Genomic DNA, 57,671 nt, shown 5'->3' on the forward strand with positions numbered 1-57,671 from the left:
AAGTATATTTAACTGGGTTCTGTGCTTTTCATGGAAATGTCAGAATCAGCAAAGATGTATATCTAGAAAATGCTTTTGGTGCTAGCCATTGGATGGTTAAACCAAAAATGTTGCTGAAAATGCAATATACATATTCACCAGAGGTAAATATCAAGCTGAAAGAAATAGGCTATTCAGATAGTTTTTGCAGAAACCTGGTTATCAATCATTTTAATAATAATAATTGGCGGGTTCTATTAGGGGCTTTAAGAAGATGGCCTGTTCTAGCATTGACCACAGTAATTCCTTACTTTGGGCTAGTCAGTTTATCAGTTTTAGAAACTATTATTCTTACTAAAGAAGGGGTTTCGCAAGAAGTTATCAGTAGAAGTAATAGTAACAACAGACGTGACTTAATGAAATCTGATAGTAAGACAAAGTGAGTCTCCCATGCTAACTACAGTCAAAGAGAAAATTGAAGCGCTAAACTCAGAAGTTTCCTATAGAGTCAAACTCTGGCAATATGCTCCCAATTTGCCTAAAGTAGAATCACGCGATCGCCTGATTGTTGATACTCTTAAAAGTGAGGGAGTTTACATCACTACACTACAAGAGTTAGGGCTTCCATCCACAGCACAATTACTTAAAGCTTCTCATACCTTATTACCAGGTATGGGACAAGGTAGCTATGCAGAATCAGCCCAAAATCCCCCAGAAATTTACACAGTTACCCACATACCTGATTTTTATAACTGGGGAAGTGAATCAAGACTATTGAATATTCTAGAAAATTATATTGGTCTTCCAGTCGCTTATCATGGCGTACAAATCCGCAAAGACTTTGTAAATGCCAATCAATTCAGTACAATGTTATGGCATAGAGATTCAGAAGATCGCCGCATTGTCAAAATTATCATTTACTTAAGTGATGTAGAAGAAAAACACGGGCCTTTTGAATATGTACCAGCATCGTTTACCTCTATAGATAGTTTGAATTTCTATCGACTTTACTACAAAATTCATAAGTCAGGTATCAACGATGAGGCATTAAATAAAATTGTGCCTAAATCAGCTTGGAAATCATGTACTGGCCCAGCAGGAAGCGTAATTATTGCTGATACCCAAAGACTTCTACATCATGGCACAGTCCGCACAGAAGAACGTTCAACTCTATTCTATGCCTACACTGCCAATCCTGCCAAAAGACCAGGACTTTGTACTCAATACTGGGATGATACTTTTCCTAAACCAAATTATAGCTAAAGTTCCTGTTTAGCTGATTCATCTGTGTAAAGACTAAGTGATTAGTCATTATTCTCCCATCATTAATTCATAGTTGAGAAACCCATGATTTTTACCGCTACATCACTCCAGGACGCATTTATTATTGATTTAGAAGAAAAACCAGATCATCGTGGTTTTTTTGCCAGAACTTTTTGTGCTAATGAATTTGCAGCCCACGGTTTAAAACCAGTAGTTGCTCAGTGTAACTTATCTTATAACTATAAAAAAGGTACACTGCGGGGGATGCACTATCAACTCAGACCAGCCGCCGAAACAAAACTAATTCGTTGTATTAAGGGCGCTATTTATGACGTAATTATTGATATGCGTCCCGAATCACCAACATTTTTATCACATATTGGTGTAGAACTCACTGCTGATAATCGTCGTGCTTTGTATGTACCAGAGATGTTTGCTCATGGTTATCAAGCCCTCACCGATGATGCAGAAGTGGTGTATCAAGTAGGTGAATTTTATACCCCAGGATATGAAAAAGGCCTGCGTTATAATGACCCATTCTTCAACATTGAATGGCCTTTAGATGTGACTGTAATTTCTGATAAAGATGCCAATTGGCCTTTATTAGAAACTATCCCCATCGGTAGCCCAGACCCAGTAGAAGCAGTTTGTTAAACAATACTGAGTTGTGAGTAAGATATTCTGCTTCTGTTGCTTGTTTTAGAAAATAAAGGATTAAGCAAAATGATTATTATTGATAACGCCTTAAAGGCTCGTGCTGCTGCTGGTAACCCCGTGAAAGTGGGAATGATTGGCGCTGGTTTTATGGGTCGGGGTATTGCCAACCAAATTATTAATTCAGTTCCAGGGATGGAGTTAGTTGCTATCTCTAACCGCAGTATTGATGGCGCGAAACGAGCTTATAGTGAAGCTGGTATCGAAGATATTGAAATTGTGGATTCTGTAGGTGAATTAGAAAGTGCGATCGCTCAAGGTAAGTATACTATTACCGAAGATGCCAAAATCATCTGCCAAGCCGAGGGTATCGATGCAATTATCGAAGTCACCGGTGCGGTAGAATTCGGCGCTCATGTAGTCATGGAAGCGATCGCCCACCGCAAACACGTTATCATGATGAATGCGGAACTTGACGGTACAATCGGCCCCATCCTGAAAGTCTATGCAGACAAAGCCGGGGTGATTCTCAGTGCTTGTGATGGCGACCAACCAGGGGTGCAAATGAATCTTTACCGATTTGTTCAAAGCATCGGTCTGACTCCCCTGCTTTGCGGTAACATCAAAGGCTTGCAAGACCCCTACCGCAACCCCACCACCCAAGAAGGATTTGCCAAGCGTTGGGGACAAAAAGCCCACATGGTAACCAGCTTTGCTGATGGTAGCAAAATTTCCTTTGAACAGGCGATCGTGGCTAACGCTACAGGTATGAAAGTCGCTAAACGAGGGATGTTGGGATATGACTTCACCGGTCATGTTGATGAGATGACCAATATGTACGATGTGGAACAACTCAAGCAGCTAGGCGGTATTGTTGATTATGTAGTTGGTGCAAAACCCGGCCCTGGCGTATATGTGTTTGCTACCCACGACGACCCCAAACAACGCCACTACCTCAACCTCTACAAATTAGGCGAAGGCCCCCTCTATAGCTTCTACACTCCCTACCACCTCTGCCATTTTGAGGTTCCCCTATCTGTAGCTCGTGCCGTCCTCTTCAGCGATGCTGTCATGGCTCCTCTAGCAGGCCTCTCGGTAGATGTCATCACCACTGCCAAAATAGACCTGAAAGCCGGAGAAACCCTAGATGGCATTGGCTACTACATGACCTATGGACAGTGTGAAAACTCCGATATCGTCCAACAGCAAAACCTCCTACCAATGGGTCTAGCAGAAGGATGTCGTCTCAAACGTGATATTCCTAAAGATCAAGTCCTCACCTACGATGATGTAGAACTACCAGAAGGCAGACTTTGTGACCAACTACGAGCCGAGCAAGACAAATATTTTGCCCCAGAAAAAGTTCTGGTAACTGTTGGTTAAGGGAACACCAAAAAATGACTCAATTCAAAATTCAAAATTCGTCTTGAAAAGTTTCCTACGGCGGGAAACCCCTCCTACAGCACTGGATTCACCGCCTACAGAACTTTTCGCAAAATTCAAAATGAATTAGCCGCAATTGATTGTTTGGTAGGGTGCGTCAGTGCGATAGAACCTAACTATACTCAGAAATTTTCATACTGACGCACCCTACTGGATAGTCTATTACCAATTACCAATTACCAAACTCAAAAACGCCCCCCTTTTCATCAACAGGGGGGCTGAAGCTATCTGAAAACAATTAATTTCCTAATTAAATAGCAAAATAATTCAAAAGATAGAATCAATTTTGAGTTTGTTTGTCAATACTATTATTTACTAGCGATCGCATCACTTATAATTCTACAAACTTCGATAAATGTATCAAAAAATAGTTAAAAAATATCATCCAAAATACCAAAATAATAACTAGTTTCTGCTGAAATATTTTAAGGCAAATCTTCACAAATTTAGACTGATATGAAAGTTGCTCTAGTCCATGATTATTTGACCCAGCGCGGTGGGGCAGAACGTGTATTTGAATTACTTTGTAAACGCTATCCTGAAGCCGATATTTTTACATCATTGTATGACCCAGAAAAAACTATTGATATGGGTGAGCGGATAGTTAACACAACATTCTTGCAAAAAATTCCTGGTGCAGCCAAATACTTTAGATTAATGGCTCCTTTATATTTTCCTGCCTTTCGGGCATTAGATTTACAAGATTATGACTTAATTATTAGCAGTAGCACCAGCTTCGCCAAAGCAGTTCGGAAAAAACCAGGTGCTAAACATATTTGCTTTTGTCATAATGTCACCCGTTTTCTATGGGATACAGAAACTTATTTAAGAGAGTATAGCGATTATAGATATTTGTCAGTTTTAATCGAAAAAGTATTTCAATTAATGCGAGATGTAGACCTGAAATATGCTCAGGAACCCGATATTTATATTGCTAACTCCAGCACTGTTGCCCGTCGTATTCAGCAGATTTATGGCAAACAGGCAATAATGATTAACTATCCAATTGATACTAGTAACTTTGTTTTCTCTGATACAAAAGACGAATATTATTTGGCATCAGCACGGATGATTAGTTATAAGCGCCTGGATATTATAGTCGAAGCTTTTAATTGGCTTGGATGGCCGTTAATCATCTCTGGGGATGGGCCAGAAAGAGAAAGATTACAAGCCAAAGCTTTGGATAATATTAAGTTTTTAGGTCATGTCAGTGACAACCAACGTAAGGAATTATTCTCTAAAGCTAAATCTATTATCGTAGCTGCTTTAGAAGACTATGGTTTAGTTCCTGTAGAGGCTAATGCTAGCGGTACACCAGTGATTGCTTTTGGTGCAGGTGGAGTCTTAGATACTCAAATAAACGGTCAGACTGGCGTATTTTTCAAGCGACAAACACCAGAATCTTTACAAAAAGCATTATTAGAGTCCGGAGAAATCACTTGGGATTATGAAAATATTCGTAATCATGCCGTGAATAATTTTTCTGAGCCAGTTTTCTTTAGTAAAGTTGAGCGAGTTATTACCCAAACTTGTAGCCTCAATTAAATCAGTAACTAGCCAAAAAGTGCTGAGTGGAAAATATTACTCATTACTCAGCACTTATTACTGATTACTCAACATTCATTTATTTTATTAGCGTCTCGAATACAAGGATCATCAAAGTGGTTCAAACTAATCTAAGTACAAATATAAACAGCGCTGATTCAGAACCCAGTTACGGCAAAATCTTTTCAGTTTTTCTGCGTAGGTCCCCTTGGTTCTTAACGGCATTTTTAACAACAATTGCCCTAGCAGCCCTGATGACTGCAAGAACCAAGCCTACTTACAAAAGCACAATGCAACTGTTAGTAGAACCTAACTATCAAGGCAAAAGAGAGGGTGGTACTCCAGAGACCCAGTTTCTCGAACCTGATATACAAATAGATACTGCTACACAACTGAACTTGATGCAAAGTTCAGGACTAATTCACAAAGCAGTTGACAAATTGCGATCAGAATATCCAAATATTACTGTAGCTGATATTAAAAATGCCTTAGTCTTAAATCAAGTTAGGACAAAAGAAGATAATGTCGCTACTAAAATTTTTCAAGTAGATTATACTTCTGGCGACCCTGAACAAACTCAAAAAGTTCTCGGTGCTATCAGGCAAGTCTATGTGGAATATAACAAACAGCAGCAAGACAACCGACTCAAAAAGGGTCTGCAAGTTATTAGAGAACAGTTGAGCAAAGCCAGTGAAGAAGTGAATGCAGCTGAAGCCAACTTACAAAGATTCCGCAGAAACCAAAATTTAATTAACCCAGAAGAACAAGCAAAAGCTCTAGAAGTTGCTTTAAATACTATTGAGCAAGAACGTCGTACTACTCGTTCTACATACGAAGAGGCTTTAGCAAAACAAAAATCTTTAGAAGAGCAATTAAATCGTTCTCCCAAAAATGCTTTAGTTACTTCTCGTTTGAGTCAATCCGTCCGCTACCAAGGCTTACTCAACGAAATTCAAAAAACAGAACTGTTACTAGCTCAAGAACGTTTACGCTTCACAGATGAAACCCCCAGTGTCCAGAAGCTAAAAGAACAGTTGCAAAGCCAAAAAGAATTATTGCAACAGGAAGTAGGTAGAACTCTAGGTGTTAAATCTGCTAATGCCTTCCGTGGAGGAGAACCGCTTTTAGAACAGGGACAGTTTGGGGAAATTGATCTGACTTTGGCTAGTCAATTAGTAGAAACCCAGACAACCATAGTTTCATTGACTGCCCGTGATCAAACTCTGGCACAAAAAGAAAATCAACTACGCCTAGAAATTAAACGTTTTCCGCCCCTGTTGGCTTATTACAACCGTATACAACCACAGTTGCAATTCAGCCGTGAGAGACTAGAGCAGTTATTACGGGCAGAACAACAACTACGGCAAGAACTGGCTAAAGGGGGATTTAACTGGGAAGTGGTGGAAGAACCCCAGTTAGGGATGAAATTAGGCCCAAATCTCCAACAGAATTTGATGTTGGGTGCTGTTGTGGGGTTAATGCTGGGAGGTATTGCTGCCTTTATTCGAGAAGCTGCTGATGATTCTGTTCACACCACAGCTGAGTTAGAAAAACAAGTAGCTTTACCTTTATTAGGAAGCACCCCGAAATTGCCACCAGCAAAGGGTAGAGAATCAGTCATCAAGTTGCCTTTTGGCAAGCCTGAGGTTTTAGGGCCTTGGACTGTGGAGGTGCTACAGTCTTCCATCCGTTGGGAATCGTTGGATCTGATTTACAAAAATATCGAGCTGTTAAACTCGGTATCTAGCTTAAAGTCCTTGATGATTACCTCACCTCTACTGGATAGAGGTAAATCTGGTTTGGCCTTGGGTTTAGCTATGAGTGCAGCCCGGTTACACAAACGGGTGCTACTGATTGATGCGAATTTGCGAGATCCTAGCCTCCATGAACATCTCAATCTTCCCAACGACCAAGGGCTATCAACTTTGTTAGCCAGCGAAATCACTTTACCCGAACAGATTGGTATTCATAACGTAGGTTCTGCTTACATCGATATTTTGACAGCTGGTCCCTCGCCCAGTGACTCAGCAAATCTCTTGAGTTCTCCACGGATGAAACAGTTAATGGCAGCATTTGAGGAGAACTACGATTTGGTGATTATTGATGCGCCACCAGTTATAGGTCTAGTAGATGCTTTGTTGACAGCATCATCTTGTAGAAGTGTGGTGATGGTAGCTAGTCTGGGAAAAGTGACTCGCAATCAAATCGCTCAAGCTACAGCTATGTTGAGCAAGTTAAACCTGATTGGTGTTGTGGCTAATGGAGTTTCTAACTCTGATAGCACCTATGTACCTTATGCGCGGGAATACCGTTTTGCTTTGCAACAAGCGGTGGAAAAGTAATACGTGGGGGGAGAATGTGATCCCCATGTCCTAACTTAGCTATATTTTTTGATTGTGCGATCGCACCCCATAAGAGGCGATCGCACACATCCTTTTGTACCCATATTTTTAGTATTAGAGGTTGTTGGCAAAGTAATTTACTGTGATTTTAAATACTTATTTATTTCGACTTTATCAATATCTAATTAAAGCCACGACTATTTAAAGACTAAATAAAGAATTAGCTTGAGTATATAGTTATTTCTACAGAGTCTTATATCCTAGAGATTGAAATCTAATTCCAATGGTTTCAAAGTAGAAATCAAATGATGCTCTGAAAATTATTGTGCAAGTAAAAAAGTAGCTGTCATACAACGTAAATGTAAAGTGCTGGTTCAAAGGAGTTTTGAGGCTTAAGGCAGACATGAAAAAGGTTAGGTTAATTTGCCTCTCTAAATTTCCAATATCCTTCATTTTTATAGAAAAATCAGCGTTGCTGAATCAGAGTATGAAATGCAAAAATTACCTTTGCTTTTCTTTATAACTTTGCACCTACTCTACAAGTTCCGCGTTAGCGGTATGAGTCAGACAAATTCATATTCTCAATCAGCAACACCGAAAAATCTATATTTACCAAGCATCTTTAGTAATAGGTTTACGGCTAATTATCTACACAATATGGCAGCCCTGGATACTGATTAACAAAATCATATTCAGTAATATATTTACTCGCAACTTCTACCATCCAAAAAACCTAATTCTGCACATAATAATTTAAAAATTATTTGAGCAGAATAAACCTTCCATCACAGTCTTTGGCATTGACAGCCTTGGATATTATCTCAGCAATTTAATTTGGATGAATCCAAAGACATTATGACAAGCGTAATAGTTTCAACTGTTGAGAGTCACGATACAGTGCCTCCACAAAATCAAAATCATGGTTCCTCACATTACACGCTTCAGTGGAGACGGGGCCAATTGTTAGTGAAACCTGCTAACAAAGTCGAACAGTTATGTTTACCTTCTCTAAACGATGAACAATTATTAGTTGATTGCTTAAAACGCTCTCCAGTCAATCTGGTGAGTATAGATGGCAAATTAGGTGAAACTTGGCTAAAGTTCTGGGCTGAAGCTTGTAAAAAAGCACATAAACCTATTTTTCTGAGTAAACCTGCTCACCGAAAGCCACCCACACCCACATTAAGTATTCAATCTATTAGATGGTTGTGGAGATTAATAGACTGGCTAGTAGCTTTTGGATTGATGCTGTTAGTAAGTCCAGTGCTTTTAGGCTTGGTTATACTGATGCAGATTGATTCACGAAAATCTTTGTTTACCCATGAGTGGCGTGTAGGCGAAAGGGGTAAAATTTTTCGAGTCATCAAGTTAACTCCTACTCAAAATCATCCTCAAATATTGCAAGTTTGGTTAAAGAAATCTGGTTTGGCTCATCTACCACAGTTATGGAATGTACTGCGGGGAGAAATGAGTTTAACGGGATCTGCTTGTTGGACTTTAGAGGATGCTGTGCGACTCAGTTTAGCAGGACAAGAACAGGCAGATAAATCAATTCAAAATACTCTGCGGATTCTCCGTAGGAGTACAACATCTCCTACAGGCAGGCAAGCCTACAAAATTCAAAATTAAATACAGTATCTGTAGGGTGCCTATCATGGTTATGGTGGGCAATGCCCACCCTACTACTTATATTTCAGAAATCAAATACTAGTCCTATAAAAATTAGAATTAGTGTTTATCCTGAAAGATTAAAAAAAATCCGAATATCCTAAATTAATGAGGATTTTACTCAATTTATTTTCCTGGGAATGCACTATGTAATTACGTCATCGACTCTGCTAAAATCCGTTATTTTTACTCAGTGTTGTAAACACAAGGTTCCTATTTAATTATTGAAGAATATAAGTATCTGTAGGGTGGATCATGCCCACCACAACCATAAAATTGTGAGCAACGCCCGTACTACACTTATTTCAACAAGCAAGTATGAATCCTATAGATGAATTACTACACTTTAGTGAAAAATTAGGTTGTCGCTGTTCACAAAATTTGTCTTAGAAAATATACAACGCATTTAAAAATGCCAAAATCACCACATAAATTATTTAAAGCTAATAGCTTCTGGAAAGAGAACCATTTAATATTGCGAGAAATCAAACATTTTCGCAAAATAGCTATTTTAGCCGTAATATTTTCATTTTTAGCTGCCAGTTTTGAAGGTGTTAGTATTGGTTTTCTACTGTCATTTTTACAAAAATTGACTACTCCTAATGAGCCAATTCAAACAGGAATTAGCTGGATTGACATGATTTTGGCTGCTAACGCTTGGCCGATTCCCCCTATATATAGGATATCTCTACTAATTTTGTTGAGTACCTGGATGCGTGCTACCTTCAATTATTTTGGCGGAGTATACACTGAATCAGCCCAACTTAATTTAGCAGATCGCTTACATAAGCAAATTTTTGAGCAATTACAAGCTCTGAGGTTGAGTTACTTTGCTCAAACTCGTTCGGGTGAACTCATTAATACGATTACTACAGAGATTGAAAGAATCAAACAGGGTTTTAGTGGGTTGGCTTTTGTGTTAACCCGAATCATGACTGTTTGCGTTTACTTTGTTGTGATGTTTTCTATATCATGGCAACTTTCGATTATTTCTGTGCTGATATTTTTACTGTTAGCAGTGGGATTATCCACGCTGAATAAGCGAGTCAGAGAAACCAGTTTTGGCATTTCCCATGCTAATGCTCAATTTACAGCTACAGCAGTAGAGTTTATCAATGGGATTCGGACAATTCAAGCCTTTGGGACACAGGAATTTGAACGTCAACGTTTCTATAAAGCCAGTACTAATCAACTGAATGCAGCTATCAAAGTTGTCTTAGCTTGGACACTAGTAAAACCCATAGCTGAAGGCATAGCTACTACAGTTTTGATTAGTTTGATTGTGATTTCCTTCACGACATTTACATTACCAGTTGCCTCATTATTGACATTCTTCTTTGTTTTAGTCAGAGTGATTCCCAATATTCAAGATATTAACGGTACGGTTGCTTTTCTGAGTACTTTACAAGGGTCATCAGAAAACATTAAAAATATTTTGCAGACGAATAATAAGCCTTACTTGAAAGATGGTAAACTTCATTTTCAAGGTTTGAAGCGTTCAATTGATTTAGTATCTGTAGATTTTGGTTATACTGCCGATAATTTGGTATTGAATAATATCACCCTGACAATTGAGCGTGGTAAAACAACAGCCCTGGTAGGTGCATCGGGTGCGGGTAAAACTACATTAGCTGATTTAATTCCCCGATTTTACGATCCGACAGAGGGACAGATTTTAGTAGATGGACTGGATGTGCAGTACTTTGAAATCAATTCCCTCCGTCGCAAAATGGCTGTAGTTAGTCAAGATACATTTATTTTCAACACTTCTATTAGAGACAATATCGCCTACGGTACATCTGGGGCGAGTGAAGCCGAAATTAGAGAAGCAGCGCGGCTAGCGAATGCGTTGCAATTCATTGAAGAAATGCCCGAAGGGTTTGATACTAAGTTAGGCGATCGCGGTGTCCGTTTATCTGGAGGACAAAGACAACGGATTGCGATCGCTCGTGCATTACTGAGAGATCCCGAAATCCTCATCCTCGACGAAGCTACCAGCGCCCTAGATTCAGTCTCCGAACGGTTAATTCAGGAGTCTATAGAAAAACTTTCCGTGGGTAGAACAGTAATTGCGATCGCTCACAGACTCTCCACAATCGCCAAAGCAGACAAGGTTGTGGTGATGGAACAAGGGCGAATTGTCGAGCAAGGAAATTATCAAGAACTCCTAGAACAACGCGGAAAGCTTTGGAAATATCACCAAATGCAACATGAATCAGGACATAGTCAATAGTCAATGGTCAATAGTCAATAGTCAATGGTCAATAGTCAATAGTGATTCCCTATTCCCTATGAAGATTTCTGTTATCGTCTCTAATTACAACTATGCTCGTTATCTTTCTAGAGCAATCAACTCTGTTCTCACTCAAACATACTCAGACATTGAAATCGTTATCGTAGATGATGGTTCTACAGATAACAGCCGTGATGTTATTACCCAACTGCAAGAACAAGCACCGGATAAAATCAAGCCCATCTTTCAAGCAAATCAAGGACAGGGAGGCGCTTTCAATGCGGGGTTTGCGGCGGCGACTGGCGAAGTCGTAGCTTTTCTGGATGCAGATGATGTGTGGAAACCTCATAAATTACAGCGCATTGTTGAGGTGTTTCAGACATCAGATGTAGTTGGTGTCATGCACCATTTGGATATCATAGATGGCAATGACCAGACGATTGATCAAGCTTCGACTCAAGGGCCGAAACTGAGTGAAGATTTAGCCTCAGTCATATTGAAGACAGGCAATGCTTGGTGTTTTCCGCCCACATCTGGACTAGCTTATCGCCGTGAAGCTTTGGAAAAAGTATTTCCTATCGATCCTGTGAAATGGCGAATTTGGGCTGATGGTTGCATTATTTACTGCACAGCCTTCCTCGGTAAAATTAAGACATTACAGGAAAATTTGGCGTACTATCGCATACATGGCGCGAATAATCATATAAGTGCAGCGATCGCCACCAGCGAACAACAAGCCAAGTCCCAAGCCGGGATTGAGATGACTAACCAATATATCAACGACTATTTAGTACGTATTGGTTATGGTGCAAAAGTTGACTTATCCCGCAATCTCCAATATCGACGCACGAAATATTATCAACAATCCCAATGGGATCTCCGGGAGGTGTGGGCTATCTCACGCTTAATACTGGGATGGCCTTTTTACTCTGGGAAAGAGCGAGCCTATTACCTAGCACGATTTTTATTTAAAAGTGGAAAATTTTTGCTTAGTGCCGATGTTCATACGGAAAGCCCCACAATTTAGCCGTAAGTATGTTTAGCCGTTATCTCTCCTCCTTTGAAGGCGCTGTTAGCGATAGCGGGGCGTTCAGCCCGTGCTGAGTACTGAGTAAAAATCCCAGTCTCTAACCCCCTATTAAAATTATGGCTATAGATACTAACTCCTCCACTCCTTTAGTTAGCGTTATTACACCTACCTATAACCGCCCAAACTATTTACAAGCAGCGCTGACAAGTGCCGTAAGACAGACTTATTCCCATATTGAAATTATTGTTTGCGACAATTGTAGTCCACAAAATCCCCAGGCAATTGTTGATTCCTTTGATGATTCGCGTATTCGCTTTTTCCGCAATTCATCAAATATGGGAATGTTTGCCAACACCATGAAAGCCTTTCAAATGGCGCGGGGAAAATATATTGCCTGTTTGCTGGACGATGATATGTGGGAAGAGGACTTTCTCGAAAAGCTCGTTCCGCCTTTGGAAGCTAACCCCAATTTAGCCTTAGCCTTTTGTGACCACTACATCATAGATGCCGACGGCAATATAGATGATGCGCTCACAGAAGAATATTCCCATACATATAAACGAGTTGATTTGCCAGAAGGAATTTATCAACCCTTTTATCGGATGGCCTTAATAGATAGATCAGTCTCGACAGCCACAGCAGCCGTGATGCGTCGAGATGCGATCGCCTGGGATGCCATTCCGGCTGAAGTCGGCGGTTCATGGGATATATATTTAAACTACCTGTTTTGTCGTTCTGGCTTAGGAGCTTATTTTTATCCGGAAAAACTGACACGTTATCGTGTCCATGAACAAACAGAAACCATGCTCAGTGGTAAGCGCGATCCTCAGGCAAAAATCCGCAAGGCTCAAGCTGATATGTTTTGCTACGAGCAGTTTATGGCTGATGAGCGCCTACAGGAGCTTAAACCCTATTTTCAGCAGCAATGGGCCCATGTCAACACAACCTTAGGCATTGGTTTCATGCGTAGTAAACAGATGAAATTAGCCCGTTCCTACTTCTGGCGTTCTTTAAAACAAAGTCTAAAGCTGAGAACGATGGTGGGGTTGATGCTCAGTTTTACACCCCCGACGATCGCATCAAGATTTTAATTCAGTCAGATACCCGGCTTCTCTAAGAAGTCGGGTATCTCTGGGGATCTAAAAAAACTAACTAAAGAGGTATAAATAAAATGCGGCTATCGGCTTGCATCACAACTAGAAATCGCCCTGAGGATTTGGAAAATTGCTTGCGATCGCTGTGGGATTCCCAGATCAAGCCACACTCGGTAATTGTGTCTGATGACTCGCCGAGTATGGAGATGCAGCAGCAAAATCAAAAGATTGTTGAACAATATCCCCAGACAATTTATATTACTGGCCCCCGGATTGGTGTTTGTGCTAACCGCAACAATGCAGTTAATGCCATCCCAGCATCAGCAACAGATTTAGTTGCTTTTATTGATGATGATATTTGCGTTGAACCAGAGTTTATTGGTGGTGCGATCGCTCAATACGCAAAAATGTCACCAGAACAGAGTCAGCACACCATTCTTTCTGGCATTAGCTATAGCCCTGACGGATATGTAATGGCTCCGGGAAAGTTATCTTTTCGCGGATATTTCCGTTCTAGTGATGTTCCCGAAACTATAGCTATTCATGCCTCTATCTTTCCCCGTCAGTTTTTTGAGCAAGAACAGTGGGATGAAAATATATTTTTTGGTTATGAAGATGCAGAACTGTGTTTACGGGCATTGAAGCGAGGTTACAAAATTTTAAATTGCCCAGAATTACGTGTCCTCAATGCTGGAGGAAACGGTAAAAGTTCCTTGATGGAATCGGATATCGGCAAACTAACTAAATACGAAATTTCTATAGAAGCGGCTAGGCTCTACATCGGGATTAAACGTTACAAAGATTTATTCCCTAATGTCATAAAACTCATCGGTTTTTGCTGTGTATACTTCCTGCACATGACTGCATACCTCTGCAAGCGGGGTTCCCTACAAGCCTGGCCGGAAATTATTCGCCGTTCTCATATCCAAAAATTATGGCAGCCGTCCCAGTTGAATTGGGGATGAGGGGAGGCAGAGAGGCAGGGGGGCAGGGAGCAAGGGGGCAGGGGAAGCAGGGGAGGTAGGGGAGCCGACAGGTGTAGGTTTTTATTCGAGTGATGAGTGGTGACTATCGTACTAACGAAAGAATAATAGTTTTATCAATCCCTACACCCCTACACCCCTAAATCCCTAAATCCCTAAATCCTTACACCCCTACACCCCTAAACCTCTAAACCCTTACACCCCTACACCCATCAGGGGGGGAGAAATCTAGTAGTCTGCCAAGAGAACTTTGCAAGGTTAATAGCAGCAAAAAAAATCTCTTTCTCCCCCTGCTCTCTCTGCTTCCCCTGCTCCCCCTGCTTGCCCTAGCCCAGCAATTTTGGGTTGGTGAACTACTAGAGGATATTTATATTGTGAGATTAAGTATCGTTACACATAATGTAATTAAAGGTGATGGTCAAGGACGGGTTAATTATGAAATTGCCCAAGAAGCAATTCGCCGTGGTCATCATGTCATTTTGTTAGCTAGTCAAGTAGCTCCAGAATTACAACAGAATGAGCAAGTTAATTGGGTTGCTATTTCTGTTAAGCAATGGCCTACGGAATTACTCCGTAACTTGATTTTCGCTTTCATCAGTGCCAATTGGTTGCATAAACACCGTTCTCAAGTTGATTTGATCAAAATTAATGGGGCAATTACCCATGCCTCTGGTGATGTGAATGCGGTGCATTTTGTCCATAGTTCTTGGTTGAATTTTTCCTCTAGTAAGGCTCAGTCAAATTCAGCTAAAACTAGACAATCACGCAGGATTTTTTATAATTTTTACCAGTGGTTATACACCGTTTTAAATGCGCGTTGGGAAAAAAAGGCTTTTCGCCGGGCGCGGGTGGTGGTGGCAGTTTCTAGTCGGGTGGCTGAAGATTTGCAAGCCATTGGTGTAGCGCCAGAAAAGATTCGGGTAATTGTCAACGGTGTGGATTTGCAGGAATTTTCACCGGGAAATAATCAGCGTTCACAATGGGGATTACCGGCAGGAGTCCCTTTAGCTCTATTTGCTGGTGATATTAGAATCTCTCGCAAGAACTTGGATACAGTCCTGAAAGCTTTAGTTTATGTGCCAGATTTACACCTAGCAGTTGCGGGAATTACGGAAGGAAGTCCATATCTTCAGTTAGCACAATCCCTGGGATTGGATGAACGAGTACATTTTTTAGGACTGCGGCGTGATGTTCCCGAACTGATGAAAGCCGTAGATTTTTTCGTGTTCCCTTCACGTTATGAGCCTTTCGGCTTGGTGGTGATTGAAGCGATGGCTTCTGGTTTGCCTGTGATTACTGCTAGTTCCACAGGTGCAGCAGATTTGTTAACGCCGGAATCTGGGATAGTTTTAGCGGATTCAGACGATGTAGAAGCTTTGGCGCAAGCATTATCTTTGCTAGCAAGCGATCGCACTTTAAGACAACAAATGGGACAAGTTGCTCGCACCATCGCTGAGCAACACAGTTGGACAAATATGGCACAGCGTTATATAGATTTATTCGAGGAGTTGCACCAGTAATGAAAATTACAGTTATTGTGCCTACTTACCGCCGTACCAAAGACCTAACACGCTGCTTGGAGTCATTAGAAAAGCAATCTCGACCAGCTGATGAGGTATTGGTGGTAGTTCGAGATACTGATGTGGAGACTTGGCAATTTCTGGAAACCATCGCGCCCCATTCTCTACCATTACACACAACAACAGTGCGTGTTCCTGGTGTAGTCGCGGCGATGAATGCAGGACTAGATATAGCTCAAGGAGATATCATCGCCTTTACAGATGATGATGCAGCGCCCCATAGTAATTGGTTAGCACAAATTGAAACCCATTTTCTCGCCCATGAACAAGTTGCCGGTGTTGGTGGACGAGATTGGGTATATCATGGCGATCGCCTAGAAGATGGTACTTGCCCAGTAGTTGGTCAGGTTCATTGGTTTGGCAGAGTGATTGGTAATCACCATATAGGTATCGGAAAAGCCCGCGAGGTGGATGTTCTCAAGGGAGTTAACATGAGCTTTCGGCGATCGGCTGTCCACGGATTACGTTTTGATCAACGGATGCTGGGTACAGGCGCACAGGTTCACTTCGAGGTCGCCTTTTGTCTAGCCTTAAAGCGGGCTGGTTGGAAGCTTATCTATGACCCCCAAATCGGAGTCAACCATTATCCAGCCCAGCGATTTGACGAAGACCAGCGCCAAAGCTTCAATCATCTGGCTGTAACTAATGCCGTCCACAACGAAACATTAGCCTTATTAGAACACCTATCACCAACTCAACAATTAACATTTCTGCTCTGGGCGACCTTGGTGGGTACGAGAGACGCTATGGGTTTGATGCAATTTTTCCGCTTTTTACCGAGCGATCGCCTATTAGCTGGACAGAAGTTATTAGCAGCTTGGCATGGTCGCTGGCGCGGTTGGCGAACCTGGCAAAGTTCAATTCGCTTTGCCCAAATTAAAAATTAAAAATAAAAGAGTTGAGAGTAGGAAGTGAATCATATATTTACAGATAATTCTTCTACCACAGACTTGGGCTTTGGCAAACAACCACTGTTGGGTTGGCTAGCAATATTATCTCTAGTCTTGTTCTCAGCCGTGTGCATTTTCGGTGGTGCAGCTGGCATTCTCCGTACAGCTTATGTAATTATATCCTTCGCTGTCGGTGCTTTCTTATATGTGCGATACCCCGTACTTTACACAGGTTTTGCGTGGTGGATCTGGTTTGTTACACCATTTATAGCTCGTGTAGTTGATTATAAAAGTGGTTGGGACCCCACACGTTTTATGTTGGTGTCGCAATACTTGGTGACACTATTAACATTACATACCTTCCTGAAAGAGCTACCAAAATCGTTGCGCCAAGGTAGTCTACCCTTTGTTCTGGCCTTTCTAGGTGTGTTTTATGGCTTTCTCATAGGCATGATTAAAACAACACCCTTCACGGCGGCGCGGGGGCTTCTAGATTGGTTAACCCCAATCACCTTTGCTTTTTATCTATTCGTTCACTGGCGTGACTATCCCTTGTATCGCCGTACTATTGAGCGTACCTTTACCTGGGGTGTATTGGTGACAGGAATCTATGGAATTGTGCAGTTTCTCAACCCTCCTGAATGGGATTTGTTTTGGTTAACCAGTACAAAATTAACTAGTATGGGTGATCCTGAACCTCTGAAACTGCGTATTTGGAGTACAATGGCATCCCCCGCACCTTATGCAGCCATGATGATGGCTGGCTTGTTGTTATTATTTACCAATAAAAGTTTTATTCGCCTTCCTGCTTCGGCGGCTGGTTATTTGGCTTTTTTGCTGACAACAGTACGCACCTTGTGGGGAGGATGGTTGATAGCTTTTCTAACTTTTTTAACTTCATTAAAAACCCGGTTACAACTACGCCTATTTATCACTATTTTAATTATGGCGTTGTGTGTAATTCCTTTAACACAAATAGAGCAATTTTCTAAACCCATCACCACTCGCTTTGAAACTTTTTCTAATCTTGAGGATGATGATAGTGCTAGGGTCAGACAGAAAATCTATGAAGATGGTCTTAATAGTGCTTTAACTAATGCTTTGGGTAATGGAGTAGGCAACACTTTTATTGTGAATGAAAAAGGCGTATTAGAACCGATTGTCGTTGATAGCGGCATTCTGGATATGTTTTTCACATTGGGTTGGTTTGGCGGTGTATTCTACTTACTGGCATTATTTATGGTGTTTACCCAAGCATTCCAATATTCAGAGTATAGTTTTGACTCTTTCATGGCTGCGGCTAGAGCTATTAGTCTGGGTATGTTATCAACATTATTGGGTAATAGTGGGATGTTGGGGATGCCGGGTATGGTTCTTTGGAGCTTTATCGCTATGGCTATGGCGGGGCATAAATATCACGCACAGCAAAGAATAAGAGACCATTTATAACAATTCAAAATTCAAAATTAAACTCCATCCCTGTCTTACAAAGTTCAGATGCCTGCGGCAACCCCTTCGGGGAACGGCGGAAGCCGCCGCTCCGACCTTGCGCTTTATGGGTGGAGTATTGTGAATTCTGAATTCTGTCTTCTGACTCCTTTTTATAGCGGTGTATTAGCTACTTAAATTATTTTTTTCGTTGTGAATAACCGCATTCCATTTGCAGTCACTAATAAGGAAGTTCCTGTATCAGCTAAAACTGCTACAGCTAACCCCACAAATCCAAAGGTTCCTAACAGTAAAAACAAAGCTTTTGTGACTAGGGAAAATATGACATTCTGCTGAATCACTGATACCGTGCGACGGCTTAAGTCTACTGCATAGGCAAGTCGTCTGAGGTCACTGCCCACGATGACTACATCGGCTGTCTCTAGGGCAATATCTATTCCCCCAACGGCAAAACTGATATCCGCCGCCGCCAGCGCCGGAGTGTCGTTAATCCCATCCCCAACCATACCTACCACCCCTGTTTGACGCAACTGTTGAATTTCTTGGAGTTTATCTTGTGGTAATAGTTCTGCTCTGTATTCTGTAATACCTACTTGTTGGGCAATTTGCTGGGCAACGGGAGTGCGATCGCCACTTAACATCACTAACCTGTTTAATCCCATGCGCTTCAACTGTCGTAAGGCTTCTGTGGCTTCTAAGCGGATACCATCTGAGAGGGCGATCGCTCCTAATAATTCTTGTTTCGTCCCTACCAGTACGGGAATTTGCCCCTGTTGTTCGATTTTTGTCAGCAGAGACTCGGCTTCACCAGATAAGGGAATATCTTGCTCGGAAAACAGCCGACGATTACCAACTAAGTATAATATTTTACCTAGATTTGCTTGAATCCCTTTACCTGGTAAGGCGGTGAATTTAATCGGTATTGCCAATTCCATACCCAATTCATCAGCCTTGGTGACAATCGCCTTGGCTAGTGGATGTTCAGAGTGTTGTTCTAGGGAAGCGGCAATTTGTAACACCATGTTTGCATTCGCCGCCCCAAAATTATAAATCTGCTGTACAACAGGTAACCCTTGAGTAATCGTACCTGTCTTATCAAAAGCCAGGGTAGTCAAACGTCCGGCTGTCTCTAGTGCATTACCGCCCTTAAATAACACACCTTGACGAGTTGCTGCACCGATGGCGCTGACGATGGAAACTGGGGTAGAAATCACTAAGGCACAGGGACAAGCAATTACAAGCATGACCAGCGCTCGATAAAACCAAACGTCCCCAGGTTGAGCAAAGGCTAAGGGGGGAATTACAGCAATGGCGATCGCCATGAAAATGACAATGGGTGTGTATCTTTCTGCAAACCGATCTACCCACTGCTGAGAAGGTGCGCGGCTTTCTTGGGCTTGTTCTACTAAATGGATAATTTTAGCCACAGTGGTATCATTAGCCGTGTGGGTAACCTTGACTTCCAAAAAGCCCGACTGATTCACCGTTCCCGCAAAGACGGTATCACCTTTTTGTTTATCTTCGGGGATGGACTCGCCTGTAATTGATGATTGGTCAATGGTACTTGCACCAGAAACAACTACGCCATCCAAGGCTATACGCCCTCCGGGGCGAATTGTCAAAATTTCTCCAACTTGCACACTTTCCACGGGAACTGTAACTTCCTGATTCCCCCGCCTAACGGTAGCTGTAGGTGGTGTCAAATCCATCAAGGCGCTGATGGCGTGGCGGGTGCGACCAAAGGTAAAAATTTGCAGTGTCGTCCCAAAGGAGAACAAAAACAAGACTAAGGCGGCTTCAAACCAGTCTCCCAAAATTACTGCGCCAATCACAGAAATCGTCATCAGCAGATTCATATCGGCGCGACGCAAGCGCAACTCAAATAAACCAGCCTTGGCAATGGGATAACCGGCAATGACTATACCAACACTATAAAAAGCCCGTGCTATCCAAATGGGTAATCCTAAATATTGTGCCAGTAAGCCCAACCCTAACCCTATACCTGTCAAAATCACACTCTGTCCCCGGCGGTTAGTCAGCCAGAATTTCCAGTTTGTGGAATCAGTACCACAATTCATACCAGGGATTTTAGCCTCAGCTACCTGCACAAGCTGATGGTCATGGGCTAGGGAATGATGATGATTGTGATGATCATGGTCATGGTCACAGGTATGAGTTTTCTGCTCTGACTCTACCTGAGAACTCTGTTCTACTGTATAACCTAAAGCTTGAATGCGATCGCAGATCGTCTTCTGACTCAAATGCTCTTGGTTGTAAGACACCCTGACTTTACCAGTGGCAAAACTCACTGATGCTTCCGTGACACCGCTTAATTGTTGCAAACCAACTTCAATGGTCTTGGCACAACTACCACAGTCCATACCACTCACTTGCAGAATCTCGGTTTTCAATTCAGGAGTTTGAGTCATAGCCGTTTGACGCAAAGTTTACATGGTTAATGATCACTATCTTAATACAACATCTGAACAACTATTCAATTGTGCAATACTTTATTTTTAGTTAAGATTGAAAGTGATAACCATTATTTAAAAACAATTTTATGAACAAGGCGCAAGATAAAAAAGATTTGGCACTGCTGGAAAACACCCACCCACCAAAGTGTGAAACTCATTTAGTACATCTAGATAATGTGCGGTCAATTCAAGCTCAAATTTTGGCTCCAGACAAAGCGCAACAAATGGCAGAAGTCTTTGGAGTGCTGGCAGATCCCAATCGTCTGCGGTTAATATCAGCCTTATTCGCCCAAGAGTTGTGTGTTTGCGATTTAGCAGCATTGACAAAAATGACAGAATCAGCAGTTTCTCATCAACTGCGATTATTAAAAGCCATGCGTTTAGTTAGTTATCGTCGAGAAGGCAAAAATGTTTATTACAGCTTGGCTGACAATCACATTGTTAATTTATATTGCTCTTTATCGCAACATTTAGATGAATAATTGTCTTAGTCCATGTGGCTACGGCTATATTTATCAAATTCAGCCGTAAGCCATTTTCAGGCTTTAATTTAGGTAAAAATACTTCTTAATAATTTTACTCCCCAGGCGAGAAAGCTAAGTTTATCCGGAAAATTCATCTAATTGTAGAATAACCTCATTGTAAAGGGCATTATCAAAACTAAGGGTTGTAAAAGTTCACTTGATATTTGATGGTGAATCGCATAACCTAAACGTTTAGTCATACTATTTCTGGGAGTTTATGAACAGAAAACTCGTACTCAGCTTGTTTGCCAGTTCTTCAATTTTTACATCTTTGGTATCTACACTAGGGATAATCAACCCTGCCCATGCTAGCTTGACCCAGAGATTAATACACACTGATGATGGTCGTACTTGTATTACTAATCCTCACGGTATGAAGGATTTTGTGTGTATTCGAGATTCAGAAAGAGATCCCAAGGCTGCTCCTGCACCTAAATCGATGATAGTTTCATCGAAGCCATCTGATGAAACAGTTGCAGAACTGAATTTTACTGATGAAGAAAGCGAAGCCGCAATTAGAATCTTTTCCTGTGACTGTCCATTCTGTATTAATTCTTTGCGGCAATTACGTGGTACTGGCAACTTGGTGTACTAAATTTTAAAAGTACTAGTTGTTATTTTTGTCATAGTCAAAACCCTATTCTTGTAACCAAATACACTCAAGTTTTCCTATCTTCGCTTCACAGGAAATAATTAGGTCATTTGTCGAGCCATCAATTGAGCAAAAATTCCCTCAGCATTTGCTAACTCTGAAAAAGTGCCTTGTTGTACTAACCGACCTGCTTGTAATACATAGATGCGGTGAGCATTGCGAATTGTACTTAGTCGGTGAGCGATCGCAATTCTGGTAACTTGTAATTTATCTAGACTTTCACTAACTATTGCTTGGGTTCTGTTGTCAAGAGCGCTGGTAGCTTCATCAAATAGCAAAATCCGGGGTTTTAAGGCTAGGGCGCGAGCAATTAGTAATCGCTGTCTTTGTCCTCCAGAAATATTACCACCACCTTCGCTGACTACGGTGTGCATTTGCATAGGCATAGCTTTAATATCATCAGCAAAACCAGACATCCGCGCTGCTTCCCACGCTTCATCTAGGGTAATTTGAGCGCCACCAGCAATATTTTCAAAAATAGAGGCTGAACTTAGTTGACCATTTTGTAATACAACACCTAATTGCCGTCTGACTGCATCCACATCTAAGCCAGAGAGGTCTTGACCATCGTAGTAGATACTTCCGGCTTGGGGCGTTTCAAACCCCAGCAGTAATCGCAATATGGTTGATTTACCGCTTCCAGAACTGCCTACTAAAGCAATATATTCTCCCGGTTCCGCAGAGATAGATATATCATCTAGGGTGAGTAGTCCATCATGACGATACCGAAATGTCATATGGTCTACAGTAATTTTACCAGTCAATTTACCTGGGTCGGCTTTAGTGATGTTCACTTCTGGTACGGTTGCCAAAATTGGCTGTGTGCGTTGCCACTGGGGAATAATCTGTAAAATTTGTGTAACAGTATTGCTGAGGTTTGTGGTTCCTCTGGTAAAGTTGCTAAAGGCTGTGTTGAAAGCGAGAAAAGTACCCAGAGAAAAAACGACACCACCGGAAGTCTGATCTTCTTCTAATAGCTGGATGGTGAACCAGAAGAGGACTCCAGAGGTAATTATGGGGATGACTGTATTGAAAAGCACAACAAAATCTTCTACCAGTTGAGTGCTTAATTCCAGCTTAATCTGCCGAGCGTAGTTTTTACTCCAAGCGGCAAAAGCGCGTTCTTCAGCTCCAGCAATACGCAGTTTAGAAATACCGTTGATTAGCTGTACTGTTTGCCCGAAAATACTGCCCCGCACTTCCAACAAGGGGCGTACTTTTGATAATAGGAGCATACCAGAAATGGTTGTGAAGGCGATCGCTACTACGGCACTAGCAACGGCAATCAGGGCTAATCTATAGTTGTAATAAAATAATTGTCCTAAATAAAATAACGCAAATATACTGGTAATAAAATCAACTAAAGTTTTACCACTAAGTTGACGACGAATAGCACTGACAGAGGAAATGCGTGAGAGTAAGTCCCCTGTGGTGTATTGGCGAAAGAAAGAAACTGGTAAATTTAGTAACCTGTCCCAGACACCAGCCTGAGTAGAAGCATCGCCAGAGGTTTCCATTCGCAGCAAGGCAAAACCTTGAGCCAGTTGAAATATACCCGTACCTAAAGCTGCAACTAGTAAACCTAAACCAATTTGTAATAATAAAGAGCGATCGCTATCAGGGATGGCATTATCTATAATTATTGAAGTGGCATAGGGTGTAATCATCCCCAAAAGGGTAATGAAAATACCAGTTAAGACAATTTGTAGTAAATCCTGTCCATGTCCTTGCAGCGTAAACCGAATTATATCTATAGCTTGCAGTACCTTATCCGGTAAAGAGCGATAAAACATATAAGCCATAGGAGCAAGTGTAGCGGCTACACGTTCATCTACCCCCACTCGGCTATGGTTCACTGGGTCAAACATTTCATAACGATTTCCAGCAACAGGTAACAGCGCCACTGGTTGATTCTCTTTGGTGTAAGCTACTAAAGCACCAGCATCTTTAAGCCACCAATTATCCCGCAACAACACCCGCCGCATACGGATACGTGAAGCCCGAACGATGGCTTCCAACGGCTCCTTCACTCGCTGGAGATTTTCCGAACTCAATGGAGGGCGGATTTTTATCCCCATAGCCCTACCTACCGCACCAGCAGCCATCAATAAAGGAGTACCTTCTAGGAAAAAGTTCCCGTCTTGAGAATTGAGGGTGGATGATAGTTCCCCTAAAGCCTCTGCTGTCACTCGACGATTTAGGCGTTGACGTTCTTGTAACCTTGTCAGTTCTGCTTGTGCTTCTTGCTCATCCAATAAAGCGACACAAGACAAGATTTGAGTATGTAATTGTGATAAACCAGCCAGCAGTATATCGGGATTTTCGTATTCGCTAGAGCTATGAGTTGTCAGTTGCACTCCCCCGACTGCTGTTAACCAAATTTTGTCATTCAGGGGGAAGGTTGTAGCCGTAGTTAACCTCAATTCCTCACACCCCAGAAAACACACATTCCCTTCCTGAAGTTCCACCCAACAGCTGACACCTGTTGCTGGTTGGAAAGTCTGACCATTATTTAGGGAAAATCGCCCTTGTCCCGCAGCTTTTACCTGAATTTTGGGAGTGGGAATCTGAGATAATACACTACCAAGCTGCATTAACCAATTTTCTATCCAAGCGTTAGCTGTCGCGCCTAACTCCCGAAAACATTCTGGATGTAACAGCAGTAACTCAACTTCTCCAATAGGAACCGCGAGCATTTGGCTTTGCTGATGAACCGTGCCAAAAAGTGCCTCCCCTTGGCTAATACTACATAAATAACGACGAGTTCCATCAATCACACCATCTTTCACTGTGACTGCAAACAACGCCACAGAACCAGACTGAACCACCCAAACCCCCGATGAGTCATTGAGTAAAATTGGTTCATTGCCATTAATTATGTAAATTTGCCCCTGTAGTTTCATATTAGTCAATAGTCAGTAGTCGGTGGTCAGTAGTCAGTAGTCAATAGTCAGTAGTCAGTAGTTTTCTTCTCTCCCTGCTCCCCCTGCTTCCCCGAAGTTCGCCCGGAGGGAAACCCTCCTTGCGACTTCTCTTCCTGCCTCCCCTGCCCCCTACTCCCCTACCTCTTACCCTTCCGTCCGAATCAAACGCGAATATGCACCCTCAACTTGCCAAAGTTCTTGGTGTGTACCTTGCTGTACAACTTTCCCCCGTTCCAGAACAATGATTTGGTCGCAGTCGCGGATAGTGCTTAATCTATGCGCCACGATAATACAGGTACATCCCCGACGGCGGAGATTTTGGTCAATGATTTTTTCTGTTTCTGCATCTAAGGCGCTGGTGGCTTCATCCATGACCAGAATAGACGGGTTATTTACCAAAGCACGGGCAATTTCTAGGCGTTGTCGTTGACCACCACTGAGATTAGCAGCACCTTCGATGAGTTCGGCATCATAACCTCCAGACATTGAGAAAATTACATCAGCGATCGCGGCATCTTGGCAAGCCCGCATCAGGTTTTTATCTGGTACAGTAGTATCCCACAGGGTTAAATTGTCTCTCACCGTACCACCAAACAGTAAAATTTCCTGCTCCACCATCGCCACAGAGTTAGTCAGCAGCTGTGAAGAAATTTCCTCTCTTGGTTGACTATCAAAGCAGATTTCCCCAGTCCAAGGTTGATACAGTCCGCTTACAAGTTTGGCAATGGTAGACTTACCAGAACCACTACCCCCCACCAACGCCACACGCTGTCCTGGCTTAATTGACAGATTAAAGTTTTCTATTAAAGGTGCTTCCAAGCGGCTATAGCCAAAACTGATATTTTTTAACTCCACATACCCCTGTAACTTAGGAAGCGCATATATTAATGGAGATGATATTTCCCCCCCTACACACCCCTGCACCCCTATACCCTCCTCCCCCACCGGGTTATCTAACACATCATCAAGACGAATCAAATTCCCCTCTAATTCCTGAAGAGTCGTACCAAAGTTGACAAGATTGTTGACGGGTTGCTGAAAACCAGACATTAAGCCTTGAAAGGCGATGAGCATACCGATACTCAGATGTCCATCCATCACTCGGAAACCGCCGACTACCAAGAGCAACATAGCAGAGAGAGCCGAGAGAACTGTGGGTAAGACAGAGAATGTCTGGTTAGTAATTCCTAGTTCCTGTTGGGAATTGAGGGCTTTGGTGTAGTAGCCAGACCAGCGAGAAAAGAAATCAGACTCTAACCCTGAGGCTTTGAGTGTTTCTATACTTTGCAACGCAGCAATCGAAACTCCCGCCGCCTTCCCATACTCTTGGATTAATCGTTGATTAGCGTCTACCCGTTGCCGAGAAATCCATCGTAAGGTTAAGACATTTATGGCGGCAAAGCTAACTACCAGTAAGGTCAGTACCCAGTCATACTGCACCATTACCAAGGCATAAAAAAGCACCATCAATGTATCAATGATGGTTGTTGCTAATTGTCCCGCCAGAACATCGGCTACTTGGTCATTTAGGTTAGTGCGGTTACTGATTTCCCCAGCGAATCTTTGGGCATAAAAGCTCACAGGTAAGCGGAGAATATGCCAGAGGAAACGGCTGGACATACCCACAGCCAGTCTAATTTTGAGTCGGCGTAGGTAGTGTAGTCGTAGCAATGTGAGTGATCCTTGCAGTATGGCAGCGATCGCCATCGCCACAAGCAGAGGACGTAGCCATAACTGCCGCCCCTGCACCAAAATATCATCGACAAATATTTGACTAAATACGGGAATTACCAACCCAATAATTGTTAAGAAAAATCCCGCTACGATGCAGTAAACTAAAGCACTCTCAGCCCCCTGTAGCCGTGACCACAAAGATGCAATCATGCTGGGTTTGCGACCACCTTTTTGGAACTCTGCGCCTGGTTCCATCACCAGTACTATTCCGGTATACCCCTCGTCAAATTCCTGTAATGATACATGACGCGGCCCCGTAGCGGGGTCATTGAGATAAACCTGATGTTTGTCAAATCCCTCTACCACAACAAAATGGTTAAAGTTCCAAAAGACGATATAAGGAGGGTATAACTTTTGTACTTGCTTGAGTTCTTTTTTAAAGCCTTTAGCCTCTAGACCATAAGTTCTGGCAGCTTTCACCATATTGGATGCCTTGCTACCATCGCGGGAAACTCCGCAGTCTCGCCGCAGTTGTGGCAATGGTACAATTCGACCGTAGTAACCAAGAATAATTCCCAAAGCAGCCGCACCACATTCTACCGCTTCCATTTGTAGAAGCGTAGGCGTTTTTACTCGCAGCCTTCTAGATAGTAGTATTTTTTTTACATACTGCCAAGGATTAAACAGTGTTACTACGGTAGATTTAGTAGATACCACTGGTAGACCTCAAGATTGGTAAAACAAAGGTGATGGGAGCGCGTTCTTCTACCTTGACCCTCACAATGGTAGTAGTTCCAGAAGAAATATTCAGGTGCGGCCCTGTGGAAGAAGACCACTTATAGCCGCTTGGTGTATTGGCATCTAGTTCTAAGTGAGAGAATACTTGTATTAATCCTTGCTGTTGAGATACTAAACCTTCCAGCACCTCAGAATTACCTACTTCATTAGCAGCCGCTTCCTTGGTAATCGGGAAGCGAGAAATGCTGGTGACATTACCCACAATCCCCCCAAAGCGTTCCCGCTTCACCGTTTGGGGAGTAATTTGGATAGACATCCCCGGCTGAATTTTCTTCCCCTCCGCCACAGGAAAGTAGGTGACACCAACCAACTTACTCTGGGGATTTTCCGCCTCTATGGTAGCTAACCGTGTACCTGCGTTAACAACTTGCCCTGGTGTCAAGGTAATTTCTAAAATGCGTCCGCTATGTTGACTAATAATCTGGCTATTATCGCCTAGTTGTAGTTCCAGAGCGCCAATCTCTCGCTTGACTTCTTGAATTTCTTTATTTCTCGCCGTGACATTTTCTAAATCTTGTTGAGCCACGGAAGCTTGTTGAGTATCTAATTGTTTCAACTGTGATTGCAAGTCAGCCACAAGGGTCAGATTTTCCCGATAATCTTTTTCTTGTTGAGTTTCTTTGACATCTAGTTCTTTTAATTGCGCTTGAATATCAGCGATTTTTTCTAAGTTTTGCAGATATTCCTGTTCTGCTTTGAGGGCTTCATCCCCGGAAATCGCCCCTTCTTTTTGAAATAATTCTTGGCGAATTTTCATCCTCCGTAAAAACACAGAAGTCAGAGCTTGAGCTTGCTGGAGACGTTGCTGTAAGCCTTGACGTTGCTGACCAACAGAGGTGTTACCTTTGGTTTTGAGTAAAGGCGTGATTGCTTGTAATTCTAGTATACGCTGCCGGAGATACTGACGCTGTTGTTGCTGCGATCGCTCCTCTTGTTCCAACCTCCGGCCTTGCAACGAACCAACAGCTTTATCTTGTGACTCCAGTTGTGTTAGTTTCCCTCGCTGTTGTTGCAGTCGCTTACGCAGTTCAGCTTGGTCAATTGTCGCTAACACCTGCCCTTTTTTAATCACATCCCCCACTTTCACATTCAGCGCCATGATTTGCCCAGCACTTTTGGATTGTAGCGGTACAACATTGCTAGGGTAAATCAATACACCCCGACCCTCAACGGTGATGGGAATGCTACCATAAATACCCCAAATAAAAGCAACTCCCACAATAGAACCCAACGCCACAAGAGGTAGCCAGCTTTTAGGACTGACTACCTGCATCAGTTGGTCTAATCTTTCAGGAGAAGATAGACGCTCTAGGGATTCTTTACGGAATATAATGCGCTTTTGATCTAACATTTAGAATGCCTTAAAAGTTGTTTGCACTCATAAATTTTTATATATTCCATGACTTTAGTTGCGTTGAGTCAGTTGAGCAAGGATTCACTTTTTATTTTTAACTTAAAAGCATCTAATATTTATTAACAATGCACGATTTTTCTATAAAACTAACAATTTTTTAGTTTTATAGAAACCTGAAAAACGTGAGTGTTAGCTAAAAAAAGTGCATTGTAGCTAAAAAAACAACAGTAATATACTTTGTGCTGTTAGCTTTACTTGAGAGTTTTAAGCATGACTCCGGAAATTAAACAAGCAATATCTGAGGCTCTTGCTAAACGTTCAGAATTTGAGCGCGGCCTAATTATCAAAGCATGGGAAGATGAAGCTTTTAGACAAGAGTTGCTTACTAATCCCAAGGCTGTTTATGCTCGTGAGAGTGGACACGAAGTTCCTGATAGTTTTGACATTGAAATCATTGAGGAAACGCCAGGTAGCATTAAACTTATTCTTCCCAAGAATCCTGCTCCTGTGACCCTTGAAGGTGAATTGACTGAAGAATCTTTGGAAGCGATCGCCGGTGGTATTTTCGTTAGCGTTTTTGTCAGTGTCTTTTTGGCGGTTCCTAATCAAGAGATTGCCTGATTTCAGTAACTTTTAATGTCTAATACTTGGAGATATAAATTCTATCTTAGTGAACTGCAAATAGAATATATTGTGGTTCGCTAGGATTCTCTTTTTGCTTGTGCATTAGCGAATTAGTTATTGTTCGCAGCCCTTCATTGATTAAATTAAAATGAGAGATTTATAAAATGATACAACTTCAGAAGTCTAGCTTTAAAGAGGATGAAAATCCAATTATAGATACTATTCAATTGAAAGATTTTTTTAAAAAAACAAAACTTGCAGATTTAGTTGTCAGTGGAAGTTTATTAGATTTGGAGTTGGAGAGATATTTAACTAAAGTAAGTAATATCAAACGATTTTACGAAAGATGGAATGCAGATCCAGATTTTCAGCAACAGTTTTCAACATATCCACATCAAACTATAACTGATTATAAGTTACAAATTGATCATGATGATGTTCAGGCATTATTACATCAAATAAACACAAATTATGATAATAATAAAAAATCCATTCCTGTCAATTCAAATATTAATCAAAATTTTTACCAAGAATTAAATTTTAGTACCAATATATTAGAACTTGCTTCCTCTAGTCTTGAACCCCGTTTTCATGCCTGGAGGGAGAGACAAATTGCTCGAACTTTGAGTCAAATGCCTAAGTTAGTGCATGACAAATTGCTGCACGTAACTACAGCTTTTGAACTGAGTATAGGTTGCTCTGTAGGGTGCTGGTTTTGTGCTATTTCTGCGCCACGTCTCGAAGATATTTTTGCCTACAATCAGGAAAATGCAAAACTATGGCATGGAGTGCTAGAGTTACTAAAAAGTATACAGGGACAGGCCGCTAAAGCGGGATTTTGTTACTGGGCAACAGATCCGCTTGATAATCCAGATTATGAAAAATTCTGCCAGGATTTTCATGATGTCTTGGGAATTTTTCCTCAAACTACAACAGCTCTATCCTTAAAAGATCCTAGACGTACACGCGCACTATTAAAGCTCTCACTTCAAAATGGAATTGTTATTAATCGATTCTCAATTCTATCTTTAAAAATGTTAGATCGCGTTCATCAGGAGTTCAGCCCAGAAGAGTTAGCTTTTGTTGAATTAGTACTGCAAAATCCAGAATCTAAAAGTATCAAGTCTAACTCTGGTCGAGCGCGTGAATATAATCAGAAAAATATATATAAAAATCCAGAAATTAAAAATCCAGAAAAGCCTGAAGACTCATTCCAAGGAACTAGTTCCTGTGTTAGTGGGTTTCTTTTTAATATGGTAAAACGCCACGTAAAACTGATTAGTCCCTGGAACGCAGATGAGCGATGGCCTTTAGGTTATCGAGTTTATGAAGAAGGTGATTTTGAGAATATTGATGAGTTAAAAATACTATTAACAGGAATGATTGAGCGACATATGGCTCTAACTATTAGACCAAATGATCTGATCAGATTTCGTCCAGACTTGAAGTACGAAAACTTGTCAGATGGATTTCAAGTCTCAACTAAATATAAAAAGCACAAATTTGGTAATGCTCCGTTTATTCAACAGTTAGGGAAAATGATTGATAAGGGAGATAAGACCGCCGCAGAAATTGCTGCATCCTTCAATATTTATGGTATTCCATCAATTCATATTTTTGATTCTTTAAATTTAATGTTTAGGGAAGGCGTGTTAGATGATGAATCATAAATATCTTGCTTTTGACTAAAAGTAGATGTCGGACGAGGGCTGTTTTTGAAGGAATGTATCATGGTTGATGTATGTCTAGTATCGATGCCCTATGCTGCGATCGAAAGGCCGTCTATTGCTTTAGGGATATTGAAGTCTTGCTTGACACAAAAAGGTATTCAAGCGATCGCTCTCTATCCTAATATTTCTTTTGCTGAGGAAATCGGTCTCTACAAGTATGCAGAAATTAGTGAAAGTTCTCCTCACCTATTAATGGGGGAATGGACATTCTCCGGGGTAGCATTTCCAGATTTTCAACCTGACCACTCGGAATATCTCAGTATACTCACTGCCCAAAGAAACTCTACCAAAACTCAGGCGCTTTGGTTAGTTCGTAATCAAGCTAAGGCTTTTATTGAGCGTGTAGCACAGTCTATTTTAGATTTACAGCCTCGGATTGTTAGCTGTAGTTCTATGTTCCAACAGCACAGTGCATCACTGGCTCTACTCCGCAGAATTAAAGAATTAAACCAAGATGTTATCACGCTCATAGGTGGTGCTAACTGTGAGGGATCAATGGGGGTTACCACTCATAGGGAATTTCCTTGGGTGGATTTTGTAGCTTCAGGAGAAGGGGATGATCTGTTTTCCAAGCTGTGTCGTAAGCTACTAGACAAAGGTCGTGACGTTGATGTAGCAGAACTTCCTTACGGTGTTATTGGCCCAGCTCATCGGAGCATGAATATACTTGCACAAGAAGCGCCTAGAGCGTCCATACATGATTTAGATCAAGTACCAACTCCTGATTACGACGATTACTTTCAAACTCTCAATATCTCCAAGCTTTCTCCATATATAACTCCTGGTTTACCTATTGAAACCTCACGAGGTTGTTGGTGGGGACAAAAAAACCATTGCACATTCTGTGGACTAAATGGTGCGGGACTCACCTATCGGTCAAAATCCTCAAATCGGGTGGTGGAAGAATTTCTGCAATTGTCACAGCGATATGACTTGAGAAAGTTCCAAGTCGTCGATAATATTTTGAGTATGAATCACATTAATACAGTTCTTCCCATATTTGCGCAATTAAAAGAACCGTATACGATTTTTTATGAAACGAAGGCTAACTTGAAGCGCCAACAACTACAACAGCTGAGGGATGCTGGTGTGAGGCTAATTCAGCCAGGAATAGAAAGTATGCACGACCTGGCCTTGAAGTTACTGAATAAAGGCAATTCAACTGTAATTAATATTCAACTACTCAAGTGGGCTTATGAATTTGGTCTGATTGTGTTGTGGAATTTCCTTGTTGGCGCTCCTGGAGAGTCTGCGGAATGGTACTCTGAGCTACTTCAATGGCTTCCTTGGATTGTGCATTTGCAACCACCGTCCGGTGTAGCATCGATCCGATACGATCGCTTTAGCCTCTATCATAATCAACCAACCAATTATGGGTTAGAACTTTTACCTCATAAAGCTTATTCATATATTTACCCAATTTCGCCAGAAGCGATGGCTGATTTGGCATACTATTTTGAGGATCATAGTCATCAGGCTGGCAAAAAAGTACTTCCAGAGCATCAAGCACTAGCAGAATGGGTCAATCAGTGGACAGAAATGTTTAATTCTCCAAATCCTCCGAGTTTAAAAATCGCGGAAGATAATGGTGAGCAGATCAGAATAATTGATACTAGACCATGTGCCATTAATAATGAGATAAATCTGCAAGGACTAGCATATCAAGTCTATACTGCCTGCGATCGTGCCGTAACAGAGACAGAACTGTTGGAGACTCTGCATACAAGTTACAAACTTGATGTTTCTTGGAACGAAATTCAACCAGTGGTAGATGAGCTGCAATCATACAAGATTTTGCTGCAAATAAACGGTAAGATGTTGAGTCTAGCCGTGACAGCTTCTACCCCGTACCCCAGGCAATATAAGGATATCGAATCTCCTTCAGGATATGTAGACATCATTGGTTTTATTCGGAATAATACAAAGAAATTAGAATCTCCTCGTCCTGCGTGGGCTACCCTTTGGATGTAATTTTCCAATCCATAATTTAATTTTTTACCCAGCGATTCACTAAGTTATTTTGAGTGGCGATCGCTGGTATTCTTAATTTTACGGTTAAACATAGGAGCAATGGAAAAATTACCTAACTTACTTTTAATCTTTCCAACATCCAATCAAATCTTTTACCAGCGATCGCCATTCTATCTAAAGTGTTAATATCTAATTCATCGTCATACTCTAGCCCTTCATGTAAAGATTCACCCCGGCTATAAACTCGCCTACCATAGCCAAGCTGACTCACCATTGGTTGTAATCTTTGATCAAGCAAACTAGCAATTACCCGATAAAATCTTGATGCAAATCCTATATCTTGTTGTAATTTTGCGGCTAGTTGCTGTCGGGGAATCGATAACACTACAGAATGTTCAATTGCTTTAACAGTTGTAGGGGGTAAACTACCATCAATAAAGGGTGTTTCTCCGATGATTTCACCTTTGGATAATTTGGCTATTTCTCTACCAGAAATCTCATTACCTTCAATAGCTGCAAAAGCACGCACTAAAGGATTTCGTTCATCTAGAGAAATAGACAAAGACATTTTTCCATCGAGAAGAATATACAGCGCGTCTACAGTTCCTTGTTCGTGAATGAGTATGGTATTAGCGGGAATTTTTTGTGGAGTACCAGAAGCCATCATCCAATCGATGTCACTATCGTGTAATTCTCCTAAAATAAACAGTACATCTCGTAAAGGCTGACTTTGTGCTAGGTTACGACGACCAAGTTGATCGATGGTATTTTCTATTCTATTGGAAATAATGATGGCGATCGCTCGATAAAAACGCGCCGCAAAACCCACATCTTGCTGTAATTTGGCTGCTAATTCTCTTATTGGGATTGATATCACCAGGGACTTTTCTACAGATGTAATTGTAGTGGCTGGTGGACGTGTCCCAATCAAGGGACTTTCTCCGACTATCTCACCTCTAGATAATCTCCCAATCTCTCTACCTGAAATTTCTTCACCTTCAATAGCTGCGAATGCACGAGTTAGAGGATTATTTTCTGGTTGGGAGAGAGTGACGCTAAATGTACCATCTAATAAAATATGAAAAAACTCAGTACTTCCTCTTTCTTGAATAAGAATAGTACCAGCCGCTAATTCTTGTTGATTACCGGTAGTAATCATCCAATCAATATCACTTTTAGTTAACTCTTTCAGGAGAATTTCAGTCATAGGTTAATTACCCTGTGTTTTGTAAATTGTTAGAAGGATATGGAAACTACAGAGGCGCGGATATATATCTATATTGGTAGTTTATTTAAGATGTTATGGATATGTGAGTCAGCCTCCGGAGTAGCTAATTCCTCCAAGGTCAAATAACACAATGCAATTAAGATTAATGGTTGATTATTCAGGCTTGTGTTATTTTCTACATATTTAATATGAAATTGCTGCAAATTTTCGGCGGCTGCTTTAACTAATCCTTGTAAAATTGCAAAGGCTCTATCAGAAAGTGGTGGCTGACCACGATAGTTTTGCAGTCTACCTCCTTCTCGATAGTTGGGAAATGATTCTAATCCTAAAAACTGCAAAAACCAATTAGAATAATAATTGCCACTAGCAGCTACAATACCTCTATAGTCGGCAATTAGCTCATCGAATATATTGTTTCGCATGGAATTAAATAAGCGATGTGTCAAGTAGTGAGTACATTCATGTTCCAGGCGAATTGTGATAGATAATTGGTGCCATTCGGATTCAGAAATGCCTATATCTTTAGCAGGAATATTACTATACGGACTATTACTTAAAATAATAAATTTATCTTGATAAAGTGTTTTCTGGGGAATGATTTTTTGAAACTCCGCTTTCCAGTTGTTTTCACCACAATTACCAAAATTTGCTGCTTCCCATTTTTGGCGATACTGACGAATCCTATCCCAATTGTTGAACCCGCGAACAATACAAGCGCCCATTGATGTAGGAACTGTTTGGGGTTCATTTCGCATTGTTAAGGCTTGTACTAAAGATATAAAATCTTCTCGGCTCTCAGTTAGTAATACTGGAATAGTTCCAGCCAAGCTTTGGTGGAGGATTAATTGTAGTTTTTGTGGTTGCTGCAAGACTAAACCACTAGCTTCTGCCATTCCATTTGTTGACACACCTTTACGAGTGGCATTTTGATATGCTTGTGTTTGAGAGATACCCTCTTGGATGGGAAATTGCAACTGTACAAGCTTCTGTTTGAGTACTGCAAACACCCCTAAAACTTTGGCTAAAACTGCGTATTCTTCCCAAACTTTCATGTGTGGTTCTGGAGGTAAGGGAAACTCAATTGGGGAAGTTAAGGTATCGTGAGCAAAAACATTTTGGTTGTATATCAATAGTTCTTCAATTTCAGAAGATGTTGCTCCAAAGTCAGTCAAAACTTGAGTACGCAATGATTGTTTAAGGTTCATATTGCTACTGATGACTTACCACTAAACCAGCAAGCTGATCAGTAATCTCTTGTATTGTTTGAGTGATGGGATGTTGAGGATAACGTAGACAAAAAAGACCTTTACTCGCCAGTTGTACCATATCTTCTGCCAGGGGCAAAATTCCTACTACTGGGACATCATAGATTTGCTCTAGCTGTTGTTGCAAGTCAGTAAAATTAAAGGATGCTAAAGCTTTATTGAGGACTAAGAGAATTCTTGCTGCTTTCAATTTTCGCGCTACGTCTACTGTTACTGCTGTTCCTTGGAAATCTTGATTATCTGGACGGAGGATAATTAGTAAAGTATTAGCAATACCAATGGAAATCAAAGTTTCTTCATTTAAACCAGGATGAGTATCAATTAAAAGGTAATCCAATTTTAAACTACGAATAATTTCCTGAAAGCCATCATGAAGTCGGACTACATCATATCCTTCACGCAAAACTCTAGCGATTTCCGCAGCTTTAATACTGGAGGGAATTAGATAAAGGCTACCCCTAATTTTATCTGTGTTTCCTGACTCGGCAATTAATGTATCGGTAACATCGTAGGCGGTATCTTGAATATCGCAGCGTTTCCATAGATAGTCATTGAGGGTTAGTCGAATTTTTTCTTCTTTGAGACCAAAAATAATATGAATCCCTGGTGATTGGATATCAGTGTCGATTATGCCTACACGTTGCCCTTTTAGTGCCATAGTAGCTCCTATATTGGCAATGATATTGGATTTGCCGGTTCCGCCACGGAATGAGTGAATAGCGATGATTTGGGACATAAATTATATTTGGTAATTGGTGATTGGTAATTGGAAAATTAATATAGTGGTTATGTATGTTCTGTTGGCTCTGTTAAGGGTTGATTTTTACTGTTGAGCGATCGCTCTTTTAGGGATTGAACTTGAATTTGTAATCGCTGGTAGTACTCTTTTTCAGTTTCATGAGTGGTTATTTCCTGTTGTTTGAGTTTTTGAATTGTTTGTTGTAGATGCCGAAAGTGTTCGTTTTCGGTGATTTCGGCTACATAGTTGGCTCTTTTGGTTTGATCAATCTCAATCCGTAGTTCCTGAACCTGCATTTTCAGCCGTTGATCGCGTAATCTGACTTCTTCAGCCATTTCTGAAAAAACTCGCACTAATTGCCCGATATCATCTTCTCTATGACCTAATTCCGCTAAACTCTGGTGTAACTCAACTACGTCAGCATCAAAATTATCATCCTCCAATGCTTGGGCGGCGGCGGTGAGGGCGTGAATCGGGCGGGAAATACTTAACCCTGACAGCAAAGCAATAATAGCGGTAATTCCACCGACAATCACCACGCTACTGCTATTGAGCCAGATCAGACGATGCAAGGGCGCGGTAAACTCTGCATTGGGTTGACTAACTCCTAGTACCCAAGGTTGGGTAGCCAAGGGTGCAAAGCCGACTATTTGGGAAATGTGGGATTTGGGCAAATGATAGGTGGCGTGACCTGGTTGTTTAGCTTTTACCATCACCCCTAACTCAGGAATATTTGGGCTATGGTTAACCACAGACGGATCAGGATGACTGATAATAGTTCCTTGTTGATCAATCACAAAGACGTAATTCTGGGAGCCTAATAGTTGCAAAGCATTGATAATTACCCAGATATCTGCTTGGCGAATCTTGATGACGGTCAGTCCGATAATTTCCCCATGAGGCGAGCGTACAGGTTGGGAAAAGAACATACCCGGATTTTGACTGGCTTCACCAAGTAAAGTACTAGACCCATAAAAGTTACCTTGGATGTGGGAATAGTTTTCACCAATAAATTGAGAGTCTGTTGCAGCCAGACATCGACCATTTTTATCCATCAGTAACACAACATCCAAGTTGGGATGGGAACGGAGGACATTGTGGATGGTCTGTTGTAGGTTGTGGCCTTGGGCTTTGCGGTTTTCCGGTGTGGTAGCTGAGAGAAAATCTACTACATGGCGATCGCTACTGATTTGAGCAACTACCCGATGATAATCAATAATTAATTGGTCAAGACGACTGGCGCTGCTACTAGCTAGCAGTTCTAGTTTGTGATATTCGCCAGCTTCTACACTGTTTAAACTTTGTTGTAGGTTGTAGTAAGCCGTAAAAATCATTGGTACTAGCACAGCACAGACCAAGGCTACCGAAATTTTGGCAGCGATCGGCCAAGCAGGTGGATAAAATAACCGCCGGAAATACTTCATTTTGACCAAATAAAAAAGGATACAATCCCCTGAATTTATTTATGAAGAAGAAAAAAAGTGAAACAACATTAATTCAAGCCCACGGATAAATCCGTGGGGTCTTTAATTTTGAATTTTGAATTTTGAATTGGAGCGAAGCGACTTCCTATAGATATTTAGCAGGTTAGAAGAAACGAGATTTGAAAACAATGCACAATCTTTTTGTCGGACTCGCAATTTTTTCGTCTCTATTATGATGTTGCCACCTGACGCTGCATTTTCCGCCAAGCATGGGGCGTAGTGTCATGGTACTGGCGAAACTGACGGAAGAAATGACCCTCGTGTTGATAGCCCACAGCTTCAGCAATTTGATTCACACATTGATCGGTTTCTAGCAGTAATGTTCGTGCGGCTACCATCCGTCGCTTAATAATCCAATGATTTACCGTTTCTCCTGTATGCCGACGCACTAGATCAGTTAAATAAGCCGGGGAGTAACCAACTGCTTGGGCTACGTCACGTAAGCCAATGGATTGGTTGTAGTTAGACTCAATAAATTTAAAGACCTGATTTAGCTGAGAGCCAGAGGGAAATATTGATTTACAAGGTTCTGATGGTTTTCTAGTTTCAACAATATCTAGTGTGGGATTTTGTTGCAACTGAAATGACTCTGGTTGACGTTTTTTAATCTCACGGATGGAGATGCAACCGTATTCCCTACCGTCTTCTTCCATATAGGTAACAGTAGTTTGGACGGGTAAACTTAAACCTCCTTGAGTCTTATACAGAGATTCAAAATATAAAGACCCTTTTTGTTTAATAGTTTCCCAGTGCTGTAACCAAACTTCCATCAAAAATTCTAAGTTTAGGTATTGAATACTCATACAAAGCAATTCTTCACGGGAGTAGCCTACTAAACTACACGCAGCATCATTAACATATAAAATCCTGGCATTTGGTTTTACCCAGAACACCGCATCTGTGACACAATCCATCAGCAAATGAGTAAGGCGCAACTCTTTTTCTAGCTGCTGTGTAACTTGATAAGTATGTTGCTCGGAAATACAGCTGTCAAAAACCATAGTTCTACTCACTGTAATTACTGAATTTCTAAGTGAATCTAATTAGCCTTAAGGTTATTTAACTGTAGAATTCAGGGTTTTACGTGAATATATGTATCTATTAGATTACATTTTAGTAATTAAATTTACTAAATAATAAACGTTAAAAATCTTCACTCTCTAAGGAATAGAGATACCTTTAGCAGTTAGCGGCATTCATGTAGCGTTTTCCTTGGGAGCAAAGATGTTGTACAGCTTCCTACAAGGAAAGCATCAGACCCAATCAAGAAAAACTATCGGCTGATAAATGACACCTACAGTCAGGTAAAATTTAATTTATTATTGTCTATAAAAGTTTATATTTTCAGTCAATTCCTACTAATAGCAAAGATTAAATTTAATAATCATGCTAAAAAGATTCATCAAAGTATATACACAGTTTTCTACTTTGGTGCATTGAAAATTTAGAGAGAAAAAGATTAGAGGTTATGGGTGCTGAGACTGTTACAGAGCAACATAAATCAGCTACCCACCGAGAGTATCTGACAACCCCGCAAAACATACTAGCTTTTTTTTAGGGTATGGCAAATTACGTTTCTAAATCCTATTTTAACCTCAGCATAAACTGCCAAAGTTTGTTGATTCACACGCCCAACTGTCAGCAATTCTAAATTTTGTTGCGCTTGGTCTTGCCAATGCTTGAGCAGATGAGGTTGGCTAAGTAATTTTGCTAGGGCATCTGCCAAAGCAGAACTATCTTTTGGGGGAACCAAAACACCAGCCTTGCCATTGTCTAATGCTTCGGGAATGCCATCTACATTAGTAGCGACAATAGCACAGCCGGCTTCACGGGCTTCTGGAATTACTAGGGGAGAAGGATCACGGTGAGAAGCAAGTACAAATATATCTGCGGCTAATAAGTAGCGTTGTGGTTCTGGTTGGAAACCTACAAAATGAATGCGTGTATCGCTCAAACCTGTAGCTTGGGCTTTTTCCTCAAAAATCTGCCTTTCGGGGCCTTCTCCAACGAGATAAAGATGGGCTTGGGGGAAATCTTGGGCAATCTGTGCAAAAGCCGCGATTAACTCACCAATGCCTTTACGTTGATACATCCCTGCTACAGTAGCGATCGCTGGTCGTTGTAATTCTACTGGTGAGTAATCTTGAATATTACGAGTACGGACGCTGCCTAATGTGCCGTTGGATATCACCCGCAATTTATGCTCAGGAATGCCACGTCTCGCCATTGATTTAGCGACAGCATGACTCACCGCAATTACCCGATCTGCTAATCCCATGAGTACTGCACTACGTTGAAATTCATTGTGTACTGTCGCCACCAAAGCATACTCAGAATCAGCTTTGAGACATCTTCCCAGCACAACTCCCGTCATCATATGAGCATGGACTATATCCGGTTGAAATTCTCGGATAATGGCTCGATAACGCCTAGCCGCATGAATTAAATTTAGGGGTGTGCGGCTTTGGTTTAACTCAAAGTGTTTAACACCATATTCAGCCAGTAATGTTTCATATTCTCCGCCAGCAGATGCTACAGCTACATCATGATTATTTTTGGCTTGCAGACAAGCTAAATCTACAGCGACGTTAACGATACCATTACCAATTTCACGGACGTGATTCAAAATATGTAGTATACGCATAAAAATAATTTTGATTCTAATTACAAAAAATAAATCTCTAGTTATTGGCAATTATCCGGAAGTTCTTTCAGATCCCGGACTTCTTCAGATACCCGACTTCTTGAAGAAGTCGGGTATCTGGTTAATTCATCCAGGTAATCGATACATCATCACCTTTCCTTTAGCATTTTCTTCCACGAATACTAAATACTCACCATTGGCGCGACGAAAAGCACGAATGCCATAGGGGATGTCAATCCAGCCGCTTTCGCCTCCTACTTCTGCGCCTGGTGTTAACATTGGCAATGCTTCCCCTGTTGTGGCTTTATATACATAAACTTCCGCTTTTTTACTAGCAACGGCAAAAACTCTGTCTCCTGCCACATCAATTGATTTGATATGTAATTTGGGGTCTGTTTGATGATTATAAGGAAGCACTATCCGCCACCGGAGATTTCTTTTTTTACTCCAGTTGTCATAACGGACTATTTCTGTGCCAACTAACCCCCAATCACCATCAAGGTTGGGATGTTCATGGGTGTAGCCTCCAAGATACATAACGTCTTGTTTGGGAAAGTATTTGATTCTTGTCAAAGTTTTGAAAGGTGCTGGCATGGGTATTTTGCCCCCAACAGCTTGTCCATAAATGGGACAGCCATGATTATCTAATTTTTGATAGGGATAATGTTTGATGTAGCCAGCTTCGGCTGCTTGCCAGATATCTCCTTTGCTGTCTATTTCCCAACCCCAAACAGAACCATCTTCTTCACCTAAGGTTTTGTATTCGTTGTTTTGGATGGAACCATCACCATTAACATCCCGCCATAACCAGCTACCGTCTTTTGGTTGGTTAGGAGGCCAACTAAGATGGTTTTTGCCAAAAATGCCGCAGGGAACAGCTATCTCACCATCAAAACGGTAGATTAACAGCCGTTCTGCCATCATTTCTGAGGAGAGGTAGAGTAGGCGTTTTCCACCCAAGCGCCGAACGAAGGCTGATGTGGGTGTGGTGTGGAGTCTTCCATCATCTGGGTAGCGGAACTTATCTAAGGTATATGCTTTATATGTCCATTCCTTGCCGTTGTTTTTGCTGTAGTCCATGACAAAGTGTTCGTTTTTGGTGAACACATCTCTACCATCGCTGTCAGGATCAGCATCGGCATTATCTATGAATTGCAAACCGAGTAAGCGCCATTGGAGTTTTCCCGATGACGAGAATTTTCTCAAGTCAGCACCAGTACTATTAAAACCATGATTACTAATGTAGATATTGCCGCTTTTATCTGTGCCGACTCCGGTAATACCATACAGTTTCCCGTCTTTGACTTCGCCAGAAGTACCCCCATAGATACCGCCTTTGTCACCGAAAGTACCCACTTGTTTTGGTTGATTGGTGACGTTATAAATGAGTACTTGCTGACGTTTTCCGTTGTCAGCTACCAGTAGTCTGCCTTGAGGATCAAAGGCGATCGCACTTGGGTTAGCAACATCAGTGATTTGTTGGGCTAATTGCTTACCTTGGGGCGAATATCGGACTATTTTCTTATTCTGCACAACCCATAAGTTATTTTGCTGATCAACGGCGATCGCACCAGGATCAGGAACGCTAAAGCTGCGTAGTTCCTGCATGGTATCTGTATTGTAAACGCGGAGGCGATCGCTAGCAGGATCACTTACATATAACTCTTTGTCTTTAGTCGCTAATCCAGTAACTTCACTTTTACTATTGACAATGACCATACTTTTATCCCAACCACGCCCCCCAGCAAAAGGCGCAGGTTTTCCAGACAAGTCATAGCGTCGGACATTGTACCAAGTGGTTCCCTTTGGTGGGTAATCATCCTCTGGTTTCCCTTCATGGGATTGCTGCATAGCTACATAGAGGTACTTTTGATTGGCTGTAATTGCTTTACCTCCCAACCTTCCCCAGCCATGTAAGTCATCAGCTTTACCAATTACATCGCCGTCTTTATAAATACCTACTTCTCTACCAGCTTCATCCCAATGACTGTTGACATAAACTGTGCCATCTGGGGCAACATATATACCCTCCATTTGAATTTGCACCCACTTTTTACCACTAAAAGTGTTACCTATCCAAGAGGTTTTATAGGCTGCTTTATTTGAGGTTTTCTGGGATTGTTTATCTGTTAGCTGTGCAGATGATTTATGAGTTATTTTCTCAGTAGTTGTTGGTAGTATATTTACAATCCAAGGCATATAATTGCCTATGGGATTAATAATTATCACCATAGCTATAGTAAGTATCAAAAGATATATTTTCAAGCCTCGAAAGTTTTGATTACGAGACAGTTTTTGGAAATACCGACTACAGCTTTGGTAAAAATTGTTAAACTGTGGAGCTAATTTTTTTTCCATAAAATTATGCAAATTTTGAATTAGTACGATGTGTTATGTAGCAACATAAATCACCTACTTGGGTTTTTGGTGTATCATGGCTAATTACTACAACGGACTCCAATAGACTCTGATGAACATATATGTAAATGATTTTTACGTGAAGCTTAATGTTCTATCAGCAAAATATGAAATTTCCTTAGTAATTTGTAGAGAACCCGTTATTTTATGGCTGAATCTTTCAGTTATGTATAGCAAATATTTAAGATTATTTTTTTTGATTTCACGAAAAATTTATTAAAATCACATAATTATTTTTTATTTCCATCAATCACAATAATCATGGATTAATATTTACTGATCAATATAAATGCAATACCTCTTTGACTTATATCTTGCGCCACTTGCGTATTACTAAAATTGTCACGCTAAAAAACCTATTATTTCGTAGGGTGGGCAATGCCCACCCTACTAGCTTAATTTTGAATTTTGAATTGGTATTATTAGGGTGCGTCAATATGAATGATTTCTGGGTGCAGCTAGGTTTCCTCGGACTGACGCACACTACATCTCATAATCTAATTATAAAACTGTCCCTGATGTGAAAGTCAGCTTTTTCACCTTGATGCACTAAAGCCCAGTAAGTTATTTTGCCATCCTTTTGTTTAATAACTGTAGTAATTGCGACATCAATAAGTTGTTCAGGAGAAATAATTTTTTCTAAATCGACATTCAACGAAAGTTCTAAACTATCTGATTGATTTTCAACACTAAAAGGTAGGGCAGTAAAAGCTGTTTCTTCCTGCATTCCTTGGCGATATCCATGAAAGCGGTATATATTCCAATTGCGAGATGGAGAAAGGTTGAATTCCCAATATTGTTGAGAATCTTTAATACCGATAAAGAACTCAAAACAGGTATCTTGCCATAGTTCATGTTTTCTTGCTGGTGTGTCTATAGGCGAGGGAATCTCAACTGGTGCTAATTCACCAACGAGTTGATAATTAATTGTGAGTTGATTATTATGGCGGCTAATATTACCAGCAATTTTGAGATCAACTACAGATTCTTCAGAGGAGAATGGTTGTAGAGAAAATATTTGGTGACTCATTTTATATCTTGAATAATTTTACGAATCTTAATTTCTTGAGATTCGATACTTTCGGTTAGTTTAAATTGCACAAGCGCCCTGGCTAAATTATGTTCTGGGTACTTAATTTTAAAGTAAACATTCCCCGCTAAATAGTCAGCAAAGAATCTCAGTCCTAATTCAAAGGCGATGAGGCGTATAGCATCATACATATATGCGTAATCGTTCTCGGTGAGAAAGTCCTTTGCTACCGACAGATAACCTTGTAAAATTCCTTGACATAAATCAGTGTCAAAAGCAACGCTTTCCCAATGTTCTGTTTCTTCCCCAGCATGGTTACAGCCCGATCGCAAACAATCACCAATGTCATAATGTACTAGACCGGGTTTAACCGTGTCGAGGTCGATAACGCTAACGGCTTTGTGAGTCACAGTATCAAACATGATATTGTTAATTTTAGGATCGCCGTGCATCAGACGTAACGGCAACTCACCCGCAGCTTTAGCATTTTCTAGAATGCAGGCATAACTTTGGCGATCGCTCACAAATTGCAAGCAATAATCTAATTCTGGGGATGGTTGCGGTTTAGCTGTTGCCAAAACCTGTTCATAGTGACGCAAGTAAAGCGGCGTAATATGAAAGCCTACCAAAGTATCAGCCAGTTTTTCTGGTGATAAGTCGCTGATTAAGTTGTGAAACATCCCCAAGGCATAACCGATTTCTTGGGCTTGTGCTAAATCCTGCATAGTGTCAAAAGACTGCGACCCAGAAATAAAGCTAATCGCTCGCCAGAAATTCCCCTGAGTGTCTGTGCAATAATCGTGATTATCCTTGGTGGAAAGTATGCGCGGAACTTCCCAACGACGGCTTGGGGGTGCGTATTGTAGACGTTGATAAACATGATCACTGAAGATACGCATATTCTGCATAATCAATTCTGGTTGACGAAACACCAGAGTGTTTATCCGTTGCAGAATAAAATGCTGTGCTTCTAAGGAATCAACAGTTACTAAAAAAGTATCGTTGATATTGCCACTACCAAATGCTTGAACATTTGTGACTGTACCTGGAAACGCGAATTTTTCGGCAATGGCAGCTAAATCTACTACAGACTGCGTGCTGATAACTTCTGTCATATTTAACTTTTACTACTCCCCACAAAAACTGCACGATGGCAATTAGGAGACATAGTAACTCGTAATAAGTCATAGATACCCGACTTTTTTAAAAAGTCGGGTATCTGCACACCTGCAACCCGTGAACTCATATTTCCTCAGCTTGCTTTCGCCCAAATAGCAATGCTGTTTTATGCAATTTCAAATGTCATTAATTGCTTGTATGTCAAGAATGACCGTGATAATTTAGACTGTACTTAAGTAAAAATACTTGTGCGTTAATTGTTAATTTCAAGAATGTGAAAAATATTGACTTAGGCAGGAATGATGCCCGAATTAAAGCAAAATTTCCCTGTCCCAGATTATTTCTGCTACTAACCTTAATTAGCTTTCCTGGTGTTGCGTCTGCCCAATCTACACCACCGGCAGGGGTGACAATTCCCCCTACTACACCAGAAACTATCGACCAAACTATCCCTAAACCCTCCCCTATTCCCACTGTTCCTACTCCCCCTTCTCCTACCACACCTATTCTTCCTGTGCCTCCTGTGCCAACACCATCGGATGTTACTTCTCCTACTGGTGAAAGCTTTTTAGTGACCAAAATTGAAGTTTTGGGGTCTACAGTCTTAAAAAATGAAATCGCCAAGTTGATTAAACCATTCGAGAACCGTCGAGTTACTTTTGCAGATTTAATTCAACTACGCTCAGATATTACCGAACTTTATATTGAAAACGGCTACATCACCAGTGGCGCATTTTTACCCAACAATCAAAATCTGACTGATGGTGTGGTAAAAATTCAGGTGGTGGAAGGAGAACTAGAGAAAATTGAGATTACTGGGTTAAGAAGTCTTCAATCAGTATACGTGCGATCGCGTCTCGCCAAAGCTACCTCCACGCCATTAAATCGCCAACGCATAGAAGCAGCATTGCAACTATTACAACTAGACCCCGTGATTCAACGGGTAAATGCTGAGTTAACTGCTGGCAGTACTTCTGGTAGTAGTATCTTGCTAGTAAATATCACCGAAGCACCAGCATTTCATAGGGGAGTTTTTACAGCCAATAACCAAACTCCCAGTATTGGTTCGACTCAACTAGGGGTATTTTTGAATCATGATAACTTGCTCGGTTTTGGCGATCGCCTCGCTGCCGAATATACAATTACTGAAGGACTTAACTTGTATGATGTCAGCTATACAATTCCGGTAAACGGCAATAATGACACATTGAGTTTTCGGGTAAATAATGCCAATAGCCACATTATTACAGATGATTTCCGCGATTTGGACATTAGAAGCGAAACTCAAACCTATTCCCTCAGTTATCGTCATCCTCTCTACCGCCAACCCCAAACAGAACTTGCCCTGAGTTTAGGCTTAGATTTACGTCGTTCGCAAACATTTCTCCTCGATAATATCCCTTTTTCTTTTTCTCCTGGTGCGGAGGATGGAGAATCAAAAATTACCGCCATTCGTTTTTCTCAAGATTGGGTAAAACGAGATTCCACAAGTGTTTTAGCAGCTCGCTCCCAATTTAGCCTTGGTATTGGCGCTTTTGATGCTACAGTCAACGACACTGATACGGATGGGCGCTTCTTTTCTTGGTTAGGACAATTTCAATGGGTGCAGTTATTATCTTCACGAACATTAATCCTCACTAGAGTCAATGCCCAACTGACGGGAGATGCTTTATTATCATTAGAAAAATTTAGTATTGGTGGGTTTGATACAGTTCGTGGTTATACTCAAAACAAACTCGTAGCCGACAATGGTTTTACGGCTTCTGTGGAAGTTCGTCTTCCCTTAACTGCTAACTCTAATGCTTTGCAGATAGCACCTTTTTTTGATATTGGTACTGTGTGGAATAATCGCGGTAGTAATCCCCAACCACAGACAATCTCCAGTCTCGGTTTAGGCTTGCTTTGGCAACCAAGTCGAGATTTAAACCTACGTTTAGATTATGGTATTCCCTTAACGAATGTTAACTATAGCGGAAACACACTGCAAGAAAATGGTCTTCACTTTTCACTGCGTTATCAACCATTTTAAGAGAAAATTACGATGAACACTGACCCAATGATGTATCCATAGAACTCTGCAAAAACTGGGGCGACTCACCCAAGTCCTGGACTTCTCCATTTTGTTCTTTCAGCCATCGCTGAATGCGCTTTCTCTGCAATTCGCAAACCTGAACACTAGCTACTGTCAATGCTTGACGTGGAAAAATTTCCCTCAAATCAGCCAGCATCTCCACAGTGACACAAGCTTCTAAACATTCCGCAATGTAAGCCCTTGCATCTAAACACAACCATTCCTGAGTCGCCTCTAGCTTACAGATGTGGAGCTTTGTGGTTTCCATAAGATTTGGTTATGTTGTATACCAGAATTTATCCAATCATTCTACTTCATTAAGCTTCGCGTGTCAGTTGTCAGTTGTTGAAAGGATATGGTCTAATACCCCAGCCCGCAAGTGGTGTGGTTTTTACATATCTTTGCCACTGACTACTGACCACTGACCACTGACAAAACTCTATCCCCCTGTGGGTGGAGTTTTTATCTTCCAGTAGCTTGATAATTCTTCAACAAATATTTCCCTACGCATCCGAAAAATGTGCGATTATAAAGAAAAGCTTAAGAGGTTAGAGACTCATGATCACCACAAAAATAATACGCCAACTATGGGCTGTAATTGAGTCTACTAACGTCAGCACTTTACTTCAATTTGATGATATATCTCTGGTACAATTACTCACCCAGCAATTAAAAGTCAACCAGGGACTCGATGCACAGGTAGATAGTAGCCTGGATAATTACATCACATCTAAACTGCCCCTAATTCGAGACACTGCTGAAGGCAGATTATCTTTAGGACAGGAAAATCTTTAACACAAAAATTCACGCATAGCACATCATCATGAATCACTGGCTAGGTATTGCCCTTGTAGCTTATCTAATTGGAGCGGCGATTGAAGGGGTAAGTACAGCTGGTCAGCTAGCTCACTCATTGCCAGAACTAACCAAAGATAGGCAAGACGAGTCATCAAAATCTACTCATACATTTAAGGATAACTGGCGCGTTTTTGTTGCCATTGCCTCTGTAACTCTTTGTGGAGCCTGTATTTGGCCTTGCCGTTTGTTTCACCGTTTAGTGAAAGGGAACGTTTCATCTGAAGACTTGTAAACTATGAACCAATCAGCAAAGCTGAAATACGCGTAGGCAATGCCCACCAAAGCCATGATACGGTTGGCATTGCCCATTTTACATATCCCTTATAATTTTTCTCTTTCTGTTAAAGCGGCGCGTGCGTGTTCTCGGTCGTCAAAGTGGATTTTTTCTGTACCGAGAATTTGGTAGTCTTCATGACCTTTCCCCGCCAGTAGTACCCCATCACCGGGTTGAGCTTGTAAGATTGCGGTACGAATAGCGATCGCCCGATCGCCTATAACTGTCGGTTGTACCGTGTCGGGAATCCCCGCCAGAATATCATCTAGAATCTTTTCTGGGTCTTCAGTCCGGGGGTTATCGGAAGTCACAAAGGCTAAATCTGCTAGTTCAGCCGCAATTTTACCCATTTTGGGGCGCTTGGTGCGATCGCGATCGCCTCCGCAGCCAAACACGCAAATCATTCTCCCAGGAATAAACGGTCTAGCTGCTTTGAGTAAGTTTTCTAAACTATCTGGGGTATGGGCGTAATCGACAATCACGCTAATATCTTGGTCAGGATTAATCTGCACCCGTTCCATCCGTCCGGGGACACCAGGAAACTCTGGTATAGCATTGGCGATTAGTTGTAAGTCTAAGCCCAAGTGTAAAACCGCACCGACAGATGCCAAAAGATTTTCTAAATTGTATTGACCAACCAAGGGTGAACGGAAACTCACATCACCCTCTGGTGTATGGATTGTTCCTGTTACACCATTAGGCTCATAACTCAAGTCACTCATCCACAAATCAGCACTACTATCATTAACGCTGTAACTCCAGACCTTTTCGGGACTCAATGCCTTGATTAATCTTTGACCATAGGTATCATCAGCGTTGATAATTGCCCGTCCTTTCAGGTAATCAGGACTAAATAACAGGGCTTTTGCGGCGAAATAATCTTCCATATCGCTGTGATAGTCCAGGTGGTCTTGGGTGAGATTGCTAAATACTCCCACCTCAAAGGGACAACCAAGTACCCGCCCCTGTGCTAAAGCATGGGAACTGACTTCCATGACTCCAAATTCACAACCAGCGTTGACAGCTTGTGCTAGCTGCTGTTGTAGTTCTACTGCAAAGGGGGTGGTGTGGGTGGCTGTTTGCTCAAAACCAGGCCAACGAGTGTAGAGAGTCCCCATCAAGGCGGTAGATAATTGAGCTTTGGTTAAGAAAAATTCAATTAGGTGAGTGGTGGTAGTTTTACCATTAGTACCAGTTACACCCACCAGCTTGAGTTTCTGCCCAGGATAACCATAAAAAGCTGCAGCGATCGCGGCACAAGCTTTAGTCATGTTGTTAGAGCTAATGACAACAGCCTCATCACTGGGAGGATTTTTTTCCACAGCTTGAGGAGAGACGATCGCCGCGATCGCTCCTGAGGCGATCGCACTAGGCCAAAATTCTCCGCCATCTACCCGCGTTCCTGGCATTCCAATAAACAAATCACCTGCACCGCAAGCATGGGAGTTGGTCTTGATACCTTTAACTTCCGTATCTGCCAAAACCGGAGGTAAATTTTCAACACTGTCTACTGTCGCTAGTAATTCCCGCAATTTCATGTTGTGAACCTCGACACACGCCTTTCTTGCGCCTATTCTGCATTATTTTTTTCCGGATTGGCTAAATACTTGCTCAACATTTGTGCCAATTGCTGAACGCTAGCGCGGGGAGAAGGGCGGGGTAAAGCTTGCTCTTTCTCGTCTCCAGGCGTTATTAAACACAGAACCGGAATCTCATATTGATAGGCAGCAAACCAGTTTTCATCAGTTGTAATGTCACGGATTTCTAACTCAAAACTCAGATTTTGGATCTGTTCTAGTTTTTCCTGCAAACCTTCACATAAATGACAACCGGGCTTACTGTATAAAATTAATCGCATTTACTGAATACTACAAATCACTGAGAACTGCTATTGTAAAGAATACATGATAAATCTATAATCTTTGCAATACAAATTGGTCATTTTTATTAACAAAAGTAGTAGTTAGTAACTTTGTCATTCATAATTTGTTGTGTTTACGTGGCTTTTGTGTAAAAAACATATATGTAAGTAATATTGTGAAAATCTTCATCTTTTTGTAGATGGGGGTTTGGTAATAGGTAATTGGTAACAGGTCTATTACCAATTACCACAGCGCCAGGGTGGCTTTTCTCCCTACCAATGATGAGTTAGGCTTTCCCTCTACTTCCAGAAAGTAATTATTTTTTCCTCCCTCTGATTTTTATTGGTTGTGCTTAACTCATGAATGACTCTCTGCATAAGGATTTGTCCGTTTATCAGCTGGCTTTAGGAGTGGAAGCGCCTTCTCAAACAGTGACTCTCAGTCCGGCGACCTTGCTATCACTGGTGAGAGCGCAAATAGACTTACTGATTGAGCAGCAACTCAGTGCAACTTTATGGATTAAGCTGCCACCAGGAAAAGTTTGGTCTACAGAAATAGTCCGTTATCAGTCATCGGTGGATAACTCTGGTCGTATTTACAATTGCCAAGTTGGAGAAAGTAAATCAGAGGTGGGAGAAGAAAATTTAACATCTTTATCTTGTTCGTATGAGCATTATTTTGATGTGCCATTACTACCAAATAATCACTTACAACGAGAATATTTTTTGGTAGTCTTATCGACAAAGTTTTGCAGTTTAATAGCAGCTTATCGCCCACGTCAAAATCACAAAATTGGCCCCTTGGGTAAGACACAAAATAATAAAAGTCAACCGCTATTAACGATTACTTCGCTTGAACATCAAGTTATTCAGCGTGTGTTAGATGGGATAAAACAAGAGGTTACCTCTGAATTAAAGCCCATAGCACCAAGCGATTTTATCTGCTCCACTGCTTGCGAGCCAGCCCTCATCAGCCAAATGCTCACCAAGCAACTCCAACGACAAAACGAAATTAATCGTCGCATCAGTGTTGAACGCATTGCTAAATTGCAGCAGCACAATCAAAAATTACAAACAAAAGAGCAATTGAAAGATGAATATTTAACTAATGTGTGTCAAGAACTGCGTACACCCCTGACGCAAATGAAAACTGCGCTTTCACTGTTGAATTCCCCCACCCTGAAACCACACCAAAGACAGAGGTATTTGCAGATGTTAAATACCCAGTGCGATCGCCAAAGTGTTTTGATTGCCGGTCTCATGACTTTGGTAGAACTAGAGCATAATTTGGAAACAACAACTTTAGAACTCGTCAAACTTGCAGATATTGTCCCTGGAGTCGTCAGCACTTACCAACCAGTAGCCCAAGAAAAAGGCATCATGCTAGGCTATACCATCCCTACAGACTTGCCAAGCGTTTTATGTGTCAATGGTGGCTTGCGACAAATAGTCATTAATCTGCTACACAACAGCCTCAAGTTTACAGCCAATGGTGGTCGAGTGTGGGTGAGAGCTAGAGTCCAAGGCGAATACGTCATACTAGAAATTCGTGACACAGGTATCGGTATTGCTGAAAGCGAAATTCCCAAAATATTCGACTGCTTTTATCGTGTGCGATCGGGACTAATTGATGAGACGAATGGCGCAGGTTTAGGACTCACAATTGTCCAGAGATTGTTATGGCATTGTGGTGGTTCTGTTAATGTGAGAAGCAAGGTTGATGAAGGTACTATGGTAATAGTGCAAATGAAGATAGGAAGCACCTCGCCAACTTAGATCCGGAAAACGGGGTGAAGCGATCGCCTGTTGGTTGACAACTGCACTTGTAGAGCGACAAATAATTTGTCGTTCTACAATTGTCGATTGCCAAATTATATGACCACTTGACAAGTTAATGTCATTCAAAATATTATCCTCAAAACCCTTGCCAAGCAAGGGTTTTGTTATTTTAGGCTCAAAATACCCAGAAACTTATTGCCAAAATAGCTGTCCTCTTTTGAAAAGTTGACGAAATATCTGTCCTTGCTTGAAAAGGGACTTGAGGGAAGATTTTTACAGAAATTGACAAAATAAATGTCCTCCAAGTAGTACAATACAACTACGTTTTTATTGAACATTTATGTAAATATGCTGGATGATCCTGATAAGGGCAATCAAGAGCCAGAAACGCATGAGATAGTGACTGAGCTATCACTAGATGAGCAGCATTTGCTGGAAATGATTCAGAAACTAATAGAACCGTGCGATCGTATCACCTATGGAGAAAGACAAAGGGAAGTTGCAGGAAAACTAGGCAAGTCTGTACGGACAGTAAGGCGATTGGTGAAAAAATGGGAACAGGAGGGTTTAACTGCACTTCAAACTGCGACAAGAACTGATAAAGGAACACATCGAATAGATTCGGATTGGCAGGACTTCATTATCAAGACATATAAGGAAAATAATAAAGATGGAAAACGAATGTCTCCCAAACAAGTGGCGCTCAGAGTTCAAACAAAGGCTGAGGAATTAGGTCAACAAAAATATCCCAGTTATAGAACTGTGTATCGAGTTTTACAACCTATCATCGAACAGAAAGAACAAAAAGAGGGTATTAGACATCGGGGTTGGCATGGTTCTCGATTATCAGTTAAAACTCGCGATGGCAAAGACTTATTTGTGGAACACAGCAATCATGTTTGGCAGTGTGATCACACTCGTGTAGACCTATTACTGGTAGATCAGCACGGTGAACTTTTGAGTCGTCCTTGGTTAACAATAGTTGTAGATACTTACTCCCGTTGCATTATGGGGATAAATTTGGGTTTTGATGCCCCAAGTTCCCAGGTAATAGCATTGGCACTGCGTCATGCAATTTTGCCTAAGCGATATGGATCAGAATATGGACTCCATGAAGAATGGGGAACCTATGGTAAACCAGAACATTTTTATACTGATGGCGGTAAAGATTTTCGCTCCAACCATTTGCAACAGATAGGTGTGCAGTTGGGGTTTGTTTGTCATTTACGCGATCGCCCCAGTGAAGGTGGTATTGTTGAGCGTCCTTTTGGAACTTTTAACACTGATTTATTTTCAACCTTGCCAGGATACACAGGTTCAAATGTACAGGAACGCCCTGAGCAAGCTGAGAAAGAAGCTTGTATTACTTTGAGGGAATTAGAACGTCTGCTAGTACGTTACATCGTGGATAAATACAACCAAAGTATTGATGCTCGATTAGGCGACCAAACTCGTTATCAACGTTGGGAAGCAGGATTAATTGTTGCGCCTAATTTAATTTCAGAAGAAGAATTACGTATCTGCCTGATGAAGCAAACTCGACGCTCAATTTACAGGGGTGGGTATGTGCAATTTGAAAATCTGACTTATCGGGGAGAAAATTTGGCAGGTTATGCAGGTGAAAATGTTGTACTGCGTTATGACCCCAAAGATATCACCACTTTGTTGGTTTACCGCCAGAAAGGTAATCAAGAAGAATTTCTAGCTCGTGCTTATGCTCAAGATTTGGAGACAGAGGAATTGTCTGTGGATGAAGCAAAAGCTATGAGTCGCCGGATTCGGCAAGCAGGTAAGGCTATTAGCAATCGTTCTATTTTGGCAGAGGTGCGCGATCGCGAAACCTTCGTGAACCAAAAGAAAACCAAAAAGGAACGCCAAAAGGCAGAACAGACCATAGTTCAAAAGGCTAAAAAACCTGTGCCTGTTGAACCAGAGGAAGAAATTGAAGTGGCATCTGTTGACAGTGAACCAGAATACCAGATGCCGGAAGTCTTTGATTACGAACAAATGCGTGAAGATTACGGGTGGTAGAAAATGACTTCAAAACAGGCTCAAGCTGTTGCCCAACAATTGGGAGATATTCCGGTAAATGACGAAAAAATACAAGCGGAAATTCAACGATTGAACCGGAAGAGTTTTATTCCCTTGGAACAAGTACAAATGCTTCATGATTGGTTAGATGGAAAGCGACAATCACGGCAGTCTGGTCGAGTGGTGGGGGAGTCAAGAACAGGCAAAACTATGGGTTGTGATGCCTACAGATTACGCCATAAACCAAAGCAAGAACCAGGACGACCTCCAACTGTTCCTGTTGCTTATATTCAAATCCCGCAAGAATGCGGTGCAAAGGAATTGTTTGGAGTCCTCCTTGAACATTTGAAGTATCAAATGACAAAGGGAACAGTAGCCGAAATCAGGGACAGAACGCTACGAGTTCTTAAGGGGTGTGGAGTGGAAATGCTTATTATTGATGAGGCTGACCGCTTGAAACCCAAAACTTTTGCTGAGGTGCCGGACATTTTTGACAAATTAGAAATAGCAGTGATTTTGGTAGGAACTGACCGCTTAGATGCAGTAATTAAGCGGGACGAACAAGTTTACAACCGTTTTCGGGCTTGTCATCGATTTGGTAAGTTTTCTGGGGATGAATTTAAGAAGATAGTAGACATTTGGGAAAAGAAGGTTTTGCAGTTGCCAGTTGCTTCCAATCTTTCCAGTAAGACTATGCTGAAGACTTTAGGTGAGACAACGGGGGGTTATATTGGTTTGCTCGACATGATTCTGAGAGAATCTGCTATCCGGGCATTGAAGAAAGGATTACGGAAGGTGGATTTGGCAACCCTGAAGGAAGTGACAGAAGAGTACAAATAATGGAAGTTCCACAGATTCAACCTTGGCTGTTTCAAATAGAACCGTTAGAGGGAGAAAGTTTGAGTCACTTTTTAGGACGTTTTCGACGGGCAAATGATTTAACACCTACTGGTTTAGGTAAAGCTGCTGGACTTGGAGGTGCGATCGCTCGTTGGGAAAAGTTTCGATTTAATCCCCCACCGTCTCGCCAGCAGTTGGAGGCTTTGGCTAATGTTGTCGGGGTTGATGCCGATAGGTTAGCGCAAATGTTACCATCTGCTGGGGTGGGGATGAAAATGGAGCCAATTCGGTTATGTGCTGCTTGTTATGCCGAGTCGCCATGTCACAAGATTGAATGGCAATTTAAGGTAACGCGAGGGTGCGCGAGGCACAAAATAACTTTATTGTCAGAATGTCCTAACTGCAAGGCAAGATTTAAGGTTCCAGCATTATGGGTGGATGGTTGGTGTAATCGTTGCTTTTTACGGTTTGAGGAGATGGCTAAGTATCAGAAAGGGTTGTAGCTCTAATTGATCATGAACTTGAATTACTTCAGATGACTAACTCATAGAATATTCACCATATATCAGAAATTAATCCTTTACGATATCTCATTAGAGGTACTATAAAGGAAAGCTTTCCGTGATATTATAATTAGGTAGTACAAGTGTTCTAAAATAGCATAAATGTATAGATTGCTGAATTAGAGTTTGTAGGGGGAGGTGAGAAATTTGATGCTTGAGCAAGTTAGGAAATGTAAATACTGTGGCAGAGAAATGATGAACGTTTCTCACTCATCATGGTCAGAGAATCCCTATTGTGACCATTGCTTCGATCAAAGAATATCAGAAGCATCCAAAAAAATGCCTCCTCAAAAATGGCATCTGGATGGTAACTATATTGTATTTACGCCAAAGTAGCAAAAGTCTTTTCTAAGTGAGTTTCTGCATCAGAAAAAGTCAGACTTTCCCTACAGTATTGTAATTTTTTCCTTCTAGTACCTTGATTGTCTGTAAAAACATTTACATTCCACAAATCGTGTAGATTTTTGACCAGTTCAACTCCTAGATATGGTTTTCCCTTGCCTTGACTAGCTATCCACAAAATATCCCCATTGCTAGAAATTTGAGTGTTCCAATCCAAAGGGATTTCTATTTTACCTAGTGCATCTGCAAGTTCAATTGCAGATTTATACCGTTTTTTAGGGTCAACATTTAAAGCTTTTCTGATAACTTTTCTTAAACTTTGAGTAACGTGAGGCAGAAAATAATTCTGGTCTGGCAGTTTTCCTCTTTGGATTGCATCCTGGAGAATTATAAAATCAAGTTGAGAATTAATAGGAATCTTCTGGCTATTAAAAATTTGATCACCATTAATAGCCCGATACAAAGTAACTCCCATTAAATAAATATCTGACTCAACTGTTGCTGTAGCATTCGGAGGAAAACTTTCAGGAGGTAGAGTATGAAAGTACATTTGAGGCGAATGGACTATTCCATTTTGATCGAGTGAATCTGATTGCCCAAAATCGGCAATCATTGGTTGATCTGTGTTAGAAAAGAAAATATTAGACGGTTTTATATCTAGATGTAAATAATTTTTAATATGAATATGATGAAGCCCATTTAGTACACCTTGAGCCATTCTAATTACTTCTGTTAGTGATAATGGATTTTGTTGAATACGATCCGCTAATGAGCCTTTTGAGAAATACGGCATTACTAAAGTAATAGTATTCGGGGTTTCACAGGCATAATTAATAGGAACAACATTAGGGTTTTGAGATGCAAATATTATTTTCGCCTCTTGAAAATATGTTTGACTAGAGTGAAATCTTCGTTTATCAACTTCTTTAGCAACTAAAAGTCCACCAAGTTGCTCTTCATCAATCAAAAAAACTTGTGAGTTACATCCCTGCCCTACACCTATCTGCTGTATTTTTTTGTATGTCAAAGTCCCTATAACTTGCATTTAATCCTCCAATTGGGTAACAGCAGCTAAAATAGCCTCTTGTTGATTTTGGTTCATATCTGACCAATCAATACCTCTAAATTCATCATGAGATAAATATTTCTTAGCAGATTGAGAATTTATTCCAGAAGAAATTGTTTTAAAAGCACCTAATATACAATCGATTCTTTTTTCTCCTAAAACTTCAAGAATTACACCTTCAATCCTGGCTCTTTTCAATAAAGAATCTTTGTTAGCTCTTGGAAAAGAACTAGGCTCAGGAAGGCGAATTGCACCAAATTGTGGCTGATATTGTTCAATTATAGTCAACAAACGATCTCGATACCAGACAAGTTGCTGAGACTCTTTTTCATAAGATTTAGGCGGAGTCATTTTATCATTAACAATGAGTATAGGTTCTTTTTTCGTTCCCTTAACCACAGCATAATTAACAGTTTGAGTTTCAGCTCTAAAACCAATTGCTTTTACCATAGATTCTATTTCACTTAACTTTATTTTTAATTAAGTTAATTTCTTTTACATATTTTGATAAATTTGTAATTTTTGCTCTTTCTCTTGCCAATCCGGTAAATAAGCAGACATAAGGCACTTAAATAATTTACCGTGATTCGGAACACTGAGATGCACAAGTTCATGAACAATGACAAACTCGCCTAGTTCGGTGGGTAAGTTTAGCAACCCAGTGTTTAAGGTTAAGCGTCCTGTATGAGATATAGATGCCCATTTTCTTTTCATTGGACGCAGTTGAACTTGCTTGACTGTAACTTGAATGCGATCGCACCATTCGCGCACGGCATTTTTCAGTTCTTGTGCATCTTTCCAGTTTGGCTTGTCGCAGGTAGGGGTAATCATTAACCTCGTTTTAAGTTCCGCAGATTTTCAATGATTCCAATGCTTGGTCAAACAAGTTAGTGATGAGGTTAGGAGTAAATATATTAGCTTGAGTAAGCTTGACTTAGCAACATAAAAAGTTTATCAACAACTGCTGTCACTTGATCCAATTCATCGATCTCAGCAAAAATGGCGAAGGTGACTTCTTTCCGCAACTCTCTCAATTCTGCCTCACTGATGCGCCAATTGGGATACTCTATAAAAGCTTGTTTAATTTGATTGCTTACTGCTTCAGGATTATCAATACCTGCATCCTGTAGGGTTTGAAAGACAAAAAACGTTAAGCTGTCAAAACCACGTTTAGCCTGTTC

General features: G+C 41.1%; 47 protein-coding genes (2 of these 47 cut by a window edge). 26 read left to right on the plus strand and 21 right to left on the minus strand.

The annotated features are described in order from the left end of the window. The 14 genes from GSQ19_RS10815 to GSQ19_RS10880 form a co-directional block, all read left to right on the plus strand. On the plus strand, positions 1–422 hold the end of the coding sequence (locus tag GSQ19_RS10815) for a glycosyltransferase family 2 protein (protein WP_011317958.1). The gene continues 592 nt to the left of window position 1, outside the view; only the last 422 of its 1,014 coding nucleotides appear in the window; its start codon lies beyond the left edge, outside the window; its stop codon occupies positions 420–422. Between the two features lie 7 nt (positions 423–429). Beyond that, positions 430–1,242: a phytanoyl-CoA dioxygenase family protein gene (locus tag GSQ19_RS10820; protein WP_011317959.1), complete on the plus strand. Its 813-nt coding sequence runs from the start codon at positions 430–432 to the stop codon at positions 1,240–1,242. A gap of 84 nt (positions 1,243–1,326) precedes the next feature. Continuing rightward, positions 1,327–1,896, plus strand: coding sequence for a dTDP-4-dehydrorhamnose 3,5-epimerase (rfbC, locus tag GSQ19_RS10825; RefSeq protein ID WP_011317960.1), 570 nt, complete (start codon positions 1,327–1,329; stop codon positions 1,894–1,896). 69 nt (positions 1,897–1,965) lie between these two features. Next, positions 1,966–3,279 (plus strand): NAD(P)H-dependent oxidoreductase, encoded by a 1,314-nt coding sequence (locus tag GSQ19_RS10830; protein WP_011317961.1) that lies wholly within the window; start codon positions 1,966–1,968, stop codon positions 3,277–3,279. A 516-nt stretch (positions 3,280–3,795) separates the two neighbouring features. Then, a complete protein-coding gene (locus GSQ19_RS10835) occupies positions 3,796–4,884 on the plus strand; it encodes a glycosyltransferase (protein WP_011317962.1) in 1,089 nt (362 codons plus the stop codon). A 116-nt stretch (positions 4,885–5,000) separates the two neighbouring features. After that, positions 5,001–7,226 carry a GumC family protein gene (locus GSQ19_RS10840; RefSeq protein ID WP_011317963.1) on the plus strand — a complete coding sequence of 742 codons (2,226 nt, stop codon included), beginning with the start codon at positions 5,001–5,003 and terminating at the stop codon, positions 7,224–7,226. Positions 7,227–8,081: 855 nt separating this feature from the next. Next, complete coding sequence (gene hepC, locus GSQ19_RS10845) at positions 8,082–8,855, plus strand: heterocyst development glycosyltransferase HepC (RefSeq protein WP_011317964.1); 774 nt, start codon at positions 8,082–8,084, stop codon at positions 8,853–8,855. A 451-nt stretch (positions 8,856–9,306) separates the two neighbouring features. Continuing rightward, positions 9,307–11,127 carry a heterocyst formation ABC transporter subunit HepA gene (gene hepA / locus GSQ19_RS10850; RefSeq protein ID WP_011317965.1) on the plus strand — a complete coding sequence of 607 codons (1,821 nt, stop codon included), beginning with the start codon at positions 9,307–9,309 and terminating at the stop codon, positions 11,125–11,127. A gap of 58 nt (positions 11,128–11,185) precedes the next feature. Then, positions 11,186–12,154: a glycosyltransferase gene (locus GSQ19_RS10855; protein WP_011317966.1), complete on the plus strand. Its 969-nt coding sequence runs from the start codon at positions 11,186–11,188 to the stop codon at positions 12,152–12,154. 119 nt (positions 12,155–12,273) lie between these two features. Further along, positions 12,274–13,248, plus strand: a complete 975-nt coding sequence (locus GSQ19_RS10860) for a glycosyltransferase family 2 protein (RefSeq protein ID WP_011317967.1) — start codon at positions 12,274–12,276, stop codon at positions 13,246–13,248. Positions 13,249–13,328: 80 nt separating this feature from the next. Then, a complete protein-coding gene (locus GSQ19_RS10865) occupies positions 13,329–14,216 on the plus strand; it encodes a glycosyltransferase family 2 protein (RefSeq protein WP_011317968.1) in 888 nt (295 codons plus the stop codon). 392 nt (positions 14,217–14,608) lie between these two features. After that, positions 14,609–15,754, plus strand: a complete 1,146-nt coding sequence (locus GSQ19_RS10870; RefSeq protein WP_011317969.1) for a glycosyltransferase family 4 protein — start codon at positions 14,609–14,611, stop codon at positions 15,752–15,754. Beyond that, complete coding sequence (locus tag GSQ19_RS10875) at positions 15,754–16,701, plus strand: glycosyltransferase family 2 protein (protein ID WP_011317970.1); 948 nt, start codon at positions 15,754–15,756, stop codon at positions 16,699–16,701. The genes GSQ19_RS10870 and GSQ19_RS10875 overlap by 1 nt, the downstream gene beginning before the upstream one ends. 24 nt (positions 16,702–16,725) lie before the next feature. Beyond that, on the plus strand, positions 16,726–18,153 hold the full coding sequence (locus tag GSQ19_RS10880) for an O-antigen ligase family protein (protein ID WP_011317971.1): 1,428 nt from the start codon (positions 16,726–16,728) through the stop codon (positions 18,151–18,153). Between the two features lie 173 nt (positions 18,154–18,326). On the opposite strand, the gene GSQ19_RS10885 is transcribed toward GSQ19_RS10880, so the two are convergent. Then, positions 18,327–20,582 carry a heavy metal translocating P-type ATPase gene (locus tag GSQ19_RS10885; RefSeq protein ID WP_011317972.1) on the minus strand — a complete coding sequence of 752 codons (2,256 nt, stop codon included), beginning with the start codon at positions 20,580–20,582 and terminating at the stop codon, positions 18,327–18,329. Positions 20,583–20,713: 131 nt separating this feature from the next. On the opposite strand from GSQ19_RS10885, the gene GSQ19_RS10890 reads away from it, so the two are divergent. Further along, a complete protein-coding gene (locus GSQ19_RS10890) occupies positions 20,714–21,109 on the plus strand; it encodes an ArsR/SmtB family transcription factor (RefSeq protein ID WP_011317973.1) in 396 nt (131 codons plus the stop codon). Positions 21,110–21,368: 259 nt separating this feature from the next. Beyond that, complete coding sequence (locus GSQ19_RS10895; protein ID WP_011317974.1) at positions 21,369–21,746, plus strand: hypothetical protein; 378 nt, start codon at positions 21,369–21,371, stop codon at positions 21,744–21,746. A 98-nt stretch (positions 21,747–21,844) separates the two neighbouring features. Here GSQ19_RS10895 and GSQ19_RS10900 read toward each other — a convergent pair whose 3' ends face one another. The 3 genes from GSQ19_RS10900 to GSQ19_RS10910 all read right to left on the minus strand — a co-directional run bounded on the left by GSQ19_RS10900 (position 21,845) and on the right by GSQ19_RS10910 (position 28,550). Further along, entirely contained in the window at positions 21,845–24,706 is a 2,862-nt protein-coding gene (locus GSQ19_RS10900) for an NHLP bacteriocin export ABC transporter permease/ATPase subunit (protein ID WP_011317975.1), read from the minus strand. Positions 24,707–24,871: 165 nt separating this feature from the next. Continuing rightward, positions 24,872–27,118: an NHLP family bacteriocin export ABC transporter peptidase/permease/ATPase subunit gene (locus GSQ19_RS10905; RefSeq protein ID WP_011317976.1), complete on the minus strand. Its 2,247-nt coding sequence runs from the start codon at positions 27,116–27,118 to the stop codon at positions 24,872–24,874. Then, complete coding sequence (locus GSQ19_RS10910; RefSeq protein WP_011317977.1) at positions 27,105–28,550, minus strand: NHLP bacteriocin system secretion protein; 1,446 nt, start codon at positions 28,548–28,550, stop codon at positions 27,105–27,107. Before GSQ19_RS10910 ends, GSQ19_RS10905 begins: the two co-directional genes overlap by 14 nt. Before the next feature lie 273 nt (positions 28,551–28,823). Here GSQ19_RS10910 and GSQ19_RS10915 point away from each other — a divergent pair, with 273 nt between their 5' ends. From GSQ19_RS10915 to GSQ19_RS10925, 3 genes are all read left to right on the plus strand, one after another. Further along, a complete protein-coding gene (locus GSQ19_RS10915) occupies positions 28,824–29,174 on the plus strand; it encodes an NHLP leader peptide family RiPP precursor (RefSeq protein WP_011317978.1) in 351 nt (116 codons plus the stop codon). A 167-nt stretch (positions 29,175–29,341) separates the two neighbouring features. After that, entirely contained in the window at positions 29,342–30,847 is a 1,506-nt protein-coding gene (locus GSQ19_RS10920; RefSeq protein ID WP_011317979.1) for a radical SAM family RiPP maturation amino acid epimerase, read from the plus strand. Positions 30,848–30,907: 60 nt separating this feature from the next. After that, positions 30,908–32,878: a RiPP maturation radical SAM C-methyltransferase gene (locus GSQ19_RS10925; RefSeq protein WP_011317980.1), complete on the plus strand. Its 1,971-nt coding sequence runs from the start codon at positions 30,908–30,910 to the stop codon at positions 32,876–32,878. A 112-nt stretch (positions 32,879–32,990) separates the two neighbouring features. Here GSQ19_RS10925 and GSQ19_RS10930 read toward each other — a convergent pair whose 3' ends face one another. The 10 genes from GSQ19_RS10930 to GSQ19_RS30255 form a co-directional block, all read right to left on the minus strand. Continuing rightward, positions 32,991–34,085 (minus strand): cyclic nucleotide-binding domain-containing protein, encoded by a 1,095-nt coding sequence (locus tag GSQ19_RS10930; RefSeq protein ID WP_011317981.1) that lies wholly within the window; start codon positions 34,083–34,085, stop codon positions 32,991–32,993. A 68-nt stretch (positions 34,086–34,153) separates the two neighbouring features. Next, positions 34,154–35,311 carry a DUF7005 family protein gene (locus GSQ19_RS10935; RefSeq protein ID WP_011317982.1) on the minus strand — a complete coding sequence of 386 codons (1,158 nt, stop codon included), beginning with the start codon at positions 35,309–35,311 and terminating at the stop codon, positions 34,154–34,156. A 4-nt stretch (positions 35,312–35,315) separates the two neighbouring features. Beyond that, a complete protein-coding gene (locus tag GSQ19_RS10940) occupies positions 35,316–36,107 on the minus strand; it encodes a MinD/ParA family ATP-binding protein (RefSeq protein WP_011317983.1) in 792 nt (263 codons plus the stop codon). Positions 36,108–36,157: 50 nt separating this feature from the next. Continuing rightward, positions 36,158–37,534 (minus strand): HAMP domain-containing protein, encoded by a 1,377-nt coding sequence (locus tag GSQ19_RS10945; RefSeq protein WP_011317984.1) that lies wholly within the window; start codon positions 37,532–37,534, stop codon positions 36,158–36,160. Positions 37,535–37,764: 230 nt separating this feature from the next. Continuing rightward, positions 37,765–38,595, minus strand: a complete 831-nt coding sequence (locus tag GSQ19_RS10950; RefSeq protein WP_011317985.1) for a helix-turn-helix domain-containing protein — start codon at positions 38,593–38,595, stop codon at positions 37,765–37,767. 542 nt (positions 38,596–39,137) lie between these two features. Then, on the minus strand, positions 39,138–40,238 hold the full coding sequence (locus tag GSQ19_RS10955) for a glycosyltransferase family 4 protein (protein WP_011317986.1): 1,101 nt from the start codon (positions 40,236–40,238) through the stop codon (positions 39,138–39,140). 126 nt (positions 40,239–40,364) lie between these two features. Further along, positions 40,365–42,596, minus strand: a complete 2,232-nt coding sequence (locus GSQ19_RS10960) for an NHL repeat-containing protein (protein ID WP_011317987.1) — start codon at positions 42,594–42,596, stop codon at positions 40,365–40,367. A gap of 550 nt (positions 42,597–43,146) precedes the next feature. After that, positions 43,147–43,686 (minus strand): DOMON-like domain-containing protein, encoded by a 540-nt coding sequence (locus GSQ19_RS10965; RefSeq protein ID WP_011317988.1) that lies wholly within the window; start codon positions 43,684–43,686, stop codon positions 43,147–43,149. Beyond that, positions 43,683–44,801 (minus strand): phosphotransferase enzyme family protein, encoded by a 1,119-nt coding sequence (locus tag GSQ19_RS10970; protein ID WP_011317989.1) that lies wholly within the window; start codon positions 44,799–44,801, stop codon positions 43,683–43,685. The genes GSQ19_RS10965 and GSQ19_RS10970 overlap by 4 nt, the downstream gene beginning before the upstream one ends. 2 nt (positions 44,802–44,803) lie before the next feature. Continuing rightward, positions 44,804–44,932 (minus strand): hypothetical protein, encoded by a 129-nt coding sequence (locus tag GSQ19_RS30255; RefSeq protein ID WP_263435205.1) that lies wholly within the window; start codon positions 44,930–44,932, stop codon positions 44,804–44,806. 147 nt (positions 44,933–45,079) lie between these two features. Between GSQ19_RS30255 and GSQ19_RS10975 the strand changes: the two genes are divergently transcribed. Then, positions 45,080–46,834 carry a ShlB/FhaC/HecB family hemolysin secretion/activation protein gene (locus GSQ19_RS10975; RefSeq protein ID WP_011317990.1) on the plus strand — a complete coding sequence of 585 codons (1,755 nt, stop codon included), beginning with the start codon at positions 45,080–45,082 and terminating at the stop codon, positions 46,832–46,834. Between the two features lie 7 nt (positions 46,835–46,841). Here GSQ19_RS10975 and GSQ19_RS10980 read toward each other — a convergent pair whose 3' ends face one another. Beyond that, on the minus strand, positions 46,842–47,144 hold the full coding sequence (locus GSQ19_RS10980) for a hypothetical protein (RefSeq protein ID WP_011317991.1): 303 nt from the start codon (positions 47,142–47,144) through the stop codon (positions 46,842–46,844). A gap of 290 nt (positions 47,145–47,434) precedes the next feature. Here GSQ19_RS10980 and GSQ19_RS10985 point away from each other — a divergent pair, with 290 nt between their 5' ends. Then, positions 47,435–47,671 (plus strand): hypothetical protein, encoded by a 237-nt coding sequence (locus GSQ19_RS10985; protein ID WP_011317992.1) that lies wholly within the window; start codon positions 47,435–47,437, stop codon positions 47,669–47,671. A gap of 28 nt (positions 47,672–47,699) precedes the next feature. Next, positions 47,700–47,966, plus strand: a complete 267-nt coding sequence (locus GSQ19_RS10990; RefSeq protein WP_011317993.1) for a hypothetical protein — start codon at positions 47,700–47,702, stop codon at positions 47,964–47,966. A gap of 89 nt (positions 47,967–48,055) precedes the next feature. On the opposite strand, the gene GSQ19_RS10995 is transcribed toward GSQ19_RS10990, so the two are convergent. Beyond that, positions 48,056–49,546 carry a UDP-N-acetylmuramoyl-L-alanyl-D-glutamate--2,6-diaminopimelate ligase gene (locus tag GSQ19_RS10995; protein ID WP_011317994.1) on the minus strand — a complete coding sequence of 497 codons (1,491 nt, stop codon included), beginning with the start codon at positions 49,544–49,546 and terminating at the stop codon, positions 48,056–48,058. A gap of 32 nt (positions 49,547–49,578) precedes the next feature. Continuing rightward, on the minus strand, positions 49,579–49,866 hold the full coding sequence (locus tag GSQ19_RS11000) for a glutaredoxin family protein (RefSeq protein WP_011317995.1): 288 nt from the start codon (positions 49,864–49,866) through the stop codon (positions 49,579–49,581). A 363-nt stretch (positions 49,867–50,229) separates the two neighbouring features. Here GSQ19_RS11000 and GSQ19_RS11005 point away from each other — a divergent pair, with 363 nt between their 5' ends. From GSQ19_RS11005 to GSQ19_RS11020, 4 genes are all read left to right on the plus strand, one after another. Beyond that, positions 50,230–51,645 (plus strand): DICT sensory domain-containing protein, encoded by a 1,416-nt coding sequence (locus GSQ19_RS11005; RefSeq protein WP_011317996.1) that lies wholly within the window; start codon positions 50,230–50,232, stop codon positions 51,643–51,645. Between the two features lie 351 nt (positions 51,646–51,996). Next, positions 51,997–53,679, plus strand: a complete 1,683-nt coding sequence (locus GSQ19_RS11010; protein ID WP_011317997.1) for a Mu transposase C-terminal domain-containing protein — start codon at positions 51,997–51,999, stop codon at positions 53,677–53,679. Between the two features lie 3 nt (positions 53,680–53,682). Continuing rightward, the gene (locus tag GSQ19_RS11015; RefSeq protein ID WP_011317998.1) at positions 53,683–54,519 is read left to right on the plus strand and encodes a TniB family NTP-binding protein; all 837 of its coding nucleotides are present in this window, start codon (positions 53,683–53,685) and stop codon (positions 54,517–54,519) included. Beyond that, positions 54,519–55,022: a TniQ family protein gene (locus tag GSQ19_RS11020; RefSeq protein ID WP_011317999.1), complete on the plus strand. Its 504-nt coding sequence runs from the start codon at positions 54,519–54,521 to the stop codon at positions 55,020–55,022. Before GSQ19_RS11015 ends, GSQ19_RS11020 begins: the two co-directional genes overlap by 1 nt. A gap of 382 nt (positions 55,023–55,404) precedes the next feature. Here the strand turns inward: GSQ19_RS11020 and GSQ19_RS11025 are convergent, their stop codons facing one another. The 4 genes from GSQ19_RS11025 to GSQ19_RS11040 all read right to left on the minus strand — a co-directional run. Continuing rightward, positions 55,405–56,469 carry a serine/threonine-protein kinase gene (locus GSQ19_RS11025; RefSeq protein WP_011318000.1) on the minus strand — a complete coding sequence of 355 codons (1,065 nt, stop codon included), beginning with the start codon at positions 56,467–56,469 and terminating at the stop codon, positions 55,405–55,407. Then, complete coding sequence (locus tag GSQ19_RS11030) at positions 56,470–56,940, minus strand: hypothetical protein (protein WP_011318001.1); 471 nt, start codon at positions 56,938–56,940, stop codon at positions 56,470–56,472. 45 nt (positions 56,941–56,985) lie between these two features. Then, positions 56,986–57,321 carry a M48 metallopeptidase family protein gene (locus tag GSQ19_RS11035; RefSeq protein WP_011318002.1) on the minus strand — a complete coding sequence of 112 codons (336 nt, stop codon included), beginning with the start codon at positions 57,319–57,321 and terminating at the stop codon, positions 56,986–56,988. 83 nt (positions 57,322–57,404) lie between these two features. Next, a protein-coding gene (locus tag GSQ19_RS11040; protein ID WP_011318003.1) for a type I restriction endonuclease subunit R crosses the window boundary here: on the minus strand, positions 57,405–57,671 show its 3' end. The gene runs 2,658 nt beyond the window's last position; only the last 267 of its 2,925 coding nucleotides appear in the window; its start codon lies off the right edge, out of view; it ends in the stop codon at positions 57,405–57,407.

Origin of the sequence: Trichormus variabilis 0441, from assembly GCF_009856605.1 — a bacterium.
GTDB lineage: Bacteria > Cyanobacteriota > Cyanobacteriia > Cyanobacteriales > Nostocaceae > Trichormus > Trichormus variabilis.

What these genes read in the sequence shown, in the direction of transcription:
- GSQ19_RS10820 (WP_011317959.1), top strand. Translation starts at nt 430, where the DNA reads ATGCTAACTACAGTCAAAGAGAAAATTGAAGCGCTAAACTCAGAAGTT.
- rfbC (WP_011317960.1), top strand. Translation starts at nt 1,327, where the DNA reads ATGATTTTTACCGCTACATCACTCCAGGACGCATTTATTATTGATTTA.
- GSQ19_RS10830 (WP_011317961.1), top strand. Translation starts at nt 1,966, where the DNA reads ATGATTATTATTGATAACGCCTTAAAGGCTCGTGCTGCTGCTGGTAAC.
- GSQ19_RS10835 (WP_011317962.1), top strand. Translation starts at nt 3,796, where the DNA reads ATGAAAGTTGCTCTAGTCCATGATTATTTGACCCAGCGCGGTGGGGCA.
- hepC (WP_011317964.1), top strand. Translation starts at nt 8,082, where the DNA reads ATGACAAGCGTAATAGTTTCAACTGTTGAGAGTCACGATACAGTGCCT.
- hepA (WP_011317965.1), top strand. Translation starts at nt 9,307, where the DNA reads ATGCCAAAATCACCACATAAATTATTTAAAGCTAATAGCTTCTGGAAA.
- GSQ19_RS10855 (WP_011317966.1), top strand. Translation starts at nt 11,186, where the DNA reads ATGAAGATTTCTGTTATCGTCTCTAATTACAACTATGCTCGTTATCTT.
- GSQ19_RS10860 (WP_011317967.1), top strand. Translation starts at nt 12,274, where the DNA reads ATGGCTATAGATACTAACTCCTCCACTCCTTTAGTTAGCGTTATTACA.
- GSQ19_RS10865 (WP_011317968.1), top strand. Translation starts at nt 13,329, where the DNA reads ATGCGGCTATCGGCTTGCATCACAACTAGAAATCGCCCTGAGGATTTG.
- GSQ19_RS10875 (WP_011317970.1), top strand. Translation starts at nt 15,754, where the DNA reads ATGAAAATTACAGTTATTGTGCCTACTTACCGCCGTACCAAAGACCTA.
- GSQ19_RS10885 (WP_011317972.1), bottom strand. Translation starts at nt 20,582, where the DNA reads ATGACTCAAACTCCTGAATTGAAAACCGAGATTCTGCAAGTGAGTGGT.
- GSQ19_RS10890 (WP_011317973.1), top strand. Translation starts at nt 20,714, where the DNA reads ATGAACAAGGCGCAAGATAAAAAAGATTTGGCACTGCTGGAAAACACC.
- GSQ19_RS10895 (WP_011317974.1), top strand. Translation starts at nt 21,369, where the DNA reads ATGAACAGAAAACTCGTACTCAGCTTGTTTGCCAGTTCTTCAATTTTT.
- GSQ19_RS10900 (WP_011317975.1), bottom strand. Translation starts at nt 24,706, where the DNA reads ATGAAACTACAGGGGCAAATTTACATAATTAATGGCAATGAACCAATT.
- GSQ19_RS10910 (WP_011317977.1), bottom strand. Translation starts at nt 28,550, where the DNA reads ATGTTAGATCAAAAGCGCATTATATTCCGTAAAGAATCCCTAGAGCGT.
- GSQ19_RS10915 (WP_011317978.1), top strand. Translation starts at nt 28,824, where the DNA reads ATGACTCCGGAAATTAAACAAGCAATATCTGAGGCTCTTGCTAAACGT.
- GSQ19_RS10920 (WP_011317979.1), top strand. Translation starts at nt 29,342, where the DNA reads ATGATACAACTTCAGAAGTCTAGCTTTAAAGAGGATGAAAATCCAATT.
- GSQ19_RS10925 (WP_011317980.1), top strand. Translation starts at nt 30,908, where the DNA reads ATGGTTGATGTATGTCTAGTATCGATGCCCTATGCTGCGATCGAAAGG.
- GSQ19_RS10930 (WP_011317981.1), bottom strand. Translation starts at nt 34,085, where the DNA reads ATGACTGAAATTCTCCTGAAAGAGTTAACTAAAAGTGATATTGATTGG.
- GSQ19_RS10935 (WP_011317982.1), bottom strand. Translation starts at nt 35,311, where the DNA reads ATGAACCTTAAACAATCATTGCGTACTCAAGTTTTGACTGACTTTGGA.
- GSQ19_RS10940 (WP_011317983.1), bottom strand. Translation starts at nt 36,107, where the DNA reads ATGTCCCAAATCATCGCTATTCACTCATTCCGTGGCGGAACCGGCAAA.
- GSQ19_RS10945 (WP_011317984.1), bottom strand. Translation starts at nt 37,534, where the DNA reads ATGAAGTATTTCCGGCGGTTATTTTATCCACCTGCTTGGCCGATCGCT.
- GSQ19_RS10950 (WP_011317985.1), bottom strand. Translation starts at nt 38,595, where the DNA reads ATGGTTTTTGACAGCTGTATTTCCGAGCAACATACTTATCAAGTTACA.
- GSQ19_RS10955 (WP_011317986.1), bottom strand. Translation starts at nt 40,238, where the DNA reads ATGCGTATACTACATATTTTGAATCACGTCCGTGAAATTGGTAATGGT.
- GSQ19_RS10960 (WP_011317987.1), bottom strand. Translation starts at nt 42,596, where the DNA reads ATGGAAAAAAAATTAGCTCCACAGTTTAACAATTTTTACCAAAGCTGT.
- GSQ19_RS10965 (WP_011317988.1), bottom strand. Translation starts at nt 43,686, where the DNA reads ATGAGTCACCAAATATTTTCTCTACAACCATTCTCCTCTGAAGAATCT.
- GSQ19_RS10970 (WP_011317989.1), bottom strand. Translation starts at nt 44,801, where the DNA reads ATGACAGAAGTTATCAGCACGCAGTCTGTAGTAGATTTAGCTGCCATT.
- GSQ19_RS30255 (WP_263435205.1), bottom strand. Translation starts at nt 44,932, where the DNA reads ATGAGTTCACGGGTTGCAGGTGTGCAGATACCCGACTTTTTAAAAAAG.
- GSQ19_RS10980 (WP_011317991.1), bottom strand. Translation starts at nt 47,144, where the DNA reads ATGGAAACCACAAAGCTCCACATCTGTAAGCTAGAGGCGACTCAGGAA.
- GSQ19_RS10985 (WP_011317992.1), top strand. Translation starts at nt 47,435, where the DNA reads ATGATCACCACAAAAATAATACGCCAACTATGGGCTGTAATTGAGTCT.
- GSQ19_RS10990 (WP_011317993.1), top strand. Translation starts at nt 47,700, where the DNA reads ATGAATCACTGGCTAGGTATTGCCCTTGTAGCTTATCTAATTGGAGCG.
- GSQ19_RS10995 (WP_011317994.1), bottom strand. Translation starts at nt 49,546, where the DNA reads ATGAAATTGCGGGAATTACTAGCGACAGTAGACAGTGTTGAAAATTTA.
- GSQ19_RS11000 (WP_011317995.1), bottom strand. Translation starts at nt 49,866, where the DNA reads ATGCGATTAATTTTATACAGTAAGCCCGGTTGTCATTTATGTGAAGGT.
- GSQ19_RS11005 (WP_011317996.1), top strand. Translation starts at nt 50,230, where the DNA reads ATGAATGACTCTCTGCATAAGGATTTGTCCGTTTATCAGCTGGCTTTA.
- GSQ19_RS11010 (WP_011317997.1), top strand. Translation starts at nt 51,997, where the DNA reads ATGCTGGATGATCCTGATAAGGGCAATCAAGAGCCAGAAACGCATGAG.
- GSQ19_RS11015 (WP_011317998.1), top strand. Translation starts at nt 53,683, where the DNA reads ATGACTTCAAAACAGGCTCAAGCTGTTGCCCAACAATTGGGAGATATT.
- GSQ19_RS11020 (WP_011317999.1), top strand. Translation starts at nt 54,519, where the DNA reads ATGGAAGTTCCACAGATTCAACCTTGGCTGTTTCAAATAGAACCGTTA.
- GSQ19_RS11025 (WP_011318000.1), bottom strand. Translation starts at nt 56,469, where the DNA reads ATGCAAGTTATAGGGACTTTGACATACAAAAAAATACAGCAGATAGGT.
- GSQ19_RS11030 (WP_011318001.1), bottom strand. Translation starts at nt 56,940, where the DNA reads ATGGTAAAAGCAATTGGTTTTAGAGCTGAAACTCAAACTGTTAATTAT.
- GSQ19_RS11035 (WP_011318002.1), bottom strand. Translation starts at nt 57,321, where the DNA reads ATGATTACCCCTACCTGCGACAAGCCAAACTGGAAAGATGCACAAGAA.